Annotated in this window: 51 protein-coding genes and 1 tRNA gene; 22 read left to right on the top strand and 30 right to left on the bottom strand. The window is 67.6% G+C overall.

The window, feature by feature from the left end:
- Window positions 1-212: 212 nt before the first annotated feature.
- The 11 genes from H9X80_RS06530 to H9X80_RS06480 all read right to left on the bottom strand — a co-directional run bounded on the left by H9X80_RS06530 (window position 213) and on the right by H9X80_RS06480 (window position 8,821).
- A complete protein-coding gene (locus H9X80_RS06530; protein ID WP_342590882.1) occupies window positions 213-2,606 on the bottom strand; it encodes a VirB4-like conjugal transfer ATPase, CD1110 family in 2,394 nt (797 codons plus the stop codon).
- Window positions 2,607-2,646: 40 nt separating this feature from the next.
- Complete coding sequence (locus tag H9X80_RS06525) at window positions 2,647-3,057, bottom strand: PrgI family mobile element protein (protein WP_204793538.1); 411 nt, start codon at window positions 3,055-3,057, stop codon at window positions 2,647-2,649.
- A 9-nt stretch (window positions 3,058-3,066) separates the two neighbouring features.
- A complete protein-coding gene (locus tag H9X80_RS06520) occupies window positions 3,067-3,282 on the bottom strand; it encodes a hypothetical protein (protein WP_075279437.1) in 216 nt (71 codons plus the stop codon).
- Between the two features lie 158 nt (window positions 3,283-3,440).
- Window positions 3,441-5,216, bottom strand: coding sequence for a VirD4-like conjugal transfer protein, CD1115 family (locus H9X80_RS06515; protein ID WP_204793537.1), 1,776 nt, complete (start codon window positions 5,214-5,216; stop codon window positions 3,441-3,443).
- Window positions 5,213-5,755, bottom strand: a complete 543-nt coding sequence (locus H9X80_RS06510) for a hypothetical protein (RefSeq protein WP_204793536.1) — start codon at window positions 5,753-5,755, stop codon at window positions 5,213-5,215. The genes H9X80_RS06515 and H9X80_RS06510 overlap by 4 nt, the downstream gene beginning before the upstream one ends.
- A 212-nt stretch (window positions 5,756-5,967) precedes the next feature.
- Entirely contained in the window at window positions 5,968-6,603 is a 636-nt protein-coding gene (locus H9X80_RS06505; RefSeq protein ID WP_204793535.1) for an ATP-binding protein, read from the bottom strand.
- Between the two features lie 226 nt (window positions 6,604-6,829).
- Window positions 6,830-7,162 carry a hypothetical protein gene (locus tag H9X80_RS06500; protein WP_075279441.1) on the bottom strand — a complete coding sequence of 111 codons (333 nt, stop codon included), beginning with the start codon at window positions 7,160-7,162 and terminating at the stop codon, window positions 6,830-6,832.
- A complete protein-coding gene (locus H9X80_RS06495; RefSeq protein WP_075279442.1) occupies window positions 7,159-7,404 on the bottom strand; it encodes a helix-turn-helix domain-containing protein in 246 nt (81 codons plus the stop codon). Before H9X80_RS06495 ends, H9X80_RS06500 begins: the two co-directional genes overlap by 4 nt.
- A gap of 91 nt (window positions 7,405-7,495) precedes the next feature.
- The gene (locus H9X80_RS06490) at window positions 7,496-7,750 is read right to left on the bottom strand and encodes a helix-turn-helix domain-containing protein (protein ID WP_204793534.1); all 255 of its coding nucleotides are present in this window, start codon (window positions 7,748-7,750) and stop codon (window positions 7,496-7,498) included.
- 417 nt (window positions 7,751-8,167) lie between these two features.
- Window positions 8,168-8,244: transfer RNA gene (locus H9X80_RS06485), tRNA-Met, on the bottom strand.
- Window positions 8,245-8,455: 211 nt separating this feature from the next.
- A complete protein-coding gene (locus tag H9X80_RS06480) occupies window positions 8,456-8,821 on the bottom strand; it encodes a nuclear transport factor 2 family protein (RefSeq protein ID WP_204793533.1) in 366 nt (121 codons plus the stop codon).
- A 234-nt stretch (window positions 8,822-9,055) separates the two neighbouring features.
- Here H9X80_RS06480 and H9X80_RS06475 point away from each other — a divergent pair, with 234 nt between their 5' ends.
- Window positions 9,056-10,333: an ammonium transporter gene (locus tag H9X80_RS06475; RefSeq protein WP_204793532.1), complete on the top strand. Its 1,278-nt coding sequence runs from the start codon at window positions 9,056-9,058 to the stop codon at window positions 10,331-10,333.
- Window positions 10,334-10,364: 31 nt separating this feature from the next.
- Window positions 10,365-10,703 (top strand): P-II family nitrogen regulator, encoded by a 339-nt coding sequence (locus tag H9X80_RS06470; RefSeq protein ID WP_204793531.1) that lies wholly within the window; start codon window positions 10,365-10,367, stop codon window positions 10,701-10,703.
- Between the two features lie 125 nt (window positions 10,704-10,828).
- Here H9X80_RS06470 and H9X80_RS06465 read toward each other — a convergent pair whose 3' ends face one another.
- Window positions 10,829-12,106 carry a Wadjet anti-phage system protein JetD domain-containing protein gene (locus H9X80_RS06465; protein WP_239471725.1) on the bottom strand — a complete coding sequence of 426 codons (1,278 nt, stop codon included), beginning with the start codon at window positions 12,104-12,106 and terminating at the stop codon, window positions 10,829-10,831.
- A gap of 839 nt (window positions 12,107-12,945) precedes the next feature.
- Between H9X80_RS06465 and H9X80_RS06460 the strand changes: the two genes are divergently transcribed.
- From H9X80_RS06460 to H9X80_RS06450, 3 genes are all read left to right on the top strand, one after another.
- Entirely contained in the window at window positions 12,946-13,410 is a 465-nt protein-coding gene (locus H9X80_RS06460; RefSeq protein ID WP_204793530.1) for an FxLYD domain-containing protein, read from the top strand.
- Between the two features lie 29 nt (window positions 13,411-13,439).
- On the top strand, window positions 13,440-13,865 hold the full coding sequence (locus tag H9X80_RS06455) for an XRE family transcriptional regulator (RefSeq protein ID WP_204793529.1): 426 nt from the start codon (window positions 13,440-13,442) through the stop codon (window positions 13,863-13,865).
- Window positions 13,866-13,991: 126 nt separating this feature from the next.
- The gene (locus H9X80_RS06450) at window positions 13,992-15,326 is read left to right on the top strand and encodes a serine/threonine protein kinase (RefSeq protein ID WP_204793528.1); all 1,335 of its coding nucleotides are present in this window, start codon (window positions 13,992-13,994) and stop codon (window positions 15,324-15,326) included.
- A gap of 37 nt (window positions 15,327-15,363) precedes the next feature.
- Here the strand turns inward: H9X80_RS06450 and H9X80_RS06445 are convergent, their stop codons facing one another.
- Window positions 15,364-16,611 (bottom strand): Fic family protein, encoded by a 1,248-nt coding sequence (locus H9X80_RS06445; RefSeq protein WP_204793527.1) that lies wholly within the window; start codon window positions 16,609-16,611, stop codon window positions 15,364-15,366.
- 175 nt (window positions 16,612-16,786) lie between these two features.
- Window positions 16,787-17,407, bottom strand: coding sequence for an HAD family hydrolase (locus H9X80_RS06440; protein ID WP_204793526.1), 621 nt, complete (start codon window positions 17,405-17,407; stop codon window positions 16,787-16,789).
- 605 nt (window positions 17,408-18,012) lie between these two features.
- Here H9X80_RS06440 and H9X80_RS06435 point away from each other — a divergent pair.
- The gene (locus H9X80_RS06435) at window positions 18,013-18,651 is read left to right on the top strand and encodes a hypothetical protein (RefSeq protein WP_204793525.1); all 639 of its coding nucleotides are present in this window, start codon (window positions 18,013-18,015) and stop codon (window positions 18,649-18,651) included.
- Window positions 18,652-18,722: 71 nt separating this feature from the next.
- Window positions 18,723-21,629, top strand: coding sequence for a DUF3427 domain-containing protein (locus tag H9X80_RS06430; protein ID WP_204793524.1), 2,907 nt, complete (start codon window positions 18,723-18,725; stop codon window positions 21,627-21,629).
- Window positions 21,630-21,631: 2 nt separating this feature from the next.
- On the opposite strand, the gene H9X80_RS06425 is transcribed toward H9X80_RS06430, so the two are convergent.
- Complete coding sequence (locus tag H9X80_RS06425) at window positions 21,632-22,036, bottom strand: (deoxy)nucleoside triphosphate pyrophosphohydrolase (protein ID WP_204793523.1); 405 nt, start codon at window positions 22,034-22,036, stop codon at window positions 21,632-21,634.
- 120 nt (window positions 22,037-22,156) lie between these two features.
- Between H9X80_RS06425 and H9X80_RS06420 the strand changes: the two genes are divergently transcribed.
- From H9X80_RS06420 to H9X80_RS06400, 5 genes are all read left to right on the top strand, one after another.
- Entirely contained in the window at window positions 22,157-22,519 is a 363-nt protein-coding gene (locus H9X80_RS06420) for an arsenate reductase family protein (protein ID WP_204793522.1), read from the top strand.
- Window positions 22,513-23,175 carry a copper homeostasis protein CutC gene (locus H9X80_RS06415; protein ID WP_204793521.1) on the top strand — a complete coding sequence of 221 codons (663 nt, stop codon included), beginning with the start codon at window positions 22,513-22,515 and terminating at the stop codon, window positions 23,173-23,175. Before H9X80_RS06420 ends, H9X80_RS06415 begins: the two co-directional genes overlap by 7 nt.
- Window positions 23,176-23,177: 2 nt before the next feature.
- Window positions 23,178-23,882 (top strand): pentapeptide repeat-containing protein, encoded by a 705-nt coding sequence (locus H9X80_RS06410; protein WP_204793520.1) that lies wholly within the window; start codon window positions 23,178-23,180, stop codon window positions 23,880-23,882.
- An 80-nt stretch (window positions 23,883-23,962) separates the two neighbouring features.
- Window positions 23,963-24,466 (top strand): pyridoxamine 5'-phosphate oxidase family protein, encoded by a 504-nt coding sequence (locus H9X80_RS06405; protein ID WP_204793519.1) that lies wholly within the window; start codon window positions 23,963-23,965, stop codon window positions 24,464-24,466.
- 52 nt (window positions 24,467-24,518) lie between these two features.
- Window positions 24,519-24,932 (top strand): PaaI family thioesterase, encoded by a 414-nt coding sequence (locus tag H9X80_RS06400; protein ID WP_204793518.1) that lies wholly within the window; start codon window positions 24,519-24,521, stop codon window positions 24,930-24,932.
- 58 nt (window positions 24,933-24,990) lie between these two features.
- Here H9X80_RS06400 and H9X80_RS06395 read toward each other — a convergent pair whose 3' ends face one another.
- Together H9X80_RS06395 and eno are read right to left on the bottom strand one after the other, a co-directional pair.
- Window positions 24,991-26,184 (bottom strand): diphosphate--fructose-6-phosphate 1-phosphotransferase, encoded by a 1,194-nt coding sequence (locus H9X80_RS06395; RefSeq protein WP_204793517.1) that lies wholly within the window; start codon window positions 26,182-26,184, stop codon window positions 24,991-24,993.
- 415 nt (window positions 26,185-26,599) lie between these two features.
- Window positions 26,600-27,889 (bottom strand): phosphopyruvate hydratase, encoded by a 1,290-nt coding sequence (gene eno / locus H9X80_RS06390; protein ID WP_204793516.1) that lies wholly within the window; start codon window positions 27,887-27,889, stop codon window positions 26,600-26,602.
- A 159-nt stretch (window positions 27,890-28,048) separates the two neighbouring features.
- Here eno and H9X80_RS06385 point away from each other — a divergent pair, with 159 nt between their 5' ends.
- Entirely contained in the window at window positions 28,049-28,795 is a 747-nt protein-coding gene (locus H9X80_RS06385) for a YdcF family protein (protein WP_204793515.1), read from the top strand.
- Window positions 28,796-28,812: 17 nt separating this feature from the next.
- On the top strand, window positions 28,813-29,367 hold the full coding sequence (locus tag H9X80_RS06380) for a GNAT family N-acetyltransferase (protein WP_204793514.1): 555 nt from the start codon (window positions 28,813-28,815) through the stop codon (window positions 29,365-29,367).
- Window positions 29,368-29,462: 95 nt separating this feature from the next.
- On the opposite strand, the gene H9X80_RS06375 is transcribed toward H9X80_RS06380, so the two are convergent.
- The 5 genes from H9X80_RS06375 to H9X80_RS06355 form a co-directional block, all read right to left on the bottom strand.
- Window positions 29,463-30,677, bottom strand: coding sequence for an NADP-dependent isocitrate dehydrogenase (locus H9X80_RS06375; RefSeq protein WP_204793513.1), 1,215 nt, complete (start codon window positions 30,675-30,677; stop codon window positions 29,463-29,465).
- 149 nt (window positions 30,678-30,826) lie between these two features.
- Window positions 30,827-32,590, bottom strand: coding sequence for a DUF3825 domain-containing protein (locus tag H9X80_RS06370; protein ID WP_204793512.1), 1,764 nt, complete (start codon window positions 32,588-32,590; stop codon window positions 30,827-30,829).
- 105 nt (window positions 32,591-32,695) lie between these two features.
- Window positions 32,696-33,544: a tRNA (guanine(46)-N(7))-methyltransferase TrmB gene (trmB, locus tag H9X80_RS06365; RefSeq protein ID WP_204793511.1), complete on the bottom strand. Its 849-nt coding sequence runs from the start codon at window positions 33,542-33,544 to the stop codon at window positions 32,696-32,698.
- Window positions 33,545-33,718: 174 nt separating this feature from the next.
- Window positions 33,719-34,321 (bottom strand): 5'-deoxynucleotidase, encoded by a 603-nt coding sequence (gene yfbR / locus H9X80_RS06360; RefSeq protein WP_204793510.1) that lies wholly within the window; start codon window positions 34,319-34,321, stop codon window positions 33,719-33,721.
- A 162-nt stretch (window positions 34,322-34,483) separates the two neighbouring features.
- Window positions 34,484-36,151 (bottom strand): putative manganese-dependent inorganic diphosphatase, encoded by a 1,668-nt coding sequence (locus H9X80_RS06355; RefSeq protein WP_204793509.1) that lies wholly within the window; start codon window positions 36,149-36,151, stop codon window positions 34,484-34,486.
- Between the two features lie 242 nt (window positions 36,152-36,393).
- On the opposite strand from H9X80_RS06355, the gene ettA reads away from it, so the two are divergent.
- The 4 genes from ettA to H9X80_RS06335 all read left to right on the top strand — a co-directional run bounded on the left by ettA (window position 36,394) and on the right by H9X80_RS06335 (window position 42,483).
- Window positions 36,394-38,073, top strand: a complete 1,680-nt coding sequence (gene ettA, locus H9X80_RS06350) for an energy-dependent translational throttle protein EttA (protein WP_204793508.1) — start codon at window positions 36,394-36,396, stop codon at window positions 38,071-38,073.
- 545 nt (window positions 38,074-38,618) lie between these two features.
- Window positions 38,619-39,584, top strand: coding sequence for an L-lactate dehydrogenase (locus tag H9X80_RS06345; protein WP_204793507.1), 966 nt, complete (start codon window positions 38,619-38,621; stop codon window positions 39,582-39,584).
- A gap of 229 nt (window positions 39,585-39,813) precedes the next feature.
- Window positions 39,814-40,689 carry an ABC transporter ATP-binding protein gene (locus tag H9X80_RS06340; protein ID WP_204793506.1) on the top strand — a complete coding sequence of 292 codons (876 nt, stop codon included), beginning with the start codon at window positions 39,814-39,816 and terminating at the stop codon, window positions 40,687-40,689.
- Window positions 40,690-42,483 (top strand): hypothetical protein, encoded by a 1,794-nt coding sequence (locus H9X80_RS06335; protein WP_204793505.1) that lies wholly within the window; start codon window positions 40,690-40,692, stop codon window positions 42,481-42,483.
- A 225-nt stretch (window positions 42,484-42,708) separates the two neighbouring features.
- Here H9X80_RS06335 and H9X80_RS06330 read toward each other — a convergent pair whose 3' ends face one another.
- The 3 genes from H9X80_RS06330 to H9X80_RS06320 are packed head-to-tail and all read right to left on the bottom strand — an operon-like array spanning window position 42,709 to window position 46,070.
- Window positions 42,709-43,716 carry an asparaginase gene (locus H9X80_RS06330; protein WP_204793504.1) on the bottom strand — a complete coding sequence of 336 codons (1,008 nt, stop codon included), beginning with the start codon at window positions 43,714-43,716 and terminating at the stop codon, window positions 42,709-42,711.
- Complete coding sequence (locus H9X80_RS06325; RefSeq protein ID WP_204793503.1) at window positions 43,713-44,567, bottom strand: Cof-type HAD-IIB family hydrolase; 855 nt, start codon at window positions 44,565-44,567, stop codon at window positions 43,713-43,715. Before H9X80_RS06325 ends, H9X80_RS06330 begins: the two co-directional genes overlap by 4 nt.
- A 21-nt stretch (window positions 44,568-44,588) precedes the next feature.
- Window positions 44,589-46,070 (bottom strand): DUF1846 domain-containing protein, encoded by a 1,482-nt coding sequence (locus H9X80_RS06320; RefSeq protein WP_204793502.1) that lies wholly within the window; start codon window positions 46,068-46,070, stop codon window positions 44,589-44,591.
- 332 nt (window positions 46,071-46,402) lie between these two features.
- Here H9X80_RS06320 and H9X80_RS06315 point away from each other — a divergent pair, with 332 nt between their 5' ends.
- From H9X80_RS06315 to H9X80_RS06305, 3 genes are read left to right on the top strand one after another with little or no spacing between them, the layout of a single operon-like run.
- Window positions 46,403-47,821, top strand: a complete 1,419-nt coding sequence (locus H9X80_RS06315; protein ID WP_204793501.1) for an alpha/beta hydrolase-fold protein — start codon at window positions 46,403-46,405, stop codon at window positions 47,819-47,821.
- A gap of 9 nt (window positions 47,822-47,830) precedes the next feature.
- Window positions 47,831-49,114, top strand: a complete 1,284-nt coding sequence (locus H9X80_RS06310; protein WP_204793500.1) for an ATP-grasp domain-containing protein — start codon at window positions 47,831-47,833, stop codon at window positions 49,112-49,114.
- On the top strand, window positions 49,047-49,523 hold the full coding sequence (locus tag H9X80_RS06305) for a GNAT family N-acetyltransferase (protein WP_204793499.1): 477 nt from the start codon (window positions 49,047-49,049) through the stop codon (window positions 49,521-49,523). The genes H9X80_RS06310 and H9X80_RS06305 overlap by 68 nt, the downstream gene beginning before the upstream one ends.
- A 97-nt stretch (window positions 49,524-49,620) precedes the next feature.
- Here H9X80_RS06305 and epsC read toward each other — a convergent pair whose 3' ends face one another.
- The 5 genes from epsC to H9X80_RS06280 form a co-directional block, all read right to left on the bottom strand.
- Entirely contained in the window at window positions 49,621-50,352 is a 732-nt protein-coding gene (gene epsC, locus H9X80_RS06300) for a serine O-acetyltransferase EpsC (RefSeq protein WP_239471723.1), read from the bottom strand.
- Entirely contained in the window at window positions 50,352-51,266 is a 915-nt protein-coding gene (gene cysK, locus H9X80_RS06295; protein ID WP_204793498.1) for a cysteine synthase A, read from the bottom strand. The genes epsC and cysK overlap by 1 nt, the downstream gene beginning before the upstream one ends.
- Window positions 51,267-51,705: 439 nt before the next feature.
- A complete protein-coding gene (gene pth2, locus H9X80_RS06290) occupies window positions 51,706-52,137 on the bottom strand; it encodes an aminoacyl-tRNA hydrolase (protein WP_204793497.1) in 432 nt (143 codons plus the stop codon).
- Between the two features lie 124 nt (window positions 52,138-52,261).
- Window positions 52,262-53,440: a cation diffusion facilitator family transporter gene (locus H9X80_RS06285; RefSeq protein ID WP_204793496.1), complete on the bottom strand. Its 1,179-nt coding sequence runs from the start codon at window positions 53,438-53,440 to the stop codon at window positions 52,262-52,264.
- A gap of 175 nt (window positions 53,441-53,615) precedes the next feature.
- Window positions 53,616-54,767: an acyltransferase family protein gene (locus H9X80_RS06280; RefSeq protein WP_204793495.1), complete on the bottom strand. Its 1,152-nt coding sequence runs from the start codon at window positions 54,765-54,767 to the stop codon at window positions 53,616-53,618.
- A 226-nt stretch (window positions 54,768-54,993) separates the two neighbouring features.
- Here H9X80_RS06280 and H9X80_RS06275 point away from each other — a divergent pair.
- On the top strand, window positions 54,994-55,390 hold a 397-nt coding region (locus H9X80_RS06275; protein WP_204793494.1), incomplete at its 3' end, for a prepilin peptidase.

Here is a 55,390-nt window from a genome sequence, read left to right as displayed (position 1 = left end):
CGCGACCGGCGCACGGCCTCCCCTGCGGCGGGCGCCCCCGCCCGAGGCCCCCGTCCGCCCTCCGCTCCGGGCCTGTCGCGCGGCCCGCCGCGCGACACCCTCCGGGCCCTCTCGGAGGACCCCCTGACGAGCCCCGCGCGCACGGCGTCGGTCGAGCCGCGCCGGGCGAGGGCCGAGGGTTCCTCCGGCGCGCGGCCGGGCGCCGCCACCGGCTACCTGCCCTCCCCGCGGGCCGCGCGCCTGAGCTCGGCGACCTCGTCGGGCTTGGTGTTGAACAGGTCGTAGAGCCGCCCGCGCGGGAAGTTGTCCTTGATGGGGATGCGCGCCGCGCCCGCGACGAGCAGCCCCTCGCCCGCCTCGACGGACTCGTCGATGAAGCCCTCCTCCTGCTCGGAGAGGTCGAGCAGCTCCGCCCATGCCTCGCGGTCCACGGGCGACTGCTTGTGGAGCAGGATGAAGTCGGAGTTGAGGATGAGGTTGCGCGCCTCCTGGTGGCCGAGCATGTAGACCGAGTTCTGCGTGATTCCGGTGCAGATCAGGTTGAACTTGCGCCCCTCCGCCCAGAAGCGGGAGAAGTAGCTGATGATGGCGGGATGCGAGAACAGCGACTGGACCTCGTCGATGTAGAGCCAGGTCGTGACCCCGCGCTCGAAGTTGCGGTACATGAGGTTGCGCGCCGCCTCCAGGGCGGCGAGCATGCCGAAGGTGCGCATGGAGCCGCCGAGGTCCTTGAACTCGACGCAGGTCACGCGCCGGTCGAATCCCGCGTCGCTCTGGTGGTTGAAGAACGACATGGCGCCGGAGACGTAGCGCTCGTAGCGCAGCGCCATGTCGCGCGCCTCCCGCTCGGGCTGCGCCCGCAGCTGGTTGTAGAGGTCGCCGAGGGTCGGGGTCGCGCCCGCCGTCGCGGCGTAGGCCGCCTCGACGCAGCGGGCGATGACCGAGCGGTCCGCCTCGGTGAGCCCCTCCGAGCCCTCGGCCATGGTCGCCGAGGACAGCGCCGTCACGGCGTCGATCTTGAACGCCATCTGCACGGCGGGCGGCTGGTGCGCCACGTCGGACATGTCGAGCGGGTTCAGGTGCGTGTCGGCGCCGGGGGCGAGCCTGAGCACGCGCCCGCCGTTGGCCTCCACGAGCGGCGAGTACTCCCCGGCGGGGTCGAAGACGACCACCTGGTCGCCGGGGTGCGCCAGGATCGTGTTCTCGATCTCGCGCTTGACCGAGAAGGACTTGCCGCTGCCGGGCTTGCCGGCGACGTAGCCCATCGGGCTCGCGAGCCGCTTGCGGTCGCACAGCACGAGGTTCGAGGACTGCTTGTTCTGCCCGTAGTAGCCGCCGCCCTCGTCGAAGAGCTCCTGCGTCGCGAAGGGCATCTGCACGGCGACCTGGGCGGTCGTCATCATGCGCGTGGGGCCGACGTGGTTGTGCCCGAGCGGCAGGACCGAGTTGAGGCCCTGGAGCTGGCGGTAGGCGAGCGGCTCGGCGTCGATGGAGTTGCGCCGCGCCGTGGACACGACCTGCACCACGCGGTCGTCGAGCTCCTCGCGCGAGGAGGCGAACACCGCCACGAGCCCCGCGTAGAGGAACAGCCGCTGGTTCTTGGTCTGGAGGTGGTCGAGCAGGTCGAGCGCCTCCTCCTTCGAGTACTTGAGCTCGGAGGGCAGGATGTCGTAGTCGTAGCCCTTCTTCACCGCGCGCACCTGCTCGTCGATGATCTCCTTGTCCATCCACGCGATGCGCTGCTTCACGTAGGCGACCGCGCGTGCGCGGTCCATGGGCTGGACGTGGAGCGAGACGGTGAGCGGGACCGGCAGGTCGATGACGTCGGCGATGCAGCGGTCGCCGAGCTCGCTGCCGAAGCGGCGCAGCGTCAGGACCTGGCACCACGTCCCGTCGAGCCTCATGAGCGCGGGCGAGCCGCCCGGCTTGAGGTCGATCGAGGAGGGCGCCACGACGTCCTTGGTCCGCAGGCCCGTCTGCGGGGCGACCATGCCCCAGTCGAATGCGAGCCGGCGCCCGGGGAGCAGCTGCGAGGAGATCGCCGCTAGGCGCTCGGCCCCGTCGAGCTGGCGGGCCTGGCAGCGGATGCGCGCGAGCGTCTGGACCGCGTCGTTGCGCATGCGCGCGAGGCGCGGCGCGGCCGCCTCGGCGGAGGTGGAGGCCACCGAGAAGGTGAGCCAGCGGCGCCGCACGAGGTTGGACACCCCCTCGCGCATCTTCGCGTTGAGGATCCTGTTGTACTCGCGCGCGAGCGCCGCGGTCTCGCCCTCCTCGCGGAAGAACGAGCGCGCGCCGATCTCGTCGGCGGGCAGCGGCGAGTTGGCGATGGTGAGCTGCGCCGAGCTGTCCGCCCCGAAGTAGTCCCAGAGCTGGCAGTAGGCGGAGAACATCGCCCGCTGCGTCTCCTCGCGCGCGGACTGGTAGCTGATGTCGGGCAGCTCCAGGCTCATGGAGAACAGTCCCTCCTCGACCTCGCAGATGCCGTCGGGGAACATGGCCTCGTATCCGATGGCCGAGTACACGTCCCTGGCGGCCGCGCGGGCACGGCGGCGGTCCTCCCCGGCGCGCGAGAGCTCGCGCTCCTGGCGGCGGACGCGCCGGCCCACCGACTCCCTCGACGGCCGGCGCGGCGTCGGCCTGCTGTGCTTACCCCTCGGTTCCCTGGCTCGGCGCATGCGCCTCGGCCCCCTTCCTTCTCATCCTCCGCGCGTAGGCGCGGTCCCTCCGCTCGGGCGCGGGGCCCGAGGCCGGCAGCGCGACCGGCCGGTAGAGCAGCGGCCCCCGCCTGCGGGCGTGCGCCGCCCACAGCGGGACGAACCGCTCCGGTGGCAGCCCGTGCGGCCGCCAGAACCCCAGCAGCCAGAAGGGCAGCGAGCACGCCATGACCGGCAGGGTCGCGTCTGACGGCGCCACCCCCAGCAGCAGGTTCAGCGCCGCCGCGGAGGCAACCGAGGCGGCGAGGCCCCCGGACACGCACGCGAGCGTGCGGGCGCTCATCTTCCCGGCGATCTTCTCGTGGTACTCGGTGATGTCCTTGTGGACCGACACGCTCAGCACGGCCGCCCCCTACGCCGGGAGCCAGCTCGTGTCGAGCATGCCGAAGTAGACGGCGGCCGCGACGATGATCGCGCCGCCCGCGATGGTGGAGATCGCGCTCGCGATCTGGGCGCCGCCCTGCTGCTCGCGGATGGCGAGGCCGAGCGACACGGCGCCCCACACGATGAGGAACCCGCCGAGGAACGTGACGCACCCCGACACGAGCCCGATGATCTCGTTGAGCATGTGCCCCCTCTCTGCGCTCCGGCGGGGCGGGCCGCCCGGCGCGCGTGGTAGAATCCGCCCGGGAGCGCCCGCCGCTCCCGAGTGTTCTGGCGGCGGCCGCACCGGGGAGGGTGGAAGCTCCCCGGTGCCCAGGCGCCCAGGCGCGGCCGCCGCGCCCCTCACCCTCGCCCCCCGCGCCGGCGCCGCCCGTCGCGCGCGGGGTCGTACTTGTCGTCCAGGAAGGGCCGCGCGCCCGCGATCAGCACGACGGCGCGCCGGCGGTCGAGCCGGGCGACCTCCGCGGCCTGGATCAGGTCGCGCTCCGCTATCTGGTAGTTGCTCGTCGAGCTCCTCGAGGCGCCGCGCGTCTCGTTGAGCGTGAGCGCCGTCACCGTCTCCTTGCCGACCGACTCCGCGATCTCGCGGGCGGTCTCGGTGGACTTGCCGCCGAGGAACAGCAGCGTGTCGCAGCAGTCGACGATGGTCTGCGCGGCGTCGCCGTAGGCGGCCTTGAGCTGGGACATGGACTGGACGACGGGCGAGATGGACATGTTGCGGCTGCGCACCACGGCGATGGACTTCTCCACGTCGGGCATGCGGCCGATGTTGGCGAACTCGTCGAGCAGGAAGCTCACCGGCGTCGGGAGCGAGCCCCCGTGCGCCTCGAGCGCGCGGTCGCACAGCAGGTCGACCGCCTGCCACATCATCACCGCGTGCAGGAACGAGTAGGTCCGGTTGGTGTCGGACATGACGCAGAAGACCGCCCGGCGCGCGCCGGGCTCGCCCATGAGGCGCAGCGACATGTCGTCGGCGGAGAGCAGGGCGCGCATCTCGTCCACCGCCAGCGGCGCGAGCCGCGCGTTGCACGAGACGATGATCGACTTGAGGGTCTTGCCCGCCGCGGCGCGGAATGCCCGGTAGCGCCCGAGCGCGAAGTCGGCCTCGGGCGGCACGGGGTCGGCGACCCTGACCCAGGAGACCCCGCCGTCGGCGAAGTCGCGCGGCGAGCGCGCGGCGCCCTCGCGGGGCCCGACGCAGCGCATCCCGGTCTCGATCTCGCGGAACAGCAGGTCGAGCGGGCTCAGGTAGGCCTCGTCGTCGTCCCGCGCCTCGGCGAGCGACAGCAGCGTGAGCACGCCCGGGAGGCTGCGGTCCCGCTCCGGGCAGTGGTAGACGAGGTAGGCGACGAGCGCCGTGTAGAGCAGCTTCTCGGCCGCGGGCCAGAACGGGTCCGAGGCCCGCTCGCGGTCGCCGGTGGTGTTCTCCACGAGGCAGTCGGCGAAGCGCACGATGTCGGCCTCGCGCTCGAGGTAGGCGATGGGGTTGTAGCGGTCGCTGCGCGAGGGGTCCACGGTGTCGAAGACCCTCACCTCGTAGCCCTCCGCCTCGAGCGCCGCGCGGGAGCCCGCCGCGACCGTCCCCTTGGGGTCGGTGACGAAGTAGGACCCGTGGGCCTGCATCACGTTCGGGGCTATGAAGCCGCGGCTCTTGCCCGAGCCGCTGCCGCCCACGACGAGCACGTTGCGGTTGCGCTCCCAGCGCGGGTCGTGGTCGGGCCGCTCGAAGGCGAGCGAGCAGCGCCTGGTGAGTATCACGTTGGCGCGCGGGTCCCTCGCGTCGGCGAAGCGCCTCATCTCGGCGGGCATCGCCCAGCGGGCGCTGCCGTGCTCCTCGCCCCTGCGGTAGTTGCCGCGCCTGGCCTGGCGCCACGCCCACGCGGACCAGACCCCGCACGCGGCGGCGACGCCGGCCGCGACGGGCCCGGCCGAGGGGTCGGGCGAGAGGCCGCGGGACAGGAGGTGCCCGGGCAGCTGCGAGAGCGCCGCGGAGGCGGCGCCGACGGGGTCCCCGCCCGCGGAGGCGAGGCACGAGGCGTACGCGTTCGTCGCGAGGAAGGCGGCGGCGGAGAGGGCCGCCGCGGCGGCGACGCCCGCCCCGGAGACGGGGCGCGTCATCGGGCCACCGTCCTCTCGGCGACCTCGAGCGCGCGCTCGCGCTGCCCGCGCGAGGCCTCGATGGCCGCCGCGGCGTCGCGGGCCTGGGCGGCGCGCTCCTCGAGCGGGCGCGCGTCGCGAGAGCCCCCTCCGATGCCGCCCCCGCCGATCTCGCGCGCCTTGGCGGCGAGCTCGTCGAAGGCGCGCGACACGCGGCCGGCGTCGGCGACGGGGAACAGCAGGTACTCCCTGCCGGCCTCGCCGTCGGAGAAGAACTCGTGGCGGACCTGGGCGGCGGTGAGCTTCGCGTCGATCGCGGCCCTCACCTGCCCGTACCCCTCGAGCTCCCTGAAGTCCTCCATGTCGAGGCGTGCCCAGGGGGCGCCGGCCGCCTCGCCGGGGGCCTCGGGGCCTCCCGACGCGCGGTCACGCGCGCGCTCCAGGGACGCGGCGAGGCGCAGGGCCATGCGGCGCGCAGCGACGTCGCCCGACAGCCCGGCGACGCGCGACGCCCACTCGACCAGGACCTCGCCGCTCTCGTCCCCGAAGTCGCTCGGCATGCCCGACCCCCTCTCGTCACGGCGGCGCCGGCGGCGCCGCACCCTCGCGGGGCGCGGCGCGCCTTCCCGGCCCGGCACGCATCTCGTAGGGTTTAGCCGCCTCGCGCGCCGCGTCCCCGACCGGATTTATACGGCCGGGCCCGGCGCCGCGGGGCGGCCGCGGGAGGGCGTCGCGTCTCCAGGGGACCCTAGGAGACCGTGTCGCGGAACCTTCACGCGCGCGAGCGGCGGTCGGGCCCGCGCAGGGCCACGACGGCGCACGTCTCGCGGATGCGCGACACGACGGCCTCGGCGGTCTCCGCCTCGCCGCAGCGCGACAGGCGGGCCTCGAGGGAGGCGAGGGCGTACTGGGAGGTGAAGACCGTGGGCCTGAGCGAGCCGTAGCGGTCGTTGACGATGCGGTAGAGCGTCATGGCGGACCACTGGGACGCGGACTCCTTGCCCAGGTCGTCGAGGACGAGCAGGTCGCAGCCCGTGTAGCGGCGTATGGCCGCGTCCGTGGAGCCGGAGCCGCCGTAGGTCTCCTGGATCGCCGAGAACATCTCGATCGCCGTCGTCATGACCACGCGGCCGCCCGCCTCGGCGACCGAGCGCGCCACGGCGCTCGCCAGGTAGGTCTTGCCCGTGCCGGTCCTGCCCTGGATGTAGAGCCCGTCGCCCCCGGCGGGGAACGACGCCGCGAACCGGGCGGCGCGGGGCTCGGAGAGCTCGGCGGCGAGGTAGCGCGGCGGTATGCCGGAGTGCAGGATCTTGGACCGCATCGCGGCGGCCGCGGCCTCCTCGACCTCGCGCCTCGCCTCGGCCTCCGCGCGCCTCTCGCCCTCGCACCCGCAGGGCTCGTGCCCCACGACGAGCTCCCTCGACCCGACCCTCACGCGCTTCGGCGCGAGCTTCCGCCCGCACCACGCGCACCTGAAGGCCCTCGGCTCGGGTCTCGCGCCCCTCGATCCAGCGCCCACGGCCGCCCCTTTCCTCTCAGCCCCTTTGCCTATCCCTTTGGTATCGGATGACGTCCCGTCAGGGGTCTCCCTGCCGCCCCGTCACCCCGCGGGCCCGCCCCGCCCTGACGTCCCGTCAGGGCAGCCCGGCCCTGCGCTCCGCTATCCGGGCGGCGTCGACGCGGTAGCGCTTCGCGCCCCTGCGCGTCCTGCCGACCTCGACGACGTAGCCCCTCCCCGTGAGCGCGGCGAACGACCGGTAGACCTCGCGCTCGCTCACGCCCAGCACCTCGGCGGTCCGGGCCTTGCTCTCGTAGAACTCCCCGGACCCCTCGCGGCAGAACGACCATACGCGGGCGAAGACCAGAAGCGCCACGCCCGCGAGGTCGAGCTCCCGCCACATCCACCTCCTCACCACCACGAAGACCTCGGACTCGTCGAGGTCGGCGTACGACGGCGGCCGGCTCACCTGCCTCCCGCGATCCCCTCGGTGTTGCGCTCCAGCCATGTCCGCAAGTCCTCCCGGTGAATGAACGCCCCGCGCTGCTGCCCGGGGAACCGGCGGAAGGGGAGCGGGTCCTCCCTCCTCGTCGCGAGCTCGCGGATCCTCCTCACGTGGACGTGCAGCAGGCGGGCCGTCTCGGCCAGGCTGTAGTACTCCTTGGGCGGGACGCTCGAGCTCGAGGCCATCCGGCATTGTTCGCACATCATCTGCGCCTCTTTCCTGCGCGCGCGTGCCCTCGGCACGCTCGGCGCGCCGTCTGAGGCCTTTCCCTCCCCACTAGGTCCGGCCCGGTCACGACTAGTTTGACCGAGGCCCCAGGGCCTCCAGGGCCCTGTCCAGCGCGGCGCGGCTCACGCGGATGGCGCGGCCGAGGTGGACCGCCGGGATCGTGCCCTCACGGATGAGGCGGTACACGAGCGGCCGCGAGATCCCGAGGTACCTCTGGACGTCGGAGACGCTCAGCCACGTGGGCGACGCCCCCTCGGTCTCGCCGGGCCGCGTGCCCTCGTCTCCGGGGCGCGCCTGGGCGCCCTGCTGCTGCAATCCCTCCATGCGGGACCTCCCGTCAATCTCGTGCCTGCTGGGGCAACGCCGTGGTCTTTCGCGCCGCCCCGTCACGGCACGAGTTATACGGGCGGCCGCGCCGCCCGGCAATCGGGCGCGGGCGCCCATCGGTCCGCAGGGGACCCTAGGGGACCGAGTCGCGAAACGGACACGGCGCGGCGGGTTGGCCCCTCGGGGCGCCCCCGTGCCGCGCCGTGCGCTCGCGTGCGCCCTCGGTGAGCCGAGCATGCTGGAGATTCCCCCCCTGATTCCCCCCGGCGGGCCGGTCGGGGAGGCGTCTGGAGGTTGCGTTTCGAATGTGGGAGGGAGGCCCCGCCCGCCGTTCCGCGGGACGCGCGATGGGAGGGCGGCGGAGCCGAGATAACAAAAAAGGTCAGAAGCGATTAGGCTTCTGACCTGGGCTTTTGGTCGCGGGGGCCGGATTCGAACCGACGACCTTCGGGTTATGAGCCCGACGAGCTACCAGACTGCTCCACCCCGCAATGTATGTAGTTCACATGTATTTTAGTGCCTGTGAACTTGGCACTTCCGCAGGGTTATGAGCCCGACGAGCTACCAGACTGCTCCACCCCGCAGTGCAAGAAATTACTCTACTCGTCCATCGTCCTTCTCGCAAGGAAAACGTTGAAATGTGTTGACGTCTCCACAATTGGGCCAGAACGGGGCCACCGGAACGTGGCTACCAGAACGACGTTAGAACAGGCCGTTGCCGTTGACCGACTCAACGTCGCCCACGTCGTGCTCGATGATGTCCCAGTGCTCGGCAAGCATGCCGTCCTCCAGACAGTAGATGTCGCAGACCTTGTTGACCATGCTGTTGCCCATCGTGCACTTGAAGAAGACGAAGACCATGTCACCCTCGGCGGCCGTCTTTACGATCTCCCCCTTCGGGTCCATCGAGAGGAACTTCTCGGCAAAGCGCACAAATCCTGCGCGCCCGTCTTCGACGGTGGGGTTGTGCTGGATGTAGTCCTCGCGCACGTAGCGCTCCACGTTGCTGAGGTCGTGAGCGTTGAAGACCTCTTCGTAGAAGGCGAGGACGATCTCCTTGTTGTTCATGCGGCTCCCTTCGGTCGGTTGTCGCATGGTAGCGGAGGGCCGTCCACGTCTGCGGGCGTCGTTTCGTTTCTTGCCCGTTTCTGCCGCGTGGCCCTGCGTTGCGCGACGGCGACAAATATTACGAGCTCGGCGCGGCCGCGTAAACAGAACCCACTTGTCTGGCATTGGAGATACCAGTTGATGCGACCATGCCACCTGTCGTTAAGGTACGCAACAGGAAACGGGGAGGCCGCCATGTACGACACCGGCTCAACTGCCTTCATGCTCGTCTGCACGATGCTCGTCCTACTGATGACGCCAGGACTGGCGTTTTTCTATGGCGGGCTCTCGCGGCGTAAGAACGTGATCAACACGATGATGATGACCTTTGCGGCCATTGGCGTCGTGGGCATCACGTGGGTGCTCGCGGGATGGTCGTTCGCCTACGGCGGGGACGGCTCGCTGTCGTGGTTTGGCGGCTTTGACCAGCTGGGGCTGAATGGCCTGGTTAGCAACATGATGACCGAGGCCACGCAGGTCCCCGAGGGGACCCTCTACCCGACGATCATCGACGTTGCGTTCCAGATGGCGTTTGCGATGATCACCGCCGCCATCGTCACCGGCTCGGTGGCGGGCCGCATGCGCTTCGGCGCCGTTGTGGCGTTTCTCGCCGTGTGGGCGCTCGTGGTCTACGCGCCGCTTGCGCACATGGTGTGGGGCGGCGACGGCTCCCTCATCGGCGACGTGATCGGTGCGCTCGACTTTGCCGGCGGCGACGTGGTCCACATCAGCTCCGGCATCACGGGCCTCATCCTGTGCCTCTTCCTGGGGCACCGCAAGGGCTTCGGCCTCAAGAACTACCGCCCCCACAACGTGCCGTTTGTGGCGCTGGGCGCGGGCCTGCTGTGGTTCGGGTGGTTTGGCTTCAACGGTGGCTCCGAGTTTGCGGCTGATAACGTGGCGGCCCTCGCCATCCTCAACACCGTGGTCTCCAGCGCGGCCGGCCTTGCCTCCTGGCTCGTGGTCGAGCGCGTGGCCACCGGCAAGCCGTCCCTGGTGGGCGCCTGCACGGGCCTGGTCGCCGGTCTTGTCGTGGTGACGCCGGGCGCGGGCTTCGTGGAGCCGTGGGCCGCGCTGATCATGGGCCTCATCGTCTCGCCGGTCTGCTACTTCGCGATCTCGCACCTCAAGGCGCGCCTGGGCTATGACGACGCGCTCGACGCCTTTGGCTGCCACGGCGTGGGCGGCATCCTGGGTGGCCTCCTGACCGGCCTGTTCTGCGTCCCCGAGCTCTCCTGGACCGACAAGGGCGGCCTGCTCTACACCGGCGACCCCTCGCTCCTGCTGAGCCAGGTCGTGGGCATCCTGGTGACGCTCGTCATCGTGGTGGTGCTCGACCTGGTGATCGTGGCTGTGGTGCGTGCCATCTTCCGTGGGAAGCTGCGCGTTGACGATCACGACGAGGCACTCGGCCTCGACGTCGCGCTCCACGGCGAGAGCGCCTATCCCGCCTACACTGGCCTGGACTCCTAACGATCCGCGAACCCGAACCAAGGAGCATCGCATGAAGAAGGTTACCGCCATCATCCGTCCCGAGAAGCTCGAGGAGCTCAAGGACGCGCTCAACAAGCGAGGCGTGCACGGAATGACTGTCTACGAGGTCATGGGCTGCGGCAGCCAGCACGGCTGGACCGAGTACTACCGCGGCACCGAGGTCATGCTCAACATGATCCCCAAGGTCAAGGTTGAGCTCGTGGTCAACAACGCGCAGGTGGAGGGGCTCGTCAAGCTCATCTGCGAGGTCGCGCGAACCGGCGAGGTGGGCGACGGCAAGATCTTCGTCTACCCGGTGGAGGAGTGCGTGCGCATCCGCACCGGGGAGCGCGGCGTGAAGGCCGTCTAGCAGGTGCACGGGACGCGGGGCCGGTTGGCCCTGCGCCCCGTCCGGTCGCGTGCTGCGAGTCGCTGCCACCCGGCCGTGCGCCGTTCCGCTGCGGGCCTGCCGCCGTCCCGGTCGGCTCCGTCCCGCTACAGGTCGGCGGCAGTGAGAATCTCCTGCGGGATGAGGCGGGCGTTGTCCAGGACCTCGCGCAGGTAGGCCGCCTCGCGGGGCTTGAGCTCGCCCTCCAGCAGGTCGAGGCCGCGTAGCGGCACGCCCGCCTGGTCGGTCTCCTCGTTGTCGAGTGGGTCGGGGAAGCGCGTCATCGCGCGCTGCAGCATGAGGCGGTACGCCGCCGTGAACGGGCGCACCTCAAAGTGACCGTCCGCCATCTCGGCGAGCTTGGCCAGGATCTGCAGGCCCGCGCGGTCGAGGTCGCCCCAGTACAGCACGCACACGTCCTCCGCGTGCTGGGCCTCCAGCAGGTCGGGCAGCTTGTGGGGGTCGTCCACCAGATAGCCGTTGCCAAAGACGACGCCATGAACCTTCTCGCCCAGCAGGCGCTTGCGACCGTCCAGAAACATCGCGTTTCTCATGTTGATCCACGGGTCGAGGTTCTCTGAGACCACGAGCCTCAGGTGGCGGTGGTGCTTGGGAATGTGGTGGAGCAGCTCCAGCTTGACCTGCGGCCGGCAGCACACCACGTCCGTAAGGCCCATGAGGTGCAGCAGCTTGCGGCCGTCGGAGTCCAGCGCCAGGAACTTCTCGTCCCCAAAGACGCGGTAGGAGAGCTCGCGGCAGCTGAGCGAGCCGTCCCCCAGCAGCGCCGAGCCGGAGAGCGCCTCGTCCAGGGCGCGCAGCTCGCGCTCGTAGTGGGTGAAGGCGTCGGGGGTGCTGAGCAGCCACCCGTTGATCCACAGGCGCGGGTCGAGCCCGATGATCTGCCGGCGCACGTCGTTGAGCTCCGGGGTCTGCTTGCGAATGGTGTCCAGGTGGGAGAGGCTGCGCGTGTCGCGCTTGGGCGACTCGCGGCGGGCGGGCGGCTTGGGACGCTCCGTCTTGGCGATGGCGCGCGAGCGGCCGGCCGTGGCGGGTTGGTCTGCGGCGGGCGTGCGGGTGTCGGGCACGGTCTGGCCTGCCGCGACGTTCAGCGTAAAGGCCTCCGCGTTCTTCTCGCCAGCTGACCCGCCTGGGACGGGGGAGAGGACTCCCAGCTTAACGAGGGCGTCGACGGTCTCCTGTCTGGCGCTGTACTTGGCGAGAAGCGCCGTCAGCTCGTCGCGCGTGACCTGGGGGGAGCGCAGCCGCACGAGGCCGCTTGCGATGCCGCCTGCGTAGCTGCGCGACGCGGCGGGCAGCTCTTTGCCCAGCCGCTTGGCCAGGGTCACGACGGCCGCCTGTTCCTGCTCGGTGAGTTTGTGTGCCATGGGGTGCCTTCCGCTTGGTTGGCCTTTCAGGATAGCGCACGGGGGTACGGTTTTGCCGCCTTGCCCGAGCTCTTGCTTACGGGAGCGGGGTCGTTGCAAGGGCGGCGCGGGCGCTGCTTACGGAAGTGGGGCTGTTGCAGGGACGGCGTGGGCGTTGCTTACGGAAACGGGGTCGTTGCAGCAAAAGTCTCGCTATCCGCTTACAAAATCGGGACTGTTACGCGCTTGCCGATCCTCACCCGCCCAAGCGCCCGGCGAGAAGAACCTCGAGATGCCTGTCAGCTGGGCGTTCTTCTCGCCAGTGGGGCGTTAGGGGGTGCGCGGTGCGTGCTACCCGTTGTTTTGTAAGCAGGACGAGACCGTGGTGCCGCACCAACCGCGATTTCCTAAGCACCTTAGTTGCGCGGAGCTGCAACAACCTCAAATTCGTAAGCACCTTTGGGCCGCGCGTCTGTCTTGGCCGCGATTTTCAAAGCGTTCCGTAAACGTTTGCCGTGAAGTCTGGGCACGGGCTGCCGGCGGCGTGGTCCTCGGCTTGTTCGAGCGCTGTCCAGTTGGTCATCGTTTCGTTTCAAACTCTCATGTGGCGAGATTTTCTCTCAACTGGGGTGGTACGAATAATCTGGTCCGGAGCGTTATCGAGCGTTACTAACCGTTGTACCGATATTCCGTAAACAGCTCGTTTGACCTTGCAAAATGTTGCGCAGCGGACCGTACCGTGTCGTAGTGTTTTGCGTCCGACGATTAGCTCGCAGCTAATGAAATCCTTCGACCAAATCGATACCTTGGGTCATGTTAGGTAGGTTTCGCTGTGCGAAATGCACGAGGAAGGAAGCGTCATGGCAAAAGAGGGTAAGAAAGGCATCGGGCGAATCGTTCTGATTGTTATCGTTGTGCTGGTGGTGATTGGGGCGGCTGGTTCGCTGGCTGGTGGCGGCAACTCAAGCAGCTCAAGTAGCGGCTCTTCCAGCCCTGCTGGGCAGACGGAGGAGCAGGGCAATGTGCAGCAGACCGAGCGGCAAGCTGAGGAACAGGAGCCCTATACCGTTACCGACGAGCAGATTGATACTTCAAACCAGTTTGCTACTTATATCGGCGGCACGCTGACCAACAACACGGACCACGAGGTAAGCTACATTCAGGTTGAGTACAACCTTTACGATGCCGACGGCGCTCAGATTGGTACCGCGCTTGCAAACACCAACAATTTGCAGCCTGGCGGCAAGTGGAAGTTCGAGGCGATTGGTACCGCCTCTCCGGATGAGGTCGCATCGTTTGAGCTTATTGAAGTTACGGGATTCTAGGTGCGAGTGACCGGGGGAGGGGAGCCGCGATGAGCGAGCCGCTGACAGAGGAGCTGCTGGACGAGCTTCTCAACACCTCGAGCATCGACGACTATCTCGAACGCCACGAGCACGAGACCGACAGCCGCACGCTCGCCGAGTACCTCCAGGAGCTCCTTGCCGAGAAGGGTCTGGAGCGGTCGCGCGTGATCCGCATGGCCAACCTCAACGACACGTTCGGTTACCAGATCTTCCAGGGCACGCGCCACCCGAGCCGTGACAAGGTGCTCCAGATTGCCTTTGCCATGGCGCTCACCCTGCGCGAGACCAACCGCGCGCTCACCGCGGCCGGCGTCTCTGAGCTCTACTGCAAGGACCGTCGCGACGCGATCATCATCTTCTGCATCGACCGCGGCTGCTCGCTCCAGAAGGTCAACGAGGAACTCTACCGCTTCGGCGAGAAGACCATCTGCTAGCTCCGGCGAGAAGAGCCTTGGGCCGCACGTTCTTCTCGCCGTCGGATTGGCGGCTGTGGGTTGGAAGTTCACAGGGCGTCCCCGGCACGTGACCGGGGGCGCCCTGCTCTCTGCTAGGATGGGCCCATGGACACGCGCGCTGACACTCGCCAGAACGACGACGAGCTCGCCGACTACCTCGCCTCCCTTGACCGTGACACCTGCTATCGCGTGGACGCGGTGCTCAAGGACGGGCGGCTGGAGCGGACCGAGCTCGTCTACTTTGTGGGCGAGAACGGCGCGGAGCTCGGCCCCTTTGTGCGCAAGTACCTTGACGCCGAGACCGGGCTGGGCCGCGCGTACCAGGCCCTCTTTGACGTCCAGCGCCGCGGCGCGCGCCTGGTGCACCTTCCGCGCGTCATCGAGTGCCACTGGCGCGACGGCCGGTTCGTGGTGGTGATGGAGTACGTCAAGGGGGAGACCCTTGCCGCGTGCGCGGGGCGCCTCGGAGACGCGTCGGCCCGCCTTGACCTGGTGCGTCGCGCGTTTCCCGACCTCTGCGACGCGGTGGGAGAGCTGCACGAGCGCTTCGACCCGCCGATCATCCATCGCGACCTCACGCCGTCAAACGTCATGGTCAGCCTTCCCGAGGGGAGGGGCCCGGCGGCCGTCACCCTCATTGACCTGGGGATTGCCCGCAGGTTCCGGGAGGGGGCCGAGCACGACACCACCCACTTTGGCACACGCGCCTACGCCCCGCCCGAGCAGTTCGGCTTTGGCCAGACCGACGTGACGAGCGACGTCTACGCCCTCGGGATGCTGCTCTTCTTCTGCCTCACGGGGCGCGAGCCCACGCCCGCGGACCGCGAGGCGCGCTTTGCCGTTCCGGACGTGCCGGAAGCGTTCCGGAAGGTTATCGTCTGCGCGACGGAACTCGACCCGACCCGACGCTACGCGTCCGCCCGGGCGCTGCGCGACGCCGTGACCCAGGCACTTGCACAAGATACTGGCTCCGCGACCGAGGAAGGCACGCACGGCGAGAAGAACCTGACCCAGCGCCCTGTCATGCCGACGCCGCCCTTCGAGCCGCCTATCTTCGACGAGCCGCACGCGCCGCACGGCCTCCGTGGTGCGGTCGCCCAGCTGCTGGCCCGCGTGCCCCGCTGGCTCGGTGCCGTCTGGGACGTGGTCGTGGTGGGCGTGACCGCGGTCTTTGTGATCGGCTGCGTGATGGCGGTCGTTGACCCGACGCCGGAGAACGCGAGCTGGCCCCTCTGGTACCTCGTGCTCTCGTACCTCTGCTGCGCCCTGATGTTTCTCGTCGGTGGCTACCTGCTGCTGGACCGCCGGCCGCTCCGTCGGGAGATTCCCGCGCTCGCGCGCCTGACCGTGGCGCGCGAGACCCGCGTGGGGCTTCTCGCCATCTGCGCGTTGGTCGCGTTCTGGATCGTCGTCTCCCTGGCCGTCCAGCCGACGTTCTAGCGTAGCTGGTCGGCGGCCTGGTCTGCGCCTAGGGCACCTAGCTCAGGCCGAGAAGCGCCTGTCCCTCGCTGCTCAGACGGTAGACGGCCGGCCGCCCCGACGTCCTGGTGACAAGACCGCGTTGGGTAAGCGAGTCAAACGCCTTGCGTGCCGTTGGGGCTGACACGCGCAGATATGCGGCGCCCTCACGCATCTTGGCCTCGCCGAAGGCACCGAAGAGGCATACCTGCCCCAGAAAGTAGAGCAGGTCCTTCTCGCGCTCCGAAAAGTCTCCCTCAAGCTGGCTGACGCGTTCGCCGAGGCTTCCGAGGGAGCGCTTCTTGTCCTCGAGGTCTGTGATGACGCCCTCTTGGGCGCGTCCTATGAGGTCGAGCATGGTCAGCACGAAGTGCGTGGCCTCCGAACGGTTTGCCCGCTTCTCCGTTATGTCAAAGGCCCTGTAGTAGACGCGCTTGTTCTCTGCGATGGTGCGCGAGAGCGAGAGGACCGTGGCCTGGGAAAGGGGGCGGCTCAGGCTGAGGGCGAGCAGGTAGCGCCCCGTCCTGCCGTTTCCGTCATAGAACGGGTGGACGTACTCAAAGAGAAAGTGGGCGAGCAGAGAGCTGTAGAGCTCAGGCATGTCCTCGGAGCTCAGCAGAGAGATCATCTGCTCGAGCATGGAGCAGATCGCGGACTCGGGGGAGACGCCGCGGTGCACCACCCGGCCCCTGTGCTCGATGATCACCGGGCCGGGGCGAAAGAGACCGTCCCTGATGCGGTCGCGCTCGTCAAGGGAGCCTCTCGTCACGGCATCGTAGATGTCTCTGATGTCTTGGAGCGTATGGGGGAGCGAGGGCGGGTTGTCTCGATCGGTCAGCCCAAGGTAAAGGCGCGCGAATTCCCTGAAAGGCGCGTGGTGCCTCTCGGCCGCGCCCGCGAGCGACGCGGTGTCTCGCTCGGCCTCCTCGAGCGCGTCCTCGATCTGCCGACGCGTGCTGTGGACGCCCTCGATGTCGTTGCTGGAGACCACCTCGTCAAGAATGAGGCTTCTCAGGTACGCTCCGAGGGCAGCCGTGGGGAGGGCTCTCCACAGCGAGGAGACCCTTCGTTCGCGGCGCAGCACCTGTTCCGTCATTACGGAGAGCTCGTGCGGGACGGTGCAGAAGAGTTCACCGTGCTCAAGCATGATGCCCGTGCGGAAGGTCGACTCCGCCTCGAGCCTCTGGCGGTAACGCTCCTCGTGATGCTTAGATCGCTCCGAGGAGGCATCTTTGTAAAAGATCTTCTCGAGCGTTGGGTAGGCCATGGCGACCCCTTGAATCTATCGGAAAGAAATCGGGATTTCTTTCTTTTTCAGTGTATTCTAGCTCACCTATCGGAAAGAAATCGCGAATTCTTTCCGATAAGACCTCTCTGTGGGCATCTTATCCGAAAGAATCGCCGAGTTGTTTCCGATGACCCGGAATCGCACGGGCTTGCGCCTAGCTCAGCAGCCTGACGTTGGCCTCAAGTGCCGCGACGTCGCCGGTGAAGTGGAATGCGTGCATGCCCGCCACGCGAGCGCCCTCGCAGTTGTCCTCGTTGTCGTCTACAAAGAGGCACTCGGCGGGGTCCAGCTGGTAGCGCTCGCAGAGCAGCTGGTAGATGGCCGGATCCGGCTTCATGATGCGCTCGATGCCAGAGACCACGTAGCCGTCGAGGAAGGGCTGGACGGGCGCATGGCCAAGCTGCTCCATGATGTGCGTGTTGGCGTTGGAGAGCAGGTAGACGCCATAGCCCTCGCCCTTGAGGCGAATGGCGAGGTCGTTTGTGGCCTCAATGGGCTCGGAGCGCTCCGGCCAGTGCGCAAGGCACTCGGCGAGGTTGGGGTGCAGGCGCTCGGGCAGGTGGGCGCGGGCGTAGCGCGTCATGGTCTCGTGGCTGATGGTGCCCGAGTCCAGCAGCGTCCAGAGCGGGGAGCCGAAGAGCGCGGCGTTGAGCGCCGCGGCGTCCTCGGGCGTGTCCGTAAAGAGTGACGAGAAGTACGGCCCGTCAAAGCGCATGAGCACGTTTCCCATGTCAAAGACGACGTTTCTGATGGGCTTGCTGCTTGCTGCTGGCATGGCGCCTCCCTGCGGTCGGTTGCCGAAAGTATACCGCGAAGCGCGAGGCTGTCCCCGAGGTTCGCCCAACGCGCCCGTCGAGAGGGGGCGTGCTTACGGAATTGCCTCCGATGCCGCAAGAAGCGGTGGAACGCTTACATAATTCCGGTCGACGCACCTGTCGAGAAGAACCTGCTTACGAAACCCCAGCTGATGCGCCCGGCGAGAAGAACCTGCTTACGTATTCTCAGCCGATGCGCCTGGCGAGAAGAACCTGCTTACGAAACGACGCTTGTTTCGTGCCGTTCGTTCTTCTCGCCGCCTGAAGCGCCTTCGTATCCTGCGGCTTTGCTGAGAGGTGTTCTCTCCATGCCTTCCCGCTTCGTATTAGGCTCCCTTTTCTAAGCGCCTTTTCGCCGACGCCCCGCATCACTCTGTATTTCCTAAGCGGCTTACGAGCTTTGTTCCGCTATGGGTGCGTTTCCTTAAGCAATTGTCCTCTCGAGGGGTTGATGAATAGCTGTCGGAGTCGGCTGATCGTGTCTATTGATCGAAGTGCCTATTAGTTGATCAAACAGGTGTTCGATCATGCAAAACTGGAGCCATCGAGTAGGTAGGAGAGTTTGATGAGTGACAGTTTTGCCGCTTTCGGAGAGCACGGTGATGAGGGGATACGCAGCGATAAGTTGCGCTGCGAAGTGCGGAGGTCTTGGGTTATCTGTCCGCCAAGTAACCCAATTCCCATCCAGCTCGTCAGGGTGTCAGAAAGCTGGGAATCCGTTGATGACGAAGAGGATCTCGTTGATGGCTGCGTACCGATGATTGGGAGTATCCAGGCCTTTTCTGAGGTGGGGTCGTCGTGGTACGAAAGATATGGAGCTTTCTTTACCGGGTACGAGAATGCGGAAAAGCTCGTTGAGGAAGCCTTCGACTTTGATCCGAATAGGGGTTGCTGGCATCTTGCGAAAGGTGATACGCAGTGTGAGATTTGGCCCATCTCACCAGATGATTGTGAGTCTGTCCTCGATCTCGATGAATTGTGGCCCGAGTCTTTGGCGCGCATACTGGCTGCTATTCCTTTGGAGGCGCGTGGAGAAACCCTTACGCGAGTGCCTCCTCTGCTAAGGAGCAGGTTCGCAAGATGGTGCGACGAACTTGCAGATAGTGGGCAGATAAGGACGGGCCCTCTCACGGGCGGACGCGCTTTCAAAAGAGTTGTTTGTGACTGTGTGAAAGACTACGTCCGACTACGCAACGTTCTTTAGCATGCGGCTGATGAGACTGCTCTACGCTCTGATATCCTGGACGGAAGTGGCGTTTAGCAGGAGTGATGAGTATGGGCGACTCGAAAAAAGGTGCTGAGCTCGAGAAAGTCGCGAGCGGTTTGCGTGCCGGTTTTATCGACTCGTCAAATCGTGCCCCCGAGGGATACAAGCCTCGCCTCATCGCGAATGACAAGTACTCAGGCATCGACTTGCTTTCTGTCCTGAAGGAGCAGATGTCTTCCTGCGACCGCTTTGACATCTGCGTGGCGTTTGTGGCCGAAAGCGGTCTGCAGCCGCTCATTGAGGCGCTCTTGGAGCTTCGGGACAGAGGGGTTGAAGGCCGACTTCTCACCTCTACCTACCTTAACTTCAATACTCCACATGTGTTTAGAAAACTGATGGAGTTTGATAACATTGAAGTGCGTATCTATCAAGGGAATCTACACGCAAAGGGGTACGTATTTGACCGTGACGGTGCCAGCACCGTCATCGTGGGGAGCTCGAATCTCACCCAGATGGCACTAACGTGTAACCGAGAATGGAACGTCCTGTTCCGTTCATATGGGAATGGGGAGATGCTAAAGGCCATCAGGGCTGAGTTTGACGCGCTGTGGGGTGATCCGCATACAGTTGAGCTCTCCTATGACTGGACGATCGAATATGACGGATACCGATCCCAGGGTTCTGGGGATATACGGGAGACGAGGTCATTTCGGGCGGATTATTCGTCACCGCGTAAGCCGATACAGCCAAATGACATGCAGAGGCACGCTCTCGAAGCGCTTGCCAAGCTGCATGAGTGTAATGAGCCCCGTGCACTTCTGGTCTCCGCTACGGGAACGGGGAAGACCTATCTCTCCGCGTTTGACGTCCAGGCGGTAAGGCCGGGGCGCGTTCTCTTTCTGGTTCATAGGAGAAGGATCCTCGACGCCTCGAAGCGGAGCTTTGAAAAGCTCTTGGGAGGGGCGTATTCGTATGGCGTCTACAGCCCGGGGAGTGACTGGCGAGGTAGCACATGCCTGTTTGCGATGTGTTCAACCATCGTCAACCATCTCTCTGACTTTGAGGCGAGCTCGTTTGACTACATCGTGATAGATGAGGCCCATCGAGCAGGGTCAAAGGGCTATCAGAAAATAATGCAGTTCTTTGCTCCCAAGTTCTATCTTGGTATGACGGCAACCCCCCAAAGAACAGATGGATACGACGTATTTGCGCTGTTCAACCATGTCATTGCCTATCAGATCACGCTGCAGGATGCCCTTGCAAACGACATGCTCGTACCGTTCCACTATTTTGGAATCGCGGACCTTAAGATTGACGATGCTGACGTTGACGATCCGTCGCTGTTTTCCAAGCTGACCTCAGACGAGCGCGTTCGCCACATCGTTACGAAGATCGAGGAGTATTCCGTTTGCAAGGCTGGCAGACGAGGCCTGATCTTCTGCAATCGAGTAGATGAGGCTAATGAGCTTTCCTCGCGATTCAATGAACTTGGGTACAAGACCTGCGCCTTGAGCGGGTCGAACTCTGATGCGGAACGGGATGATGCGATTTCGCGTCTTGAGGCGGGCGATCTTGAGTACATCTTTTCAGTCGATGTGATGAATGAGGGGGTTGATATTCCCTCGCTTAATCAGATCATCATGTTGCGACGTACTGAGTCTGCAATCGTCTTTGTCCAGCAGCTTGGGCGAGGGCTTCGCAAATGCGACGACAAGGAGTTCCTTCTCGTTCTTGATTTCATCGGCAACTATCAGAAGAACTTCCTCGTCCCGATTGCGCTGACGGGTGATAGGACTTACAACAAGGACAATCTTCGTGCCATCGTGAAAGAGGGGAATTCGTTTATACCGGGGTGCTCAACCGTCAGCTTTGACAAAGTGTCCGAAGCTAGGATCTATAAGGCAATTGATGGGGGAGACTTCAGCTCGGCGAAACTACTCAAGGAGGAGTATGGGGAGCTTCGCAGGATGCTGGGTCGTATTCCAAGGCTGAGCGACTTTGACAAGAACGGCTCCGTCGATCCAATGAGGATCTTTAGCAAGTTCGGCTCATACCATGCGTTTCTCTCTAGGTATGAGCCTGACTATGACGTGCGTTTTTCGGAAGCCCAGGAGGGAATGCTTTCGTTTGTCTCTCGAAGGTTGGCGAGCGGAAAACGGGCAGAGGAGCTTATGCTGCTCAAGGCTCTTATTGAGGGCGTGCCGCTGTCCGAGGGCGGTGCTGGTCTGGCTTTGGATAACGGTATCGAGCGGGTTCTGACGATGAAGTCTGCCGGCGCTTATCTCAGCGGGCACTTTTCGTCGCCTAGGGGTTTTGTGCCCCTAGTGACAGTCAATGACGGGGGCTATGCTCTTACTGACGAGATGCAGGTTGCGCTGAAAAGCTCCGAGTTTAGAAGTCAGCTGCTCGAAGTAATCGAGTTCGGACTTACGCGTTTTGAAAGTCTATACAAGAGAACATATCGGGGAACATCCCTCGTTCTGTACGCGAAGTATACGTATGAAGAAGTGTGCCATCTTCTTAACTGGGATAAAAACGTAAATGGCCAGAATATCGGTGGCTATATGTATGACCAAGAGACCAAGACATTTCCCGTCTTCATCAACTATGAGAAGGATCCCGGTATTTCGGCAACCATAAACTATGAAGATCGCTTCATTTCCGAGAGGGAGATGATTGCCCTTTCAAAGCAGCCGAGGACGCTCGATTCACCTGAAATTAAGCGACTTAAGGGATGGCCGTTAAACGAGGTCCGTCCCTACCTTTTTGTCCGTAAGAACAAGAACGATAGGGACGGGAGCAAGGAGTTTTACTTTCTCGGAGAGATCAGGCCAACGGGGAGTTTCAAGCAGATCATCATGCCAGGAACGACCAAGTCGGCAGTAGAAATTACTTACGAGCTCCGGGACCCCGTTCGTCGTGACCTCTACGAATATCTTACGAGTGATTTCGAGGTCGAAACGGATGGTGCCTAGTCTTATTTGTTTCTCTCGGAGTCAAGAAGTCTCTCAAGCTCTTTGACAACCTTTACGTCCGCGGGCAGCCAATCGACCGTCCAAAGGTTGGAAGCGTCAAGCCATCGGAGATTCTCGTGCTCAGAGTCGTTGATCTCGCCGTTTGAGATGTGACAGGTAAAGCACTCCATCGAGAGGTGGAAGGACTCATAGTCGTGTTCGACGGTGCAGAGGTAGCTGAGCCCGTCGATGGTTACGTCAAGCTCCTCCGAGATCTCCCTGATGCAGGCTTGGGAGCCGGTTTCGCCCGGCTCGAGCTTTCCGCCTGGGAACTCCCAGCCGTCTTTGAATTCGCCGTAGCCACGTTGGGCGGCGAGGATCTTGTCCTCCTTGCGAATGATTGCGGCTGCGACCTTAACCGTCTTCATGAAGCACTCCTTTTGTTTGACCGACAGCAGAGTATAGCGTCCTCATGTGCCGGACTACGCTGCGAAAGGCGCCCCCTCACGTGATACACTGACGCCACGGTAACGGACAGGAGGAACACCATGGCTGACGTGCTCTTTGTTGAGTATCCCAAGTGCAGTACCTGCAAGCGTGCCAAGGCGTGGCTTGAGGCGCACGGCGTCTCCTACACGGATCGTCACATCGTCGAGGACAACCCGACGGCGGAGGAGCTCGCCGAATGGCAGCAGCGCTCGGGCCTGCCCGTTCGCCGCTTCTTCAACACGAGCGGCCGGCTCTATCGGGAGCGCGGCGTCAAGGCCCTGCTCGATGCCGGCATGACGGACGACGAGGCCTTCGCCCTTCTCGCCGAAGACGGCATGCTCGTGAAGCGGCCCCTCGTCGTGGGGAAGGACTTCGTGCTCGTCGGCTTCCGTGAGGCCGAGTGGGAGGAAACGCTGTGCTAACGAGGGAGTTTTGCGCGGAGAACATGGAGCTCGTCCCCGCAGCCGTCGCTGCCGGCGCAGCGCGTGTCGAGCTCTGCGACAACCTCGCGGTGGGCGGCACCTCGCCCAGCTACGGTGTCATCCGCGCGGCCGTGGCGCACGCGCGCGAGACGGGCACGGCGGTGATGTGCATGGTCCGCCCGCGCGGCGGCAGCTTTGAGTACACCCCCGCCGAGGCGGCCATGATGCGTGACGACCTGCTCATGGCAAAGAGCCTCGGCGTGGACGGTGTGGTCTTCGGCTGCCTGCGTGACGGCCACCTGGACCAGGAGTTCACCTCCGAGCTGGTGCGCCTGGCCCACGAGGACCTGCCCGAGGCGCCCGGGCGCGTGGCCGTGACCTTCCACATGGCCTTCGACGCGCTGCCGGCAGACGAGCAGCTCTCCGCTATAGACTGGCTGGCCGAGCAGGGCGTCGAGCGCATCCTCACCCACGGCGGCGCGGCCGGCACGCCCATCGCGGACAACCTCGACCGCCTGCGCGCCTTTGTGGAGCGGGCCGCCGGGCGCATCACCATCCTGCCCGGGGGTGGCATCACCTGGGAGAACGCCGAGGCGATCGCGGTAGAGCTGGGCGTCTCAGAGGTTCACGGCACTAAGATCGTCAGGATGGCGTAGGGATGCCGCGTGCAGGCGGGCCGGCGTCCTCAGGTTCTTCTCGCCTGGAGGGGTTTGCCCGGGTGACGCCCAACCTCGGTCAGCATCTAGGTCTCGAGGGGCTTCTGGACGCCTTGGGGACGCCTGACGCGCGCGTGGAGAACACGGCCTTTGCGGGCCTCGAGCTTACGGATGCCTCCGCGGACGGGACGGGCTTTGAGAACGTGGCCTTTCGAGGATGCACGTTCGACCACGTGGACCTCTCTGGCTGCACGTTTACGGACGTGGTCTTTTCCGGGTGCCGGTTCGTCGGGTGTGACATGGGCCGCAGCTGGCTGAATCGCTGCGACTTCCGAGGCTGCTCGGCGCCGGGGCTCACGTTTCTCAAGGGGCGGCTCACCGGGGTGAGCGTGACGGACAGCCAGATGGGGTACTGCGACCTCTCGGAGGCGACGGTCGACCGGCTCGTCGCTCGCAAGAGCAGCCTTGCGGAAGCAAACGTCTTCGGCACCAGGTTACGCCACGTGACGCTGGAGCGCTGCGACCTCACGCGCGCGACGTTCTTTCGGGCAAGCCTGGCGGGGATTGATCTCTCCACCTGTGAAATCGCGGGTATCCGGGTCTCGAGCGACTTTCACGAGCTCCGTGGCGCCACGGTGAGTGCCGAGCAGGCGGTCCAGCTGGTCGGGCTTCTGGGCGTGAGGGTGACAGAGGACACGCTGTGGTAGGGCGCGCAGGGGAGCGCGGTGAGGACAAGCAACGTCTAACGCAAAGGATCGTGCCGGGACGGCACGTGAGGGGAGCAGGCATGTTCAGGGAGATGCGTCGTCGCAACCAGCAGCTTTCGGCCGAGGAGTGTGCGGAGATCCTGATGCGCGCGACCTGCGGCGTCCTTGCCGTCGACGGGGACGACGACTACCCGTACGCCGTCCCGCTGAGCTACGTCTTCGACGGCGAGAAGCTCTACTTCCACTGCGCGCGGAGCGGCCACAAGCTCGATGCGCTGCGCCGCAACCCGCGCGCGTCGCTGTGCGTGGTGGACCAGGACCAGGTGATGCCGGAGGAGTTCACCACCTACTTCCGCAGCGTGATCGTCTTTGGAACCGTCCGTGAGCTCACGGACGACGTCGAACGCCGTGCGGTGGCCGAGCTGCTGGGGCGTCGCTTTTGGCCGGAGGCGACCGAGGAGGCGCTGGGGCGCGAGGTGGCGTCAGCGCAGGGCAGGCTCTGCGTGCTGGAGATGACGCCCGAGCACGTCACCGGCAAGGAGGCCATCGAGCTCGTGCGTGCGCGCCGCAAGGCGGCTAAGTGATAGGCTGAGGCAGGTACTTCTCGCTGTGCTGGCGCTGGGAACGGAGGCTGCGATGCTTGATGAGAACGCCTCGATCGAGGAGGTCCAGGCCGTCTTCAAGAACGACCACTTTGCCACGGACGCGTGCGGGTGTCGCGTGGTCGAGGCGTCGCGCGGGCATGCCGTGTGCGAGTTCGACATCACGCCGGGCCACTGCAACGAGAAGGGCGGCGTGATGGGTGGCGCCATCTTCACGGTGGCCGACCTCGCGTTTGCCGTGGCGTCCAACGTAGGCGAGGCGACGAGCGTCTCGGTGAGCAGCTCGATCGAGTTCATGAGCGCCGCGCGCGGCAGCAAGCTCATCGCCACCGCGGACGTCGACAAGAACGGTCGCACGCTCGGCTTCTACTCCTGCCTGGTGACCGACGAGCTGGGCACGCCCGTCGCGCGCGCAACGCAGACCTGCATGCACCTGCAGGGGCGCTAGGACGCGCGCCGGGCGGGCGCGGCCGGCCGCTGCGATGCCGCGCCGCCGCGCCCCGGGCCTAGTCCAGCTGCGCCAGCTGGGCCGGCAGCTCACCCACGAGCGGCCGCATGTAGGCGATGAGCTCCTCGCCGACGCCCATGCCGTCCGCGGAGATCCACTCGCTGGGGACGTTTCGGACCTGGTTGGCGACAGACGCCACGTCCACGAGCTTCGTGTGGGCCTCGTAGGGGCTGTCCGAGACGCGCTCGACGGCGCACATCTTGCCAGTCTCGCCCGCAAAGGCTGCCTCCACGGCGGCGTGCCCCAGGTCATAGGCCTCGTTGAGGTCGACGCGGCTCGCCACGTAGCTCGCGCAGCGCTGCAGGGTGGAGAGCTCGATGGCGCGCGTCTTGCAGCCCAGGCGCTGCTTGGTGAGTGCCGCGAGGTAGCGGCTCGCGCCGGAGAGCATGGCAAGGTGGCCGAACTCGTCCGTGCCGGCGCCCGGGGTGGCGCGCTCGCAGATGAGCGTCCCGTCGGGCGTGCGGACGCCCTCGCTGACGCCGACCATCACGGTGTTCTTGTGCTCGAGCGCCTCGGCGATGCGCTCGATGAGCCGGTCCTCCTCAAGCGGGACCTCGGGCAGGAGCACGAGGTCGGGCTCGACGAGCGCGAGCGCGCAGGAGGCGGTGAGCCAGCCGGCGTCGCGCCCCATGATCTCCACGAAGGAGACGCTCTTGAGGTTGTAGACGTCGGCGTCGTAGGCGAGCTCGTTCATCGCCGTTGCCACGAACCGTGCCGCGCTGCCGTAGCCGGGCGTGTGGTCGGTTCCCACGAGGTCGTTGTCGATGGTCTTCGGCACGCCGATGAAGCGGATGTCGCTGCCGGTCTGGCTGCCGTAGGCCGCAAGCTTGGCGATGGTGTCCATGGAGTCGTTACCGCCGATGTAGAGGACCGCGGACGCCCCGACCTCCTCGAAGCGATTGAAGAGCCGCTGGTAGACGGCCTGGTCCGCTGCGGGCTCAGGCAGCTTGTAGCGACAGCTCCCCAGCCAGCTCGCGGGCGTGTTGCGAAGCAGGTCGAGGTCGACCCTGCTCGCGAACGCCTCGTCCAGTCGCACGTGCTTGCCGTCGAGGAAGCCCTGGATGCCGTAGCGCATCCCCTCCACGCGCGCGCCTTCGAGGATTCCTGCGGCGATTACGCCCGCGAGGCTCGAGTTGATCGCAGCCGTCGGGCCGCCTGACTGTCCCACCAGCACGCACTTTTCGTCTGCCATGACGCCTCCTCGTCGATTCCTGCAGACAGAATATCTCAGGTGGATTTGAAAAACGCGCGTAACTGTGACGTGAGGCGGCTTTAATTTGCAAATCTGCGATAAGTGTGACGTGTTTTCCGGGGTGGGTCGAGTAGTGAGGCAACGGCTAACAGGGCTTTTCTGGGCAAACGCTGGCTTGCTACTCGTGCCTGTCGCAAAATGCGTCACATTTATCGCAGTTTTGCAAATCTAAGAGGGGCGACCGCACACTTATTGGGGAATTGCAAAAAACGCCGCCCCGGCGCGAGGCTCGGGGCGGCGAGGTCGGACAGGGCGCGAGGCTCGGGGCGGCGTGGGCGGGCGGGGTGCTCGTGCAAAGGCCAGTCGCAACGCCTTTGGGGCAAGGTGCCCGCGACCGGCGGCAGCCGGCAGGCGTCTACGCGAGGTTGTAGAACGCCCCCATCCGCAGGTACTCGGCCGAGGAGCCCAGCTCGTCCTCGATGCGAAGGAGCTGGTTGTATTTGGCCACGCGGTCGGTGCGCGCCGGCGCGCCGGTCTTGATCTGCCCAGCGTTAGTGGCCACGGCCAGGTCGGCGATCGTGGTGTCCTCGGTCTCGCCGGAGCGGTGGCTCACGACGGCGGTGTAGCCCGCGCGCTTGGCCATCTCGATGGCGTCGAGCGTCTCGGTGAGCGTGCCGATCTGGTTGACCTTGATGAGGATCGCGTTGGCCGCGCCCGCCTCGATGCCGCGGCGCAGACGCTCGGTGTTGGTGACAAAGAGGTCGTCGCCCACGAGTTGCACGCGGGAGCCCAGGCGCTCGGTGAGTTTGACCCAGCCGTCCCAGTCCTCCTCGGCCAGGCCGTCCTCGATGGAGATGATCGGGTAGGTCTCCACGAGCTTGGCCCAGTAGTCGACCATCTCGTCCGAGGTGAGCGTGCGGCCCTCGCCCTTGAGCTCGTAGAGGCCGGTCTCGCGGTTGTAGCACTCGGAGGTGGCGGGGTCCATGGCAAACATGAAGTCCCTGCCCGGCTCAAAGCCCGCTGCCCGCACGGCCTCCATCAGGTAGACGAACGGCTCGGCGTTAGTCTTGAGGTCGGGCGCGAAGCCGCCCTCGTCGCCCACGCCCGTGGAGAGCCCGGCCGCCTTGAGGGTGTCCTTGAGCGTGTGGTAGACCTGCGCGCACCAGCGCAGGCCGGTCGCAAAGTCCGGTGCGCCCACCGGCATGATCATGAACTCCTGGAAGTCCACGTTGTTGTCCGCGTGCACGCCGCCGTTCAGGATGTTCATCATCGGGACGGGGAGGGTGTGGGCGTTCGGCCCGCCGAGGTATGCGTAGAGCGGCAGCCTCGCCGAGGCCGCGGCTGCGCGCGCGATGGCCAGCGAGCAGCCCAGGATGGCGTTGGCGCCCAGGCGACCCTTGTTGGGCGTGCCGTCCGCGGCAATCATGGCCTCGTCGGCGCCACGCTGATCGGTGGCCTCGCGACCCACGAGCACGCCGGCCAGCTCGCCGTTGACGTGGGACACGGCCTTAAGGACGCCCTTGCCCAGGTAGCGGTCCTTCTGACCGTCACGCAGTTCGACGGCCTCGAACTCGCCCGTAGACGCCCCGGACGGCACGATGGCGCGCCCGAGGGAGCCGTCCTCCAGCGTGACCTCCACCTCGACGGTGGGGTTGCCGCGGGAGTCGAGCACCTCGCGGCCGTACACCTTCGCAATCTTGCTCATGGCAGACCTTTCTGTTAGAAATGGCTAACTTTCGTCTCACAAGTATACCCTATCTAACTCTTCTCATGTCGCATCGGCGAGAAGAACCTGCGGACGATATACTCTTCCCAACATAATGCGGCTGGTCGGGCGGGTTCGCCGAAGGGACGGGAGGTCGTCATGGGGGCGCTTTCGTGCGTGGCGATTGTGACCGGTGCGGTCTGTGCCGCCTACGGCGTCCTCATGGCGGTGCTCTACCCGGCGGGCGGGTTCTTCCTCGTGTGGGTTGCGATCGGCGCCGCCCTCGTCGCGCTTGGTCAGGCGAGAAGGACCGGCGCGTGGGAGCGGCTCGCGCGCTGGGCGCGGAGGCTCGTGACGGGCGCGAGCGTTGCGCTGCTGCTGGCGGTGGCTGCGCTCTGTGCGCTCGTCGGGAGCGCGGCCGCGGCGGTGCCGCCCGCGGGGCTCGACTGCCTGGTGGTCCTTGGGGCGGGCCTTCGTCCCGACGGCACCCCGAGTGAGGCGCTGACGTACCGGCTCGACGCCGCGCTTGCCTACCTTGAGGCCAACCCGGGGACGCGCTGCGTGGTCTCGGGCGGACAGGGCGTGGGCGAGGTGCGCGCGGAGGCGGACGCCATGGCGGACTACCTGACGGAGCATGGCCTCGACGCCGGGAGGGTTACGCGCGAGGATCGCTCCCGGACCACGGCGGAGAACATCCGCAACTCGGTGGGTCTTCTTGTCCCGGGGGAGTCGGTGGGGATCGTCACCAACGACTTCCACCTCTATCGGGCGCTGCGCATAGCCGGGAGAAACGGCCTGCCAGACGCCGCGGGCCTTGCTGCTCCCTCCAACCCGCTCTACCTGCCGCAGAGCGCGTTGCGGGAGTGCGCGGCCATCGTGAAGGACGCGCTTGTCGGAAACATCTGAGCTGCTGGGGTGATGTCGTGAGAACGGTGACCACGTGGGAGCGGGACGGCTACGTGCTGCGCTCGGCTCGTGCCGAGGACGTGGACGCGTACTGGGAGGGTTTTCGCGTGCTCGACCCCGAGGCCGCGCGGCTCACGGGCAGCCGCACCGACTTCACATACGAGGAGGTCACGAGCTTCTTCCTGCGGTGCGTGGACGACCCCGACCGCTATGACCTGCTGCTAGTTACCCCTGACGGCAGCGTGGTGGGGGAGAGCGTCATCAACGAGACCGACTGGCAGGCCCGTAGTGCCAACTACCGGATCGCGCTCTTTGGCCCGGGAGCGCGTGGGCGGGGGCTGGGCACCTGGGTGGTGGAATCGACGCGCGACCTTGCCTTCGGTGAGCTCGGGCTGCACCGGCTGAGCCTGGACGTCTTCTCGGTCAACCCGAGGGCCCGTCACGTCTATGAGAAGGCCGGCTTCAAGGTGGAGGGCGTCGCGCGTGACGCCGTCTGGCTGGGGCCCGAGGAGGGCTACTGTGATGACGTCCTGATGGCCCTGCTTGAGGACGAGTGGCGCGAGCTCGTCTGAGTCGCGCCACTCGTCTCCGATGGCTCTGCCTGTTGCGGGTTCTTCTCGCCGGCGTCTGACTGGTACGGGGTGGCGGGGTCTCCGCGTTGGGCGTGCTACGCGACGGCCTCGGCGTCGAGGGCCTCGCGCACCGCGAGGATGAACTCGCGCGTGCCGAGGGTCTCCGGGTTGGGGAGGCTCGTGATGCGGGCGAGGTCCCCGGTCATGCGGCCGGACTCGATGGTGTGGATAGTGGCGGCCTCAAGCCGGTTGGCAAAGTCCACGAGCTCGGGCAGCTCGTCCAGCTCTCCGCGCTTGCGCAGGGCGCCGGTCCAGGCGAAGATCGTGGCCACGGAGTTGGTGGAGGTTGCCTCGCCGCGGAGGTGCTTGTAGTAGTGGCGCTGGACGGTGCCGTGCGCGGCCTCGTACTCAAAGTAGCCGTGGGGGCTCACGAGTACGGAGGTCATCATCGCGAGGCTGCCGAACGCCGAGGAGAGCATGTCGCTCATGACGTCGCCGTCGTAGTTCTTGCAGGCCCAGATGAATCCGCCCTCGGACTTGACCACGCGGGCGACGGCGTCGTCGATCAGCGTGTAGAAGTACTCGATGCCGGCCGCCTCGAACTTCTCGCGGTACTCCGCGTCGAAGATCTCCGCGAAGACGTCCTTGAAGCGGTGGTCATAGGTCTTGGAGATGGTGTCCTTGGTGGCGAACCAGAGGTCCTGGCCCGTGGCGAGCGCGTACTCGAAACAGCTGCGGGCGAAGCTCTCGATGGAGGCGTCGAGGTTGTGCTGCCCCTGGACCACGCCCGGCCCGTCGAAGACGTGGACAAGCTCGCGGCGCTCGGTCCCATCCGCGGCGGTGTAGACCAGCTCGACCTTGCCGGGGCCGTCGATGCGCATCTCGGCGTTCTTGTAGACGTCGCCGTAGGCGTGACGGGCGATGGTGATGGACTTCTTCCAGGTGGTCACCGTGGGCTCGATGCCCTTGACCACGATGGGCGCGCGGAAGACCGTGCCGTCGAGGATGGCGCGGATGGTGCCGTTGGGGCTCTTCCACATCTGCTTGAGGCCGTACTCCTCGACGCGCGCGGCGTTGGGGGTGATGGTGGCGCACTTGACCGCCACGCCCAGGCGCTTGGTGGCCTCGGCGGAGTCCACGGTCACCTGGTCGTCCGTGGCGTCGCGGTTCTTGAGGCCCAGGTCGTAGTACTCCGTCTTGAGGTCCACGTACGGGCAGATGAGCTCGTCCTTGATGATCTGCCAGATGATGCGGGTCATCTCGTCGCCGTCCATCTCGACAAGCGGGGTCTTCATCTCGATCATGGCCATGCGCGCCTCCCTGTGTCAGCGTCCAGTCTTGCCATGGGTATACCTTCGGGCAACCGAAGGGGCGCCCGGCTCCGCGCAGCCTACTTGATACAAGCGCGTAACGCGCCCCATGAGGCTGGATGGGCGCCGGGCCGCAAGTCCCCCCGGCCTCACCCGGCCACGGACTCTGCTAGCCAGGCCGGCTGGTCGGAGCTCACCACGCGGGCGCACGCGTAGGCGTCCGAGAGGGGCAGCGACGCCACGGCCTCGTAGCCTCTGGGCGTCACGGCGAGGGCAAGCGCACTGCCGTCATCAGGAACAAGCAGGTAGACCTCGTTGGAGAGGGGGTCATAGGCGGCTGTGGAGAGGCGTGGGCTCCTTGACGCGGCACGGGCGGACGTGAAGTCCGGGGCGCTCAGCGTGGGGTCGAACACCGCCTGCGCGAGGCTGGTGACGTAGCGCGCCGGCCTGCCCGCTCCCTTGGTCGAGAACCCGTCGAGTCGCCAGGGGATGTCCCCGCCAAGCCGTGTGAGCTGGGCGTGGATGGGGTCGCCGGACTCGGCGAGAAGACCGGTGTCAAAGTCGGCGGTCCTGCCGTCCTCGTGGGCGGCGAGCTTGCCCTCCGCCCTGACGCGAGCGAACGTCATGATGAGGTAGTCGCGGAGGACGGACTGGCTGGCGCCCCACGGCTCGTCCACGGCGATGCCTGCCAGCTGGTCAAGCACCTCGTCCCAGGAGCCGATTGCGACGGTCTGGACGAAGGCGCGCTCTGGGTCGGCGTCGTCACGGCCGGGAAAGCACGTCCAGGCGCCGCGAGCGGCGGCGCTGAGGCCGGAGAGGTCCACGTCGTCGAGCTCCCCGGCATCCACCTCGGTGAGCGCCCAGCGCTTGCCCGCCACGGGGCGTGCGGACCGACGGAGGGTGACGCGCACGGGCGTCGTGCCGTCGTGCTGCAGGTAGCGCAGGGGGAAGGTCACGTTGCTGCGCGTGCCCTCGAGGGTGCCGGTCGAGCGCGCCACGCGGAAGTCCTCCTCGAGCGTGGCAAGCGGGTCCACGTTTGCGGGAAGCGCCTGATAGAGGATGCTGAGCTGCTCGCTCGAGCAGCGGACGTCGGCGTGGAAGTCGTGCGGGAGGTCGCTCTGCGGGCGAGGGCGGGCGCCCTCTGCGGTCTCCGCCTCGGGCTGGCGCTCGTCGGCGTCCTCGGGGACGTAGGTGATGGTGAGGTTGATCGAGTGGGCGGGCTCGTGAGCGGGCGCGGCCGTCGGCTCGTGCGCCGCCTCCGGCACGGGCATCGGGGCTGGGTCAGGTGTCGGCTCTGGCTCCGGTGCGGGCGCTGGCGTCGGGTCCGGGCCGGGTGCCGCCTCTGGCTCTGGCACGGGCGCCGGTGTCTGGTCCGGGCCCGGCGTTGGCTCCGTCTCCGTCTCTGCCGCGGGGACCGTCACGGGCGCAGCTTCGGGTGCGGGCATGGCCTCGACCTCGGGCCGGGCCGCGGCCACCGCGTCCTTCTCGCCTGCGGCTACGGCCACCGCGTCCTTCTCGCCATCTGCGTCCGTGGGCGCCACGTCCGGCCTGGCGTGCTCGACGTGTCGCGGCTTCACCGGCTTGAGCAGCTTGCCGCCTTTGCGCTTCCACGGCTTGCCCTTGGTCGCCGCCTTGTCGGCGCCGCTCGCCGCCCGCTCGAGCGCGCGGTCGTACTCCTCGTTGGCGACGACCGTCGCGTAGACGTAGCCCTTCTTGAAGACGGTCAGCTTGATGAACTCGGGCAGCTGCTCGCAGAGCGCGCGCATGTCCGTGCAGCCCAGGTCCTCCGGAGAGATTCCGTCGGCGGTGAGCGCCTCCTCCACGTGCGGCATGAGCGTCTGCCTCCCCACGCCGATTGAGCGCGAGAGCAAACGATACAGGTACAGGCGGTTGCCTGGGGTGATCTTGGGCATGGCGGCCCCTTTCGGGATGTATGGTGGCGCGCGCGAGCGCGGGGAGTGTGAGCTATCTACCTTACTACCCATTCGGCGCGCGGGAGAGCTGCCCTCCGCCAACGGTCAGCGGCGGCCCGACTCCCTGAGGGCGCGATTGCGCAGGTTCTCCACCGTGGCCTCCATCCCGTGCGGCGCGTAGCCGATCTCGCTCAGCGCGTCGAGGTCGTGCGGCAGGTAGGCGGCAAGCGAGAGCTCCGCCGTCTGCACGGGGTGTGCGGGCTCCGGCCCCGGCGTCGCCGCCAGCGCGAGCACCTTGGCGCCCTGCGCCCCGAGCCGCTCCTCGTACTCGCTCGACGGGCCGCCCGGCCGCTCGGCCCGCGCGTCGCGGCTCTGCCACAGCAGCTCGTAGCCGGCAAGCGGCACCTGCGTCAGCATGAAGTCAAAGAGCGGCTGGCTGTCCGTCCTCAGGATCACCTCGCCGCCGTCGGCGAGGACGTGGCGGAAGTCCATGAGCCGCTCCATGCGGGCCATGCGCTTCTCCGCGTCGCGCTTGCGGGGAAACGGTGTGGGGAAGTTGAGGTGAATCCGCGACAGCTCCCCCGGCGAGAAGAACTCGCGCACGCGCAGCCCGTTGCCGGGGACGATCACCGCGTTGGCGAGCCCGCTCTCGCAGACGTGTTGGGCGGCGTAGGCAACGCAGATGGGCTCGGCGTCCACGCCCACGAAGAGCACGTCGGGTTCCCGGCGGGCCGACTCCACCACGAACGCGCCCTTCCCGCAGCCAAGGTCCAGCCGCACCTCCCGGAACCGCTGGTAAGAAGAGCCTGCGGGCAGCGCGCCGATGCCGGGCCAGCAGCCCTCGGCCCAGCGGCCCCGCCAGGAGGCCGGGTCGAGCTCGATGGCGTCGCGGTAGTGCTCCAGGCGCTCCTCGAGCACGAAGTTCTTGGGGAGTCGCGCGTGCAGGGCGTGCATGCGTCAGTTCCTTTCCGGTTGGGCGGTTGCGGGGCCCGGGACGCGAGACCCGGGGCGCGGGGCCTGGACGTGCGGGGCCCGGGATGCGGAGCGCGAGACCGAGGCACAGGGCCTGGACGTGCGGGGCCCGGGATGCGGCCGCACCCCGTCAAGACCCGCGCCCGTCCCGCGCCGCTAGAGCAGCTCGTCGAGGGTGGCCCCGTAGGAGGGGAGGAAGTCACGGACGAAGTCGGCGACCTCGGGCAGCTCGGCCGCCATCTCCTCCACGGCCTCGCGGCAGGTCCGCTCGGCGCTCGCGAACTCCGTGTTCCCGGCGCGCCGTTCGTCCACGCACTTGATGAGCGCGGAGACCTTGTCGGCCGCCTTCACCAGACGCCTGAGGTAGCGCTCGTCCTCCCCGGCGCCCTCGGCGGGCCTGAACACGTCCTCGAGGGCGGGCCGCAGGTCGTCCGGGAGGGTTGCGAGCAGCCGGTCCTCGGCGTTGCGCTCCACGGCCTTGTAGGCGTCGCGGATGTCCCCGTCGTGGTACTTCACGGGCGTGGGCATGTCCCCGGTGATGATCTCCGAGGCGTCGTGGTAGATGGCCACGACCGCGGCCCGCTCAGCGTCGAGCGTGCGCCCAAAGCGCACGTTGCCGATCACGCACAGCATGTGGGCGATCGCCGCGACCTCCAGCGCGTGCTCGGAGAGGTTCTCCGGTCGCGCGTTTCTCATGAGCGCCCAGCGCTCGATGTACCTCATGCGCGAGACGAGCGCGAGGAAGTGTGACTCTGCCATGACTGCCGTGACCCTCCCTGGGGGCGCAGGCGCAGGTTCTTCTCGCCTGGACCCTCCCCAACGTTCTTTTGCCCCAACGGCCTTCTCGCCCCTCATGATAGGCCGCCCGCCGGACGCAAATCCGACGGGCGGCGAAGCTGCGGAGGGGGCGGGAAAGAAGGCCTAGTCCTGGTCCTCCTGGATGCTCTGGAGCGTGGCCATGAGGGCCGGGATGACCTGCTTCTTGCGGCTCACGACGCCCGGGAGCTTGGCCATGTTGCCCTCGATCTTGGCGTCGAACGCGCGTGCGACGATGTCCGCGGCGCCCTCGCCGGCCCACATGATCTCGCTCGAGGAGGTCTTGACGTCGGTGAACAGGTAGAACACCAGCGGCAGCTCCTCGGCGGCCGCGGCCTCGGCGAGGTAGGGCCCCACGAGGTCCTCCGCTGCGTGGCGGCTGTTCTCAGTCATGTAGCTGCCCTGGCCCACGCCGAACTTGACGTTGCCGCGGCTGAACACCTTGAAGTCCTGGTGGAAGACCTCCTCGGCCGTGCGGCCGGTGAGGTCGGCGCCGGCCTCGAACATGGCGTCGGCGTAGCTCTGGATGTCCTCGCCGCAGATGCGCGCGAGGTCCTCGGCGGCGTCGCGGTCCACCTGCGTGCAGGTGGGCGAGCGGAACGCAAGCGTGTCGGAGAGGATGGCGGAGAGCATGAGGCCGGCGATGTCGCGCGGGATCTCCACGCCGTTCTCGCGGTACATCATGTGGACGATCGTGCAGGTGCAGCCCACCGGCATGTTGCGGAAGTAGGCGGGGCTGGCCGTCTCGATGGAGCCGATGCGGTGGTGGTCGATGATCTCCATGATCTCGGCCTGCTCGAGGCCCTCGACGGACTGCGAGCGCTCGTTGTGGTCAACGAGGATGACGTGCTTCTTCTTGGCAGTGAGCAGGCTCGGGGAGCTGATGAGGCCCACGTACTTGCCCTCCTCGTCGATGACGGGGAAGAAGCGGTGGCGGCTCTTGGCCATCATCTTGCGGGCGTCGTCGATGGCGGTGTTGACGCTCACCTTGAGGATGCCCTCGGAGAGCATCTTGGCGCGCACCGGGATGGACATGGAGATGAGGCGCGCGGCGGCGTAGGTGTCGTAGGGGGTGGCGATGATGGAGCAGCCGTGGCCCTTGGCGGACTCCACCACGAGGTCGGAGACGTGGGCGCTGCAGCAGATGACCAGGCAGCTGGCCCCGCACTCGACGGCGAACTGCTGGGTCTCGTAACGGTTGGTCACCAGCACGATGTCGCCGGGCTTGACGGAGTCCTCCATCATCTCCGGCGTGGTGCCCACGCAGACGTTGCCGCCGGTCACGCGGCCCGTGGGGTCGCCGAGGATCATCTCGCCGTTCAGCGTGTCGACGATGTTGGCGTAGCAGGTGGCCGACTCCCCGACCACGCCCACGTCAAAGACGTCCATGTTGGCGTTGGCGATGTCCTTGACCGCGATGAGGCCCTCGAGGTTGCGCTCCTCGTCGGTGATGCAGAGGGTGTCGGCCTTGGTGTCGCGCATGAGGTTCCATGCGGAGAAGAGGCTCATCTCGCCGTCGATGCCGCCCTGGCGCTGGATCTCGGTGTCCTTGACCTGCGGCGTCACGGAGGTGATGAGCTCCGGCTCCTCGAAGCCGAAGTGCTTCAGCACGAAGGCGGTCTCGCGGTTGATGGTGCCGGCGCGGCGCGGCTCGTAGATCGTGGTGTGCTCGACCTCGTTCTTGAGGTGGGCGTACGCGATGGCCGAGCAGATGCTGTCGGTGTCCGGGTGGAGGTGGCCGATGACGTTGACCTTGCGAATTCCCTGAGGCATGGGGTGCTCCTTGCGTTGCTTTGGCCCTGGGGGCCGGTGGTACTTCTCGTCTGATTGTGCCACGCATGCAGCGGCTTTCAGGCACGGCTTCGACGAAAGGCAACTTTCGTGCAGGCCGTGTGAACGTGCCGGCGAGAAGAACGGCGTCGGCGTGAGCCCCTCCTGTAAGATGGGCTCGTCAATCCGGGCGCCGGCATGCACCCGCGCGCCGCCAAGCCCCGCACAGAGAGGCGAGAAACCCCATGGCAGAGTTCGTCTACATGTTCAACCGGGCCCGCAAGGCCGTGCACGACAAGGTCATCCTGGACGACGTCACGGTGGGCGTCTACCCCGGCGCCAAGATCGGCGTGGTGGGCCCCAACGGTGCGGGCAAGTCCACGCTGCTCAAGGTCATGGCCGGCCTCGAGGACGTCTCCAACGGCGAGGCGCGTCTCAGCCCCGGCTACACGGTGGGCATCCTCCAGCAGGAGCCGCCGCTCGACGAGGACAAGACCGTCCGCGAGAACATCGAGCAGGCCTTCGGCGACGTCCTGGCCAAGATCGAGCGCTTCAACGAGGTGAGCGCCGCGATGGCGGACCCGGACGCGGACTTCGACGCCCTCATGGCCGAGATGGGCCAGCTCCAGGACGAGATCGACGCCGCCAACGGCTGGGACCTGGACTCTCAGCTCTCGCAGGCCATGGACGCCCTGCAGTGCCCGGACCCGGACGCGCCCGTCTCCATCCTCTCCGGCGGCGAGCGCCGTCGCGTGGCCCTGTGCCGCCTGCTGCTTGAGGCGCCCGACCTGCTGCTTTTGGACGAGCCCACCAACCACCTGGACGCCGAGAGCGTGCTCTGGCTGGAGCAGTTCCTCCATCGCTACCCCGGCGCCGTCATGGCCGTCACGCACGACCGCTACTTCCTCGATGACGTGGCCGAGTGGATCTGCGAGGTCGACCGCGGCCAGCTCTACCCCTACGAGGGCAACTACTCCACCTACCTGGAGAAGAAGGCCGCGCGCCTGGAGGCCCAGAGCCAGCAGGACGCGCGCCGCGCCAAGAAGATGAAGGCCGAGCTCGCGTGGGTGCGTTCGAGCCCCAAGGCCCGCCAGGCCAAGAACCGCGCGCGCCTGGAGCGCTACGAGCAGATGGAGGCCGAGGCCCGCGCCAGCAAGCGCGTGGACTTCACCGACATTCACATCCCAGTGGGCCCGCGCCTGGGCGCCAAGGTGCTCGAGGCCGAGCACCTCTGCAAGAGCTTCGGCGACCGCGTGCTCATCGACGACCTCTCCTTCAGCCTGCCGCGCAACGGCATCGTGGGCGTGATCGGCCCCAACGGCGTGGGCAAGTCCACTCTCTTCAAGATGATCGTGGGCCAGGAGGAGCCCACGTCCGGCACGCTCTCGGTGGGGGAGACCGTCAAGCTCTCCTACGTTGACCAGATGCGCGAGGGCATCGACGCGGACAAGACCCTCTGGGAGGTCGTCTCCGACGGCAACGACTACATCCGCGTGGGCGAGACCGAGATTCCGAGCCGCGCCTACGTGGCGGCCTTCGGTTTCAAGGGTGGGGACCAGCAGAAGCGCGCGGGCGTGCTCTCCGGCGGCGAGCGCAACCGCCTGAACCTGGCGCTCACGCTCAAGCAGGGCGGAAACCTCCTGCTGCTGGACGAGCCCACCAACGACCTCGACGTGGAGACGCTCGAGAGCCTGGAGGAGGCGCTCGAGGAGTTCCCGGGCTGCTCTGTGGTGATCTCCCACGACCGCTGGTTCCTCGACCGCGTGGCCACCCACATTCTGGCCTGGGAGGGCGACGACGAGAACCCCGGCCGCTGGTACTGGTTCGAAGGCAACTTCGAGGCCTACCAGGCCGACCGCGAGAAGCGCCTCGGCGCGGAGGCCTCGCGCCCGCACCGTCTGCACCGCAAGCTCACGCGCGACTAGGCCTGCGCGGCCCTTGGCGCTCCTCTGGCGCGCCTGCGGCGTGTGGCGTGCCTGTGACGTGCGGCGTGCCGTTCATGCAACCTCGCGCGAAGTCACGCTCTGGCGGCTTGGAGCGTGACTTTGAGCGAGTTGTCGGCTGCGAGCTCGTTCGAAGTCACGCTTTGCCAAGAGAAAACGTGACTTTGAACGAGGTTCTTCTCGCCGGCTCGCGCGAAGTCACGCTCTGAGGTCAGGAAACGTGACATTGAGTGAGTTGCTGATTGTGAGCTCGCTTGAAGTCACGCTTCCGTGGCAGAAAGCGTGACCTTGAACGAGCTGTCGATCGCCGACTCGCTTGAAGTCACGCTTTCGCGGCAAGTAACGTGACTTCGCACGAGGCCAAGCCTGGCGAGTTGCGTCGTCTCGCACGAGCTGCGTCGTCTCGCAACGAACTCGACATCTGGCGAGCACAAAACGTTCACAAGACGTTAGAATGAGGGCACCCGAGAAGGGCACTCACCTGTGAGGACGGCGCGCCGCGCCATGACGATAGGAGAGAAGCCAGCATGCACGGAGAAGACATCAGGACCCGCAAGGCAGTCATCATCGGCGCGGGCCGCGTGGGCAGCCACGTGGCGCTCTGCCTCATGTTCCAGCACCTCGTCAACGAGATCGTCTTTCTCGACGTCAGCCAGGAGGCCGCGCGCGCCCAGGCGCTCGACCTCGACGACCTGGCCTCCGGCCTCGGCGACTCGTTCACCATCCGCGTGGGCGACTACTCGGACTGCAAGGACGCCCACTTCGTGATCCTCACCGCCGGCCGCAGCCGCCGCCCCGGCGAGACGCGCCTCCAGATGCTCGACGGCACCATCAAGGTGCTCGACGGCATCATCGGGCCGCTCAAGGAATCCGGCTTCCACGGCATCCTCATCAGCGTCTCCAACCCGGCCGACATCGTGGTCGAGTACCTCTATCGCAAGCTCGACCTGCCGCGCAACCAGGTCTTTGGCACCGGCACCGCACTCGACTCCGCGCGCCTGCGCCGCGTCCTCTCCGAGACCATCGACGTGGGCAGCCGCCAGATCCAGGCGTTCTGCATGGGCGAGCACGGCGACTCCATGTTCATCCCCACTTCGCGCATCTCCGTGGAGGGCATCGGCCTGCGCGAGTACCTCTCGCTGCGTGACGACGTGGTGGACTCCATCGACTTCGATGACGTCATGCGCCGCGTCCGCGAGTCCGGCGCCGCGATCATCGCCGGCAAGGGCTGCACCGAGTTCGGCATCGCCTCGATCGTGGCCACGCTCGTGACCGCGATTCTGCACAACGAGAAGCGCGTGGTGCCGCTCTCCGCCCACCTCGACGGCGAGTATGGCGAGTCCGGCATCTCCGCCGGCGTGCCGTGCATCATCGGCGACACGGGCGTCGACGCCGTCCTGGAGATCGACCTCTCCTACGACGAGCGTCGCGCGATGCGCAAGTCCTGCTCGATTATTCGCGACTACTGCGAGAAGGCCCTTCCCGCCGAGTAGCGGCTCGCACGAACGCCCGGGCCCGTCGCGCGCAAGCTGGCGCGGCGGGCCCGTTTTTTCTGCCACGTGGGGCGGCTGCTCCGTGCCAGCTGCCCCCTTGCCGGCCGCCCAGCGCCGGCCGTCCCGCAAACCGTCCCGTACCCTTGCACAAGCGCAACCAAAGTCTTGGGGGGGGGGTTCTCCCTGTGTAGAATGGGGCGCGCATCGCAGGCCTGACGACAGGAGACCCATGATTCGGATCGACCACGTGAGCAAGTCCTACGACGGCGGCGCCACCCTCGCGGTGCGCGACCTCAGCCTCGAGATCAAGAACGGAGAGATCTTCGGCCTGCTCGGCCCCAACGGGGCGGGCAAGTCCACGCTGCTCAATATGCTTGCCGGCGTGCTCGCACCCACCTCGGGCACCATCGAGCTCGAGGGCGTGGACGTGGCGCGCGACCCCCTCGCGGCAAAGCGCAACCTCTGCTACGTGGGCGACTCGCCCGACCACCTGCTGCGCCTCAAGGGCCACGAGTTCCTGCGCTTCATCGCGGACGTCTACGAGGTCCCCGCCGAGGTGCGCGGGCCGCGCATCGCCGAGCTCGCGCGCGAGTACGGCATGGAGGGGGAGCTCGACAACCAGATTCAGTCCTACTCCCACGGCATGCGCCAGAAGATGATGATCATGGGCGCCCTGCTGCCCGACCCGGCCGTCTGGATCCTCGACGAGCCGATGACCGGCCTCGACCCCAAGGCGTCCTGGCTGCTCAAGCAGTCCATGCGCCGCCACGCGGACTCCGGCAAGACGGTGCTCTTCTCCACCCACGTCCTCGACGTGGCCGAGAAGGTCGTGGACCGCGTGGGCGTGATCGCCCACGGCGAGCTGCTCTTCGTGGGCACGGTCGACGAGCTGCGCGAGCACTTCCGCGCCAACGCGTCGCTCGAGGAGATGTTCCTCGAGCTCACCTCAGACAACTCCCCGTTTGCCTCGGCTTCCGAGCGGGGCGGCGGGCAGGACGGCGCCGGGCAGGACGGCGCTGGCGAGAAGAACGACGCTGCCGAGAAGAACGACGCTGGCGAGAAGCGCGACGCCGCCGGCGCGCCCGAGCCGCCGGAGGTGCGCTAGATGACGGCCATGGTAGGCCAGGCGTTCTCCTGGCGTCAGTTCCGCGTGATGCTGCGCGTGATTCGCAAGGGCGAGCAGCACTCCGACAACACCGGCATGGGCCTCGGCGGCGACGACGCGACCACGCCCCGCGGCCTTGCCGGCAGGGTGGGCGGCGGCCTGCGCCGTGTCGCGATGGCCTTCCTGTTCCTGATCCTTGCTGCGGTGTTCTTCGTGATGGGCCTCGGGATGGGGGCGGTGGGCGTCCAGCCGTACGTCGCGCAGAGCCTCTCGGTTGTCTGTCTGGTCTCGCTCACGGTGCTGACGGGCCTCTACCAGGCGGTGAACGTCCTCTACTTCGTCCGCGACCTCGGCTACTATCTGACGCTTCCCATCTCGGCCACGACGATCATGTGGGCCAAGCTCGTGCACTTCCTGGCCCTCTCCGTGCTCGGTGACCTCATCCTCGCGCCGATTCCCCTCGGGTGCCTCCTTGCGTGGGGCGCGCCCTGGCCGGCGTGGGTCCTCTCCGTGGTGGCCTACGTGCTCTGTGCTGTCGCCGTGAACCTGGCCCTGGTGATCGTGTGCGTGCCCATCATGCGCTTCTCGCGCCTCGCGCACGACAAGGACCGCTTCTCGCGCGTCTTCGGGGCGCTCATCGTGGTCCTTGCGCTGGCCGTCGGCCTGGGCAGCCAGTTCGCGCTGCGCGGCGACGGCCTCGTGAGCCTGGCTGCCGGCGCCGACGAGCTGCTCTCCGGGGGCGTCCCGACGGTCGTGATGGGCGTGCTCTGCCCGCCGACCCTCTTCATGCGCCAGCTGCTCGAGGGAGACGCGCTTGGCGCGACGGTCGGCCTCGTCCTGATGGTCGCGTCGGTGGCGCTCTACGCGGCCGTGCTCTCCGCGCTCGCCCGCCGCTGGTACTTCGAGGGCGTCCAGGCGCTCCAGGGCGCCGGCTCCAAGCGCGGCCGGCGCGTGGAGGGCGCCGAGCTCGCCCGCGCCACCTCCGTACGCGGACAGCTGGCGGCCAACCTCAGCCGCGACTGGAAGACGATGGTGCGCGTGCCGGTGTTCTTCAACCAGTTCGTCCTGAGCTCGCTGCTCATGCCGCTCTACTTCGTGGTCATCGCGGTGGCCAGCTCTGTCCTCGCCCTCTCCGAGGTGGAGCAGGCCGGCATCTCGCTGCCCCTGCTCCTTGAGATGGTGCGCGGCGTCACGGCCACGTTCACGCCCGGAAGCGCCGCGCTCCTGTGGTGCGCCGTCGGCGTGCTCGGATTCTCGCTGCTGCTGGGCTTCTCGTCGTACTCCTTCACGATGGGCGTGAGCCGCGACGGGAGCGACTTCTTCTTCCTGCGCGCGCTGCCCATGGACTGGGGCGCCTACCTGCTTGCCAAGTTCGTCTCGCCGTATCTGCTCTCCACGGTCCCGATGCTCGTGCTCGTGGTGGCGGCGCTTGTGGTGCTGGGGGTACCGGCCGTCTCGGGGACCTGCCTCGTGCTGGTCTACCTGGGTGCAACGGCGGCGCTCGGGCTGCTCTCCCTGGGCGTCGGCGCGCTCTTCCCCCGGCTCGACTGGGAGAGCGAGGCGCAGCTCGTCAAGGGCGGTGCCGCCACGCTCATCGTGTTCGCGGGCCTCATCGTGGGCGTGGTGTCGATGGCGCTTCCCGCCCTGGCGCTGCTCGCTGGCTGCCTGTGGGGCGCGCTCGACCCCCTGCTCGCCCTCGTCCTGGCGCTGGCCCTCTTTGCCCTGGAGTGCGCCGGGCTCGTGTGGTGGCTCCTCGGCCCCTGCGCCCGCCACCTCTCCCGGCTCGAGCGCTAGGCTCGGCGAACGGCGCAGGCCGTCCCCGTAGGGTACGTACACCCGTCCCGAGGGTACGTACACCGCCGCAACCCCAGCGTCCTTCTCGCCACCTCGATTACCTGCGGAAACGTCGGGCGGCCCGGCGAGAAGGACGGCGGGGAGTGTACGTACCCTAAAGCGGGGTGTACGTACCCTGCGGAGGCTCGAGCGCCGGCGGTACCGCGCCCCGCGTTCCGCCCGCCCTTAGCGCGGCACGCGGTCGTGGTTGACGGGCTCGTAGAACAGCCGCGCCACCTCGGCGGGGTCGCGGGTCTGGCCGAGGACCCACATCGTCTTGGCCACGAGCGCCTCGGTGGTCATGTCGTCGCCCCGCAGGATGCCCTCCTTGTTGGCGTAGGCGCGCCCGACCTCGTAGATGCCGAGGTCGAGCCCCTCCTCGGGGACCTGCGTGGTCACCACGAGCGTGCGGCCGGACCCCACCCAGTCAAAAATCGCGCGCTGGAAGGCGCCGTCGTAGTCGGGGATGCCGCCGATCCCGAAGGTCTCCAGGATCACCGCGTCGTAGGCGTCGCGCAGGAGCCCGAAGATCTCCGGGCCGAGCTCGGGGGTGAGCTTGAGCACGATGACGCGCTCGTCCAGGGAGTCGAAGAAGCGCGGGGGCCGCCCGTCCTTCTCGCCGGCGCCGACCGTGCCTGCCGGGCGGACCACGCGGTCCCCGCGCAGGTAGGCGAGCGACGGGTAGTTCATGCTGGTGAACGCATTGAAGCTCATGGTGCGCTGCTTGCGGGCGCGGGTGCCGCAGATGACCTTGCCTCCAAAGACCACGGAGACGTCGCGGGAGGCGTCGTCGCAGGCGTAGAGGACGCTCTGGTAGAGGTTGAGCTTGGCGTCGGTGAAGGGGTTGGCCATCGGCTGCTGGGAGCCGGTGAGCACGATGGGCTTCTCGCTGTCCTGCACCAGGTAGGAGAGGGCGGCGGCGGTGTAGGCCATCGTGTCGGTGCCGTGCAGGACGACGAAGCCGTCGTGGTCGTCATAGGACGTGCGCACCACGTGGGCCACGCGCAGCCAGTCGTCCGGGCGCATGTTGGTGCTGTCGATGTTCATCGGCTGAACGAAGTCCAGCTCGCAGAGGGTGTCAAGCAGCGGGACCTGCCGTGCGAGCTCGCGGCCGGTCATGGTGGGGGCAAGGCCGGAGCCGTCCTCGGTCGAGGCGATGGTGCCGCCGGTGGCGATCATCAGGATGCGCTTCATGCGCGGAGGCCCCCCTCGTCGCTCACGCCCTCCCCGCCCAGCAGGAAGCGGTGGATGGCCTCCGCGACGCCGTCGTGGTCGTTGTCGGCCACCTGCACGGCCGCGACGGCGCGGGCGTTTTCGTTGGCGTTGCCCATGGCCACCCCAAGGCCGACCTCGCGCAGCATGGGGAGGTCGTTGTCGGAGTCGCCCACGGCGACGGTCGCCTCGCGCGGGATGCCGAGCAGCTCGGCGAGGGCCAGGACCCCCGAGCCCTTGTTGACGCCGATGGGGGAGAGCTCGAGGCTCGCCTCGTCCATGTAGGCGAGCTCCAGGGGCGCGCCGGCAAGCCTCTCGTACACGCGGTCGCGCGCCTCGGGGGAACCGAAGTGCAGGTTGAACTTCTGGACGGGGAACGCCGGGTCATGCAGGCGCTCGGAAAAGTCGGCGCACGGCGTTCCCATGGAGCCGTAGAGGGTCTGGTAGATGCCCATGAAGTAGTGTGGCATGCGCTCGACCATGTCCGAGGCGAAGAAGAAGCCCGTGCCGGAGAACGCCTCGCTGAGGTAGTCCTCGCCGGAGCAGGCGGCAAGTGCCGTCTCGAGCAGCGCGTGGTCGAGCGTGGACTCCCTGAGCAGGCGCTGCTCCTGGAAGTCGTAGATGGCGGAGCCGCTGCCGCAGATGGCATAGCGAACCTGGGGGAAGGCCGCGCGGTCCATCTTTATCATCTCCGGGCAGCGGCCCGAGCTGATGGCCACGACCTTGCCCGCCGCCACGGCCTCGTCGATGGCCGCGGTCGAGGAGGGCAGCACGCGCTTCTTGCTGTCGAGAAGCGTGCCGTCCATGTCAAGTGCGATGAGCTGGTATTCCATGCGTTTCCTCCACGCCTCTCGTTATCGGTGGTAGTAGCCGTGGCGCTCGTACTTGGGCTCGCAGCAGACGTTGATGCCGAGGTTGCGGTAGGTGCTCTTGTCTGCCTCCGAGATGATGACCGAGAAGTAGGCGTCGCAGCCGGCGAGGGCGTCGAGGGAGTCGACCGTGCGGCCCGCCTCGGGGTTTGTGGCCGAGGAGAGCGAGAGCGCGATGAGCATCTCGTCGGAGTGCAGGCGCGGGTTCTGGCTGCGCAGGTGCTGGGTCTTGAGGCGGCAGATCGGCTCGAGGGCCTCCTCGCTCACCACGTAGGTCCCCTTGTCGATGCCTGCCACGCGCTTGGCCGCGTTGAGCAGGAGCGACGCGGCGGCACCCATGAGCTCGGAGGTCTTTCCGGTCACGAGCGAGCCGTCGGGAAGCACCATCGCCGCCGCGGGCTCCCCGGTGGCCTCCTCCTTCTCCAGGGCGGCGCGGTGCGCGGGCGAGAGGTCGGGCGTGACCTCCACCTGGCTCATGAGCAGCTCGATCTTGGCGAGCGCCTCGGCGCCCTCGCCGGTGCGGCGCAGCTCCTCGGCCTGGGCGAACCAGCGGCGCACGATCTCGTTTCTTGCCGCGTCGCGGCAGACCTCGTCGTCGGAGATGCACAGCCCCACCATGTTGACGCCCATGTCGGTGGGGGACTGGTAGGGGCTCTCCCCGGCGATCCGCTCCATCATGGCCTTGAGCACGGGGAAGGTCTCCACGTCGCGGTTGTAGTTGACGGTGACCTCGCCGTAGGCCTCGAGGTGCCACGGGTCGATGACGTTGCGGTCGTCGAGGTCGGCCGTGGCCGCCTCGTAGGCCACGTTCACGGGGTGCCTGAGCGGCAGGTTCCACACCGGGAACGTCTCGTACTTGGCGTAGCCGGCCGCCACACCGCGCTTGTGCTCGTGGTAGAGCTGGCTGAGGCAGGTCGCGAGCTTGCCCGAGCCCGGGCCCGGCGCCGTCACCACCACGAGCGGTCGGCTCGTCTCGATGTAGTCGTTCCTCCCGAAGCCCTCGTCGGAGACGACGTGGCTCACGTCGGAGGGGTACCCGTCGATGAGGTAGTGGCGCCAGAAGCGCACGCCCATGGCCTCCAGGCGCCGGCAGAACGCCTCGGCGTGCGGCTGGCCGGTGTAGTGCGTGACGCAGACGCCGCCCACGAGGAGCCCGCGTGCGCGGAAGGCGTCCATCAGGCGAAGCGCGTCCTCCTCGTAGGTGATGCCGATGTCCGAGCGCCGCTTGGCGTTCTCGATGTTGTCAGCGTTGATGACGATGATGGCCTCGACGTCGTCGGCCAGGCTCTCGAGCATGGAGATCTTGGCGTCCGGCGCAAAGCCCGGCAGCACGCGGCTCGCGTGGTAGTCGTCAAAGAGCTTGCCGCCGAACTCCAGGTAGAGCTTGCCGCCAAACTGCCCGATGCGCTCCCGGATGCGCTCGGCCTGCAGCGAGATGTACGTGTCGTTGTCGAACCCGATGCGCATGGCGCAGTCCTTTCCGTGCCGTGACGTAGGCTGAAAGCGTACCACGCGCGGCGTCCTGGCCCCGTCCACAACCTGCCCCCTCCACGACGCTGCCCCGTCCCTGCGCATCCGGCGAGAAGAACCTCGGGGAGCGACTCCGGCGGGGAGCGGCTGCGGCAGGTTCTTCTCGCCGTGCGGGGCGTGGCAGTGGGGTTCCTCTGGCCGGGTGCGGGGCAAAGCGTTTCGGTCTCGTATCTCCCTTACGCAGGGAATACACGGGCCGAGGGCAGAAGCGATATGATGGCTGATGCATGTTCGGGGAAGAGAACCTAGGAAGGACCTTGGGGGATCAAATGGACAAGAAGAACGTCGTGTGCTCGAGCGCCATTCTGGGCAGGGAGATGCACGTCAACGTGTACGGCAAGAAGGGGCTGCCCGTCGTGATGTTCCCGACGCTGGCCGCCTCGCCGGAGAGCGTCGAGGAGGCGGGCGTCATCGACGAGCTCGCCGACTACCTTGACGGCGCCATCCAGATCTTCGTCACCGAGACCATCGACGCCGAGTCCTGGGCCTCCGACGCCGACCCCGCCGAGCGCGCCCAGCGCCAGGAGACCTTCTACCACTACGTGGTCGACGAGCTCGTCCCGCTGGTCCACCAGGTGAGCAAGTCCGATGCCCGCCCGCTGGCGCTCGGTGCCGACATGGGCGCCACCCACGCCGCCATCGTGGCGCTGCGCCGCCCGGACCTCTTCCAGGGCTGCGTGTGCCTGTCCGGCAGCTACGACGCGCGCCGCTACTTCGGCGACTGGATGGACGCCACCCTCTACGACAACACCCCCTGCGCCTTCCTGCCGCAGATGCCGCTCGACCACCCCTACGTGGCCGTCTACCGCCAGCGCCAGCTGCTCTTCTGCACCGGCCAGGAGGCCTCCGAGGCCGACAGCCTGCGCTCCACGCGTGAGATCGGCGCCGACCTCGACCGCCTGGGCGTCGACAACTGGTGCGACTACTGGGGAGCTGACGTGACGCACACCTGGTACTGGTGGAAGAAGCAGCTGCGCTACTTCATGCCGATCGTGCTCGCGGACGTCGAGAAGACCACCGCGGCCGAGAAGCCGGCCAAGAAGCGCGCCACGCGCAAGAAGGCTACGACGACCAAGGCCGCCGCGACGAAGACGACGAAGGCCGCTGCCGAGAAGGACGAGAAGGTCGCTGAGAAGCCGGCGGCTAAGGCTGCCGCGACGAAGGCCGCTGCCTCGAAGGCTGCCGAGAAGGACGAGAAGGCCGCCCCGGCTCCGAAGACCGCTGCCAAGAAGGCGACGGCTGCCAAGCCCGCCGCCCCGAAGGCCGCGCCGGCCAAGAAGGCCCCGGCCGCCAAGGCCGAGAAGCCGGCCGCCGCGCCTGCGACCATCGCCAAGGCCGAGAAGCCCGCGGCGCCGGCCAAGGCCGTGAAGGCGTCCGTCCCCGCCAAGGCCGAGAAGCCGGCCGCCCCGGCAAAGGCGACCATGGCCGCCGCGCCTGCCAAGGCCGCCGAGAAGCCTGCCGCCAAGGCCACGACCAAGGCCGCGCCTGCCAAGCCCGCTGCCAAGGCTGCGACGGCCGAGCCCGAGGCCAAGCCCGCCGCCAAGAAGCCGGCCGCCAAGAAGGCCGCTGCCAAGCCGGCTGCGGCCGCCGAGCCCGTCGCCAAGAAGGCCGCCGCTAAGCCCGCCGCCTCGGCGCCCAAGACTTCGGCCCCCAAGACCGCAAAGGGCGGCACGAGCGCCAAGAAGTAACGCGGGCACATGAACGTCATCTTTGTCTCACCGCAGTTCCCCGACGTCTACTGGCAGTTCTGCGCGGCCCTACGCCGCAACGGAGCGCATGCCCTGGGCGTCGGGGACACGCCGTGGGACGCCCTTCCCGGCCGTGTGCGGGACTCGCTCGACGAGTACTACTGGGTCCATGACCTCTCCGACTACGACCAGGTCTACCGGGCCGTCGCGTACTTCTCGTACCGCTGGGGCAAGCCGGACTGGATCGAGTCGAACAACGAGCACTGGCTCGCCCAGGACGCCCGCCTGCGCGAGGACTTCAACCTCGCGCACGGCCCGCGCCCGGACGAGATTGCGCGCTGGCAGAGCAAGGCGGCCCAGAAGCCGCTCTACGCCGCGGCCGGCGTGCCCGCGCCGCGCCAGACCCGTCTCACCACCTTTGACGAGACGCGCTGGTTCATCGGCGAGATGGGCCACTTCCCGGTCTTCGCCAAGCCCGAGGTGGGCGTCGGCGCCGGGGGCACGCGGCTGCTCCGGACCGACGACGACCTGCGCGACCTTCTCGCCGTGCACGGTCCCGAGGGGGAAGAGCCCGTCCCCTACGTCATCGAGCAGTACGTGGAGGGGGACATCTGCTCCTGGGACGCGATCCTGGACAGCCACGGGGAGCCCCTCTTTGAGAACCAGGAGGAGTTCCCGCCGTCGATGGCCGACGTGGTGCACGAGGGGCTCGACCTGACGTACCGCTCCTGCCCCACGGTCGACCCGGCGCTCTCCCGCGCCGGGCGCGCCTGCGCGCGGGCCTTCGGCCTTACGAGCCGCTTCGTGCACATGGAGTTCTTCCGCCTGGCGCACGACCGCGCGGGCCTCGGGAGCGCCGGCGACTACGTGGGCCTGGAGGTCAACGTGCGCCCGCCCGGCGGGACCTCGCCCGAGATGATGAACTACGCGCACGCCACCAACGTGTACCAGATCTGGGCCGACATGGTCTGCTTTGACGAGAACCGCCAGGAGCCGGGCGGGACGGACGCCTTCTGCGTCTACGCCGCCCGCCGGGACGCACACCGATACGCGCACGGCCACGATGAGGTGATGGCGCGCTGGGGCACCAAGATCGTCGCCTGCGGGCGCGTGCCGGACGCGCTCTCGGACGACATGGGAAACTATCAGTACACGGCTCGCCTGCTCACGCAGGCCGAGGCCGACGAGTTCGTGGCGTTTGTCCACCAGAGGGAGCGTGAGCGCGATGCAGATCAGGAGGGCGCGCGAGAAGGACCTGGCGGGAGTGGACCGTCTGCTGGGGCAGGTGCTTGAGGTCCACGCCGCGGGGCGCCCCGACCTCTTCCGCAGCGGCACGCGCAAGTACACCGACGAGGAGCTTCTTGGCATCTTTGCCGACGACGAGCGCCCGGTCTTCGTGGCCGTCGACGAGGCCGACGGCGACCGCGTGCTCGGCCACGCCTTCTGCGAGCTGCAGGACCTTCGCGCGAGCAACAACATGCAGCCGATCCTGAGCCTCTACATCGACGACATCTGCGTCGACGAGGCGTGCCGCCACCAGGGCGTCGCCACTGCGCTCTACCGCCACGTGCTCGGGTACGCGCGCGAGATCGGCTGCCACAACGTGACGCTCAACGTCTGGGAGTGCAACCCCGGCGCCCGCGCCTTCTACGACGCGATGGGTATGAGCGTGCAGAAGACCTGCCTCGAGCAGGTGCTCTAGGGGTAGCACGGGACAAGCCCCACGCCCCGGCCGGCGAGAAGTGCGGCGTGGTGGCAACGTCGCGCCGGCAACGATGCGCTGGCAACGCCACGCCGGCCTAGGTCTCCTCGATCCAGGTCTCGCCCGCACGGTCGGTGAGGCAGACCACGTCGCCGACGAGCGGGCAGGAGCGCGTGCGGACCACCTGCGCGGGGTTGCCCACGACGGTGACGTGGGGCGGGACGTCGCGTACCACCACGGACCCGGCGCCGACGCGCGCGCCGTCGCCCACGGTGATGGCGCCGAGCACGATGGAGCCGGCGCCCACCATGACGTCGTTTCCGAGCGTGGGATGGCGCTTGCCGCCGTGCTTGCCGGTCATGCCCAGAGTGACGCCCTGGTAGATCAGGCAGTCGTCTCCGATGATCGCGGTGCCGCCGATGACGACGCCGATGCCGTGGTCGATCACGAAGCGCCGGCCGATCGTGGCCGCCGGATGGATGTCCGCGCCGAATTTGATGCGCGTGCGCTTGGCGAGCCAGAGCGCCAGCGTGCGGTGGCCGTGCTGGTAGAGCCAGTGCTGGCGGCGATACGCGCGCACGATCCGGGCGCCCACCGAGAAGCGCATGATGTCGGAGACGGAGTCGGCCGAGGGATCGCGCCGGAAGGCGGCCTCGGCGTCCTCGCGCATGAGCTGGCGCAGGGTGGGAGCGTCCGTGGCACCGCCGGATGCGGCCCTCCGCGTGGCGCCAGCTGTGTCGCGGGGCGCGTCTGCCGCGGCCGCGACGCCGCCCGCCGTGCCGCCGCCCGCCGTGGCGATCGCCGCCTGCATGTTCTTCTCGCCAGCCATCAGGCGTCCATGGAGAGGTAGCGCTCGCCGGTGTCCGGCAGCACGGCGACGACGGTCTTTCCGGCAAGCTCCGGTCGCGCCGCCAGCGCAAGCGCGGCAGCCACCGCGGCCCCGGACGAGATGCCCACGAGCAGACCCAGCTCATGCCCGAGCCGACGCTTGACCGCGATGGCGTCCACCGAGGTCACGGGCATGATCTCGTCCACCACGGAGCGGTCGAAGTTGCCAGGGACGAAGTTGGCGCCGATGCCCTGGATGGCGTGCGGTCCCGCCGCGCCGCCTGCGAGCACCTGGGACTCCGCGGGCTCCACCGCCACGGCCAGCAGCTCCGGGCGACGCTCCTTGAGGTAACGCGCGCAGCCGGTGATGGTGCCGCCCGTGCCCACGCCCGCCACGATGGCGTCCACGCTGCCCTCGGTGTCCGCCCAGATCTCAGGGCCCGTGGTCTCGTAGTGGGCGCGCGGGTTGGCGGGGTTGTCGAACTGTCCGGCGATAATCGAGTTGGGCGTCGTGGCGGCGAGCTCCTCGGCCCGCGCCACCGCGCCGGCCATGCCCTCCGCGCCCGGCGTGAGCTCAACCTGCGCGCCATAGGCCTCGGCGAGCCGGCGGCGCTCCACGCTCATGGTGTCGGGCATCGTGAGGATGAGGCGGTAGCCGCGCGCCGCGGCGACCATGGCGAGGCCCACGCCGGTGTTTCCGCTGGTGGGCTCGATGATGGTGCCGCCCGGGGCGAGCCGGCCGGCGCGCTCGGCGTCGTCGACCATCGCGCGGGCCACGCGGTCCTTGGCGGACCCGCCGGGGTTGGCCGACTCCAGCTTGCCGAGCACGGTGGCATCGGAGCCCCCGGTCAGACGGGTCAGGTCAACGAGCGGCGTCGAGCCGATGAGCGCCTCAACGGTACGTGCTACGCGCATGGTCCCCTCCTTTGTCTGAGTGGCCCTAGCGTCTCACGTATAAACCCACCTCACAAGTAGGAATTACGGAGCGGAAACATTGGCGCGGGTGCGGGGCTCGCGCTGAGTCACGTTCTTCTCGCCAAAAGCGTGACTTTGCGCGAGGTGGTGGACGATGACTCGCTCATAGTCACGCTTCAAGCGACGAAAACGTGACAAAGCGCGAGGCAACAAGCGGCGGCTCGCTGAAAGTCACGTTCCAGGCGATGAAAGCGTGACAAAGCGCGAGCCGGGGTGCAGCAACTCGTTCAAAGTCACGTTTCAAGTAGTGGAGGTGTGACTTCGCGCGAGGTGGTAAGTGACAACTCGCTCATAGTCACGCTTCAAACAGCAAAAGCGTGACAAAGCGCGAACTACGACAGCGCACAGGCGAGAAGAACGTCCGGCAGCGCGCCCGACGCTAGTACAGCGGGAGGTCGCCGGTCAGCGGGTCGATCTTCTCGGCGGGGAGCGGCTCGAAGGCGAGGCAGGTGTAGGTGGGCTCGCCGTGGAACTCCGTGCGGCCGGCGTCGCGCACAAGCGCCACGGCAAAGCCGAGCTCGCGGCCGCGCTCGGCGAGGTCGAGCAGCTCCTCCTCGGAGTCCACGTAGACGCAGACCTTGGCCACGCCGGCGTCGAACCAGTCGGTGAGCGGGGTGGAGTCGCCCTCGGCGTGCTCGATCCAGGCCCAGCCGTCCGCGGCGCGCAGCGCGTCCCCGCGGCCCTCGCGCACGATGGCCATGAGCGTGGCCTCCACGCACGCGTGGCCGGCCTGCGCGGCGATCTTGCCCTTGCGCATCTTGAGGTCGCGGCGCATGACGATCATCTGCTTGGACTTGTAACTGCCGGGCATGTGGGCTCCTTCCGGGGGCCGGGACGGGTCGTGCGGGATTGGTCGGACGACGTGGGCTGCGCGGGCGGGGACGCAAAAACGCCCGTCCGCCGCGCGGTGAAGACGCCCGCCCGCCGCGCGCCGCCTACTGCTTCGACGAAACGTAGCTCTCGTCGATCGTGATCTTGCAGATGCAGCGCGGGTAGCGCTCGCATACGAGCTCGGAGACGCGGCGGCGCAGCTCGTCGTTGCCCATCGCGAGGTCGTGCGGGCGCACGCAGTCAAAGATCACGTTGGTGTGCGTGGGGCCGGGCACCGTGCGCAGGTCGTGGATCGTCAGGCGCTCGTCGATCTGCTTCACGGCCTGGTTGATCCAATTGCGCATGTCGTTGACCTTGGGGTCGTCGGTGACGATGGGATCGTAGTGCAGGGTGACGATGAGACCGTCCTTCTCCTTGAAGTCCTGCTCGATGTTGTCGATGAGGTCGTGGCTCTCCATGGGGTCGGCCTCGGCGGCCATCTCCACGTGGGCGCTTGCAAACTGGCGGCCGGGGCCGTAGTCGTGCACCATGAGGTCGTGCGTGCCGAGCACGCCGGGGTAGCTCATGATCTTGGAGCGGATGTGGTCCACGAGCTCGGGGCTCGGCGCCTGGCCCAGAAGCGGGCTCACGGTGTCGTGCACGAGCCCCACGCCGCTCCAGATGATGAACGCGCCCACGGCCGTGCCTGCCCAGCCGTCCAGGTCAAGGTGCGTGAGGCTGGAGAAGATCGTGCAGAGCAGGACGGCGGTGGTGGCGATGACGTCGTTGCGCGAGTCGATCGAGGTGGCCTGCAGCGTGTCGGAGGAGATGCGGCGCCCCAGCGAGCGGTTGAAGGCGGACATCCACAGCTTCACCAGGATGGACAGGACCAGCACCACCACGAGGGCGGCGGAGAACTCGACCGGCTCGGGCGCGAGGATCTTCTGGATGGAGGACCAGGTCAGGTTGAGGCCGATGGCCAGCACGAGCGCGGCCACCACGAGCCCGGCCAGGTACTCGAAGCGGCCGTGGCCGTAGGGGTGGTTGGCGTCCGCGGGGCGGCTCGCCAGCTTGAACCCCAGCAGGCTCACGATGTTGCTCGCCGCGTCGGAGAGGTTGTTCACGGCGTCGGCCACAATTGAGACCGAGCCGGCCAGAAGCCCCACTGCGCCCTTTGCCGCACACAGCACGACGTTGCAGACGATGCAGGTGATGCTGGCCACGAGGCCGTAGCGCGTGCGCACGGCAGGGTCCGTCACCTCGTCCGCACGTGGCACGAACGTCCTTACGATCCACTCTGTCATCTTGGAGCCTCCCTCAACGCAAAACGTCAGAAGTATATACCCCTCCTGACGCGCGTGACGCGGCTGCTCAGAAAGCACGCGAGCCCCTGCGGGCAGCGGCCGCGTGCCGGACGCTCGGGGCAACGCTGCCTACGTGACGGGCCCGTGTGCGGCGGTCCCGCCTCGTGGCCCGCCCCTATGCGAGGCGCAGGGCTCGCAGGACCGGCACCCGCACCACCCGGTCGGCGAGAAGGACCACGGCGAGAAGGGCCACGCTTGCCGCCGCGCCCGCGCCAAGCGCCCCGGCGGCGCCCGCCGCCTGGCCCGCCGCGGTCATGAGCTGCTCGGCGGCGGGGTGCCAGACCTGAGAGAACATGGACTGCGCCACGTAGAAGCCCAGGATCGAGGGCGTGAGCCAGCAGGCGAGGGCCGCCGCGCGCGGGTGTCCGCCCGTCGCCGGGCGCGCCGCCACGGCGAGCGAGCACACGGCGAGCGCAAACGAGAGCAGCGATGTGGACTTGAAGGAGAGCGCGTCCATCAGGGCGAGGTTGCCGGAAAGCGCCGCCGCGCCCTCGGCAAGCAGGGCGAGCGCCCCGCAGACGCCGAGCAGGAGGAGCGGGCGGGGGAGGCCCTTCTCGGCAAGCGCGCCGCCGGCGAGAAAGGCGACGAGGTAGCTCACGGCGCTCATGAGCTTGCGCCACTCGAGTAGCCCGCGTTCTTCGCCGCCGGGGGAGACAAAGGCGATGTAGGCGTTGACCGCAAAGACCACGACGACGAGCGCCGCCACAACGGCGCGCGGGCGGCTCACGCGTGCCCAGACCCAGCCGATGACGGGCGTCACCACCACGACGGCGAGGTAGACCCAGATGAACTGCAGGCCGCCGACGAGCCAGCCGGTGCGGTTGAGCCCCACCGACTCGATGGGCAGCACCCACGCGTCCACGGCCAGGGCCACAAGCGCATAGAGGGCCACGGTGGCGAGGATGGGCAGCGCGCGCCGGACGGTGGCGTGCGCCTGGTCGCGCCAGTAGGTGGCGTCGTGGGCGCGGGCGGCGGCGCGAGGCACGAGGAAGAAGCCGGATATGAGGAAGAAGACGTGGTTGCCGTAGGCGCCGAGCAGGCTCACGCAGCTGAGGGCGAGAAGCGCCGGGGCGCCGGGGGCCCAGGCGCCGGACGTGGCGGCGGCAAAGGGGTCCTGAAAGGTGTGGAAGACCGCGATGCCGACGATGGCGACGAGACGCAGGGCCTCGATGCGGGGGTTGCGCGCGGCGTGTCGACGCGGGGGCTGGGCCGTCTGCCCTGCCTCGCGCGCGGCGGGCCCGGGGGTGCTGGGTACGGGGTTGCTCATGCGGTCCTCTCGTCGGGCGCGGCGCTCCGCGCGCCGCTGGCCTCCAAGTATAGACCGCCTGCGAACCTTCCACGAATCTTCCGAGGCGGGGCCATCACCGTACTTCTGCAGGTGAGGCAGGTTGTTTCGAGGGCGGGGGCGTCTGGGCGGGCGCCTTCGCCGTCATCGGGGACCGTAGAATCCTGGGCACGGGAGGGCTCGCTTCGGTGCCGGGGGACGGGGCGCGATGGGGGACGTGGAGTGGACGAGCGCGGCCTGCGCGGTGGCGGAGGTCGCCTGCCTCGTGGTTCTTGTCGCCGCGCTTGTGGTGGCGGCTGCGACGGACGTGGCACGGCGCGTGGTGCCCAACGGCTGCGTGGCCGCGGTCGCGGCTGCCGGCGCGGTGCGCGCGGCACTGGGCGCGGCGGCAGGCGGCGGGCTCGCCGTGGCGGGGGAGGCGGCGCTCGGCGCGGCGGTGGTCCTTGTCGTGATGCTTGCGGCGGCGTGGGCGTCGGCCCGGCGGAGCGGCGAGCCGGGCGTCGGCGGCGGGGACGTCAAGCTGCTTGCGGCCCTCGGCGTCTGGGCGGGGCCGGCTGGCGGGCTGGCCGTGGTGGCGCTGTCGTGCGCGCTGGGCGTCCTTGGGT

This window comes from Olsenella profusa (assembly GCF_016900315.1).
GTDB lineage: Bacteria > Actinomycetota > Coriobacteriia > Coriobacteriales > Atopobiaceae > Thermophilibacter > Thermophilibacter profusus_A.
The sequence above is the reverse complement of the archived record's forward strand: the minus strand, read 5'-3'. Positions and strand labels throughout refer to the sequence as shown.

Coding starts and splice junctions, on each gene's coding strand:
- H9X80_RS06520 (WP_075279437.1), bottom strand. CDS start 3,282: ATGCTCAACGAGATCATCGGGCTCGTGTCGGGGTGCGTCACGTTCCTC.
- H9X80_RS06515 (WP_204793537.1), bottom strand. CDS start 5,216: ATGACGCGCCCCGTCTCCGGGGCGGGCGTCGCCGCCGCGGCGGCCCTC.
- H9X80_RS06510 (WP_204793536.1), bottom strand. CDS start 5,755: ATGCCGAGCGACTTCGGGGACGAGAGCGGCGAGGTCCTGGTCGAGTGG.
- H9X80_RS06495 (WP_075279442.1), bottom strand. CDS start 7,404: ATGATGTGCGAACAATGCCGGATGGCCTCGAGCTCGAGCGTCCCGCCC.
- H9X80_RS06490 (WP_204793534.1), bottom strand. CDS start 7,750: ATGGAGGGATTGCAGCAGCAGGGCGCCCAGGCGCGCCCCGGAGACGAG.
- H9X80_RS06480 (WP_204793533.1), bottom strand. CDS start 8,821: ATGAACAACAAGGAGATCGTCCTCGCCTTCTACGAAGAGGTCTTCAAC.
- H9X80_RS06475 (WP_204793532.1), top strand. CDS start 9,056: ATGTACGACACCGGCTCAACTGCCTTCATGCTCGTCTGCACGATGCTC.
- H9X80_RS06470 (WP_204793531.1), top strand. CDS start 10,365: ATGAAGAAGGTTACCGCCATCATCCGTCCCGAGAAGCTCGAGGAGCTC.
- H9X80_RS06465 (WP_239471725.1), bottom strand. CDS start 12,106: ATGGCACACAAACTCACCGAGCAGGAACAGGCGGCCGTCGTGACCCTG.
- H9X80_RS06460 (WP_204793530.1), top strand. CDS start 12,946: ATGGCAAAAGAGGGTAAGAAAGGCATCGGGCGAATCGTTCTGATTGTT.
- H9X80_RS06455 (WP_204793529.1), top strand. CDS start 13,440: ATGAGCGAGCCGCTGACAGAGGAGCTGCTGGACGAGCTTCTCAACACC.
- H9X80_RS06450 (WP_204793528.1), top strand. CDS start 13,992: ATGGACACGCGCGCTGACACTCGCCAGAACGACGACGAGCTCGCCGAC.
- H9X80_RS06445 (WP_204793527.1), bottom strand. CDS start 16,611: ATGGCCTACCCAACGCTCGAGAAGATCTTTTACAAAGATGCCTCCTCG.
- H9X80_RS06440 (WP_204793526.1), bottom strand. CDS start 17,407: ATGCCAGCAGCAAGCAGCAAGCCCATCAGAAACGTCGTCTTTGACATG.
- H9X80_RS06435 (WP_204793525.1), top strand. CDS start 18,013: ATGAGTGACAGTTTTGCCGCTTTCGGAGAGCACGGTGATGAGGGGATA.
- H9X80_RS06430 (WP_204793524.1), top strand. CDS start 18,723: ATGGGCGACTCGAAAAAAGGTGCTGAGCTCGAGAAAGTCGCGAGCGGT.
- H9X80_RS06425 (WP_204793523.1), bottom strand. CDS start 22,036: ATGAAGACGGTTAAGGTCGCAGCCGCAATCATTCGCAAGGAGGACAAG.
- H9X80_RS06420 (WP_204793522.1), top strand. CDS start 22,157: ATGGCTGACGTGCTCTTTGTTGAGTATCCCAAGTGCAGTACCTGCAAG.
- H9X80_RS06410 (WP_204793520.1), top strand. CDS start 23,178: ATGCCGCGTGCAGGCGGGCCGGCGTCCTCAGGTTCTTCTCGCCTGGAG.
- H9X80_RS06405 (WP_204793519.1), top strand. CDS start 23,963: ATGTTCAGGGAGATGCGTCGTCGCAACCAGCAGCTTTCGGCCGAGGAG.
- H9X80_RS06400 (WP_204793518.1), top strand. CDS start 24,519: ATGCTTGATGAGAACGCCTCGATCGAGGAGGTCCAGGCCGTCTTCAAG.
- H9X80_RS06395 (WP_204793517.1), bottom strand. CDS start 26,184: ATGGCAGACGAAAAGTGCGTGCTGGTGGGACAGTCAGGCGGCCCGACG.
- eno (WP_204793516.1), bottom strand. CDS start 27,889: ATGAGCAAGATTGCGAAGGTGTACGGCCGCGAGGTGCTCGACTCCCGC.
- H9X80_RS06385 (WP_204793515.1), top strand. CDS start 28,049: ATGGGGGCGCTTTCGTGCGTGGCGATTGTGACCGGTGCGGTCTGTGCC.
- H9X80_RS06375 (WP_204793513.1), bottom strand. CDS start 30,677: ATGGCCATGATCGAGATGAAGACCCCGCTTGTCGAGATGGACGGCGAC.
- H9X80_RS06370 (WP_204793512.1), bottom strand. CDS start 32,590: ATGCCCAAGATCACCCCAGGCAACCGCCTGTACCTGTATCGTTTGCTC.
- trmB (WP_204793511.1), bottom strand. CDS start 33,544: ATGCACGCCCTGCACGCGCGACTCCCCAAGAACTTCGTGCTCGAGGAG.
- yfbR (WP_204793510.1), bottom strand. CDS start 34,321: ATGGCAGAGTCACACTTCCTCGCGCTCGTCTCGCGCATGAGGTACATC.
- H9X80_RS06355 (WP_204793509.1), bottom strand. CDS start 36,151: ATGCCTCAGGGAATTCGCAAGGTCAACGTCATCGGCCACCTCCACCCG.
- ettA (WP_204793508.1), top strand. CDS start 36,394: ATGGCAGAGTTCGTCTACATGTTCAACCGGGCCCGCAAGGCCGTGCAC.
- H9X80_RS06345 (WP_204793507.1), top strand. CDS start 38,619: ATGCACGGAGAAGACATCAGGACCCGCAAGGCAGTCATCATCGGCGCG.
- H9X80_RS06340 (WP_204793506.1), top strand. CDS start 39,814: ATGATTCGGATCGACCACGTGAGCAAGTCCTACGACGGCGGCGCCACC.
- H9X80_RS06335 (WP_204793505.1), top strand. CDS start 40,690: ATGACGGCCATGGTAGGCCAGGCGTTCTCCTGGCGTCAGTTCCGCGTG.
- H9X80_RS06330 (WP_204793504.1), bottom strand. CDS start 43,716: ATGAAGCGCATCCTGATGATCGCCACCGGCGGCACCATCGCCTCGACC.
- H9X80_RS06325 (WP_204793503.1), bottom strand. CDS start 44,567: ATGGAATACCAGCTCATCGCACTTGACATGGACGGCACGCTTCTCGAC.
- H9X80_RS06320 (WP_204793502.1), bottom strand. CDS start 46,070: ATGCGCATCGGGTTCGACAACGACACGTACATCTCGCTGCAGGCCGAG.
- H9X80_RS06315 (WP_204793501.1), top strand. CDS start 46,403: ATGGACAAGAAGAACGTCGTGTGCTCGAGCGCCATTCTGGGCAGGGAG.
- H9X80_RS06310 (WP_204793500.1), top strand. CDS start 47,831: ATGAACGTCATCTTTGTCTCACCGCAGTTCCCCGACGTCTACTGGCAG.
- H9X80_RS06305 (WP_204793499.1), top strand. CDS start 49,047: ATGCAGATCAGGAGGGCGCGCGAGAAGGACCTGGCGGGAGTGGACCGT.
- epsC (WP_239471723.1), bottom strand. CDS start 50,352: ATGGCTGGCGAGAAGAACATGCAGGCGGCGATCGCCACGGCGGGCGGC.
- cysK (WP_204793498.1), bottom strand. CDS start 51,266: ATGCGCGTAGCACGTACCGTTGAGGCGCTCATCGGCTCGACGCCGCTC.
- pth2 (WP_204793497.1), bottom strand. CDS start 52,137: ATGCCCGGCAGTTACAAGTCCAAGCAGATGATCGTCATGCGCCGCGAC.
- H9X80_RS06285 (WP_204793496.1), bottom strand. CDS start 53,440: ATGACAGAGTGGATCGTAAGGACGTTCGTGCCACGTGCGGACGAGGTG.
- H9X80_RS06280 (WP_204793495.1), bottom strand. CDS start 54,767: ATGAGCAACCCCGTACCCAGCACCCCCGGGCCCGCCGCGCGCGAGGCA.